Raw genomic sequence first — 57,671 nt, 5'->3', positions numbered from 1 at the left:
GCGGCGTGGGTCGTCATCGCGATCATCTCCGGGTTCGTTATCGCGACGCTAATGCGCCGACGTGCTTCCCCGATCGTCTCCGCCGCGATGCCGACGATGCCACCGGTCTCGGCAAACGAACGGATTGTCGTGGCACAGTGGGTGGCACGCGCAATGCCAATGCTGTTCCTCGCCGTGTGCGCCTGGGGCGGGGTGCGGTCGTTCACCGCGCCGGTGATCCTGACACTGGCCACGTCCAGCGGAGTACCAGTCGACTGGGCACAAGGTGCGGTGCTGACCGCCAGTTGGCTTGCGCTCGTTGTGGTCGGAGCAGTGGCAAGTTGGTGGGTACCGCGCCCGAGCAGATTCGATGCGAGTTCGCTTCGAATCAGCAGCTGCCTCACGGGCCTGGTCGTCATCGTCGGACTGGGGATGCTCGGATCCTTTGTGTTCTGGCCGCTGCCACTATCGGGAGTCTTCGGGGTAGTCGGCACCACGACAATGGTGATCGGTCTGATTGCGGCCCTCCTCGGTTGCGTCGTCGTCGGATTGCAAGACCGTGAGCCGCTCGATATTTTCGGTGCGCTCCGGTTTACCGGAACCCCGGTCCTCACCATCTGCCTTGTTATCGCTGTCCTGGCTGCGGCGGGCGGCGGACCGCCGCGACTGCACCGCATCGCCTTTACCGAAGTGACGGACACGTCCGAGCGACTCGACCTGCAGGAAACATTCCAGAAGTGGCTCGACAGGTCGAAAGCCTGTGATCGGCAGGTTAACGGCGTGGACCGACCGGTGCGGCCGATGATCATGGTTGCTGCGAGCGGTGGTGGGATTCGATCGGCAGTCTGGACCGCGAACTCCCTGGCCACCATTTCCGCTGCCGATTCCGAGGGCAACCGAATCGATCCGTGCGGGCAGGTCGCGGTGTTCGCCTCTGTTGGCGTCAGCGGTGGTTCGGTCGGACTGGCACTGGCCCGTGCAACCTCGCCGGATGTGCAGTGGAAACCAGCTGATCTTCGGCGCGATGTAGCAAACCTCAGCAACCCCGATGCGCTAGCGGCCGGGATCAGCGGCCTCCTGGTGTCGGACGCCTTGGCCTCTGCCACGGGGATTCGCGTGCAGTGGGTGAACGGCCAGATCGGGTGGCGCGATCGGGCCGCCCTGATGGAACAGCGGTGGATCCGCGCAGTTCCGAACCTGAGCGACGACTTTGACTGGACGAATGCCCGCGGTCCCACCGGTGCGCTGATCTTCAACGCCGCGTCGGTCAGTGGCCCGTGCCGACTGCTCGTCGGACAGGTGCAATTCGCCGCCCAGTCCTCAGGTATCAACTGCGACGGTCATGAGGGTGTGCCTGCACGATCTATGGATTTCGCCTCGGTGTTTGGCAAATGTTTGCCGGTGACCAGTTGGGCCACAACGGCCATGCTGTCTGCCCGCTTTCCGTACGTGACACCGTCGGGCCGCGTGCAGGTTGATCAGCCGCCAGCCGGAGCGCCCGGATACTGTGCGGACAATTCGCTGCAGATCATCGACGGCGGATACGTCGAAGGGGAGGGGCTCGGAACGATCGCCGACATGTCGGCGCAAGTCGCGGAATTGGTGCGGGAGCAGAACGCGAAACCCGGCGGCCCGATTGTCGTTCCGGTGGTCGTATATCTGAACGATGAGCCCAAACCGCCGACCCGGTTGGGCTCGAACTCGCCATCCCCAGAAGCGCTGGTCCCTCCGTCTTCCAACAATCCGGGCTCAATGGCTTGGCCGGACGCGTCGATTGACCGAATCAATGCCGCATTCGACGCCGTGTGTCCACCGGTGAAAGACGGTGGTTGCGGGTCGGCGCGAGAGCAGCTGTTCGGCGGGTCGTGGCCCATCGGTGTGCGCAAGGGATCGGTGGTGACGTCGGCCCCGCCGATTGGGCCTTCAGTGGAACTGCCACTCGGATGGACCCTGTCGAGAGCGAGCATCAGCTTTCTGCAAACAGCCAGTGGTCAAACACTGTGCGGGCAGCAAAGCGTCGCGGCCAATCCGCAACAGACGAGCACCGCGCTCGCAGGACTCCGCACCCTGATCTGTGTGCATCCTTAGCTGCGACCCGCCGCCCCGCCCTTCTCGCATGATGCGTTGATTCCCGCTCCACGTCAGACGTGGAGCGGGAATCAACGCATCATGCGAGAACGAGCGGGGGGCTCGCCTGAGTCGGCGGTGTCGGTCAGGGCATTCCGGCGGCGACCTCGGTGCCCTGGCGGATGGCGCGCTTCGCGTCGAGTTCGGACGCTAGGTCGGCGCCGCCGATCACATGGGTGATGATGCCTGCGGTGGTCAACGGATCAACCAGGTCGCGCACAGATTCCTGGCCGGCACACACGACGACGTTGTCGACCTCGAGAATGCGCTTGCCCGTCTCGTTACCTTCCTTGTCGTGGAGGGTGATGTGCAGGCCGGCGTCGTCGATCTTGTCGTAGACGGCGCCCGAGATCTGCTCAACGCCCTTCATCTTGACGCTGGCGCGGTGCACCCACCCGGTCGTCTTGCCGAGGCCTCGGCCCTGTTTGCCGGTCTTGCGCTGGACCATGAAAACCTCGCGGACGGCAGGCAGCGGGCGCGGCTTGGTGAGGAACCCGGGGGTGTCGAGGTCGTCGGTGACGCCCCACTCTTGCTCCCACTCCTTCAAGTTCAAGGTGGGGGACTCGTCGACGGTGAGGAACTCGGAAACGTCGAAACCAATGCCACCCGCACCGATGACGGCTACCCGCTTGCCGACCTCGCGGTGACCGAGGACAGCGTCGGCATAAGACATCACCATCGGGTGATCGATGCCGTCGATCTGCGGGATGCGCGGCACCACACCCGTAGCGACAACCACCTGGTCGTAGCCGCCGTCGATGAGTTCCTGCGCGGTGACACGGGTTTCGAGATGAACGTTGACGTGGTTGATCTCCAACTGGCGGCCGTAGTAGCGGATCGTCTCGTTGAACTCTTCCTTGCCCGGGATCCGAGCGGCGATCGAGAACTGGCCACCGATGCTCGTGCCGCCCTCGTACAGGTCGACGCGGTGACCGCGCTGCGCGGCCGACACGGCAGCCGACAATCCGGCGGGACCGGCACCGACCACAGCCACGCGCTTCGCAGTGCGGGTAGCGCCTAAGGTCAGGACGGTTTCCCGACCAGCGCGCGGGTTCAGCAGGCAGGAGACCTTCTTGCCGACGAACGCGTGGTCCAGGCAGGCCTGGTTGCAGCCGATGCAGGTGTTGATCTCGTCGGCACGACCATCGCGCGCCTTGTTAACAAAATCCGGGTCGGCCAGCAGCGGGCGAGCCATCGAGACGGCGTCAACCTTTCCGCGCTCGAGAATTTCCTCGGCCACCTCCGGCGTATTGATGCGGTTCGAGGCGATGAGTGGAATGTCGACGACGTCGCGCAACCGTTCGGTGAACTTGACGAACGCGGCGCGCGGGACCGATGTCACGATGGTCGGGACCTGTGCCTCGTGCCAACCGATGTCGGTGTTGATGGCGTCGACGCCGAGTTCTTCGGCACGCTGGGCCAGCAGGGCGATCTCGTCGAACGTCTGACCGTTCTTCACGAAGTCGGCGACGCTTTGCCGCAGGATCACCGGGAAGTCGCGCGGCACCTTCTTGCGGACATCCTTGATGATCTCGACGAGGAATCGCTGGCGGTTCTCGGTGCTGCCGCCCCACTTGTCGGTGCGGTCGTTGGTGTGCGGGCACAAGAACTGGTTGATCAGGTAGCCTTCGCCGCCCATGATCTCGATGGCGTCGTAGCCTGCGCGATGCGCGAGCTTGGCGGCGCTGCCGAACGAGCGGATAACGTGCCAGATCATCTGCTCGGTCATCTTGATGTGCTTGAACGGGTGAATCGGGCTGGGCTCGCTACCGGCGGCGACCTTGAACGGGGTGTAGCCGTACCGACCCGCGTGGATGATTTGCAGCGCGATCTTGCCACCCTCGGCATGAACGGCCTTGGTGAACTCGCGGTGACGGATCATGTCGGCGTTGTTGGTCATCTTGCCCGCAAAGGGCGAAAGCAAGCCGGTTCGGCTCGGCGAGAAGCCGCCGGTGATGATGAGGCCGACTCCGCCGCGGGCGCGCTCAGCGTAGTACGCCGCTAGCTTGGGGGTGTCCCACAGCCGATCTTCGAGGCCGGTGTGCATCGACCCCATGACGACGCGATTGTCGAGCGTCATGCCGCCAATTTTCAGCGGCTCCATGAGTCGAGGGTAATGGGCGTTGGGCGCTGATTGGGCTGTCATGGCGCGACCTTTCTTCCGAAGGATTGTTGCAGGCTGTGGTGCATGTGAAGTGCTTGTTCGGGGGAGCGGATTAGGGGGCGGCAGAGGCTGTCGCGGTGGTTCGGGCAAGTTCGCGTTCGTAGCGTTCGAGGACTTCGTCGCACCAGCCGACGGTGTGCTCACTCATGCGAATGCCGCCACGGAGAACCAGATACTGGTTGAGTTTGCGGCCGGTGAGATTGTCGGGCTCGGGGTAGTACTGCTCCGACCATCCTCGGTAGATCTCCAGGAGACCATTGGCCTCATCGCGATGAGCGCGAAGTTCGCTGATGACTGTCGGGAGGTCGCCCAGATCGGCGGCGCGAAGCTTCACTCCGAGGTCACTGCGCAGCGGGGTCAGCGGGGTGGGGCTGTTGACCCAGTCGGCGAGCATCGCCTCGCCCGCGTTGGAGAGCGTGTACACCTTCTTGTCGGGGCGTCCGTCTTGCGCAATGGATTCAAAGCTCACCAGTCCGTCGGCGTGCAGCTTTTTCAGAGTCCGGTAGATCTGCTGGTGCGTAGCCGACCAGAAATAGCCGATCGATCGGGAGAACTGCTGACCGATTTCGTAGCCGGTGCCGGGCCGCTCGGAGAGCGACACAAGGATTGCGTGCTCGAGTGCCATGAACACAACCTAGCAATGCAACTACACACTATGCAATAGGGTTCATATGAACCTTGGTGCATAAGTTTATATAGGTCTTTGGTCGGAAGCTTCCTCCGAAGGCGGCAACCTCGCGCGCGGTGTGCGGTGGTGGGTCTCGTTTGCTGATAAGAATGTGGCCGTGACCTCGTTTCACCGCATTGCACTCCCCGGAACCTCTCCCGAAGACGTTGTCTGCCTTCCTGACGGCAGGATCGCCACCGGGCTCGACGACGGTCGCCTGTTGGCCGTCGATCCTGTCAGTGGGGAAGTCGCGGTCCTTGCTGACACCGCCGGGCGACTACTGGGCTTGGAATTCGCGGAAGACGGCAGCATCTACATCTGCGACCACGACCGTGGACTCCTGGTTCTCGACGCCGGCCAATCGCGTGCTCGAGTGCTAGCCGACTCGGTGGATGGTCGTCCCCTGCGGTTTGCGAGCAACGTCGTCAAGGCATCCGACGACACCCTCTACTTTTCGTCGTCGTCGCAGAACTTCACGATCGACCGCTGGCGGTCGGACCTCATTGAGCATTCGGGTACCGGCCGCCTGATGCGACTGCGGCCCGGTGGCTCTGTCGAGGTGCTGCGCAATGATCTGCAGTTCGCGAATGGCGTGGTCCTGGGACCGCATGATCAGTACGTCCTCGTCGCGGAGACCGGCGCATCCCGAATCTCGCGCTACTGGCTGACCGGTGATGCCGCTGGGACGTCCGACGTCTTTCTCGATGGACTCGGCGGCTACCCGGACAATATGTCGATCGGCAGTGACGGACTGCTGTGGGTGGCGCTGGCTTCACCACGAAACTCGGTCCTGGAAGGCATCTTCCGGCTTCCTACGCGTGCCCGCAAAGTCCTGGCCCGAGCACCGCAGAGCCTGGGACCGACCGCCGAGGAGATCATCTGGGTCCAGGCCTACACCTTCGACGGATCCCTGGTCCACGACATTCGGATCGACGATCTCGACTTCGGCTTCGTCACTGCGGTTGCCGAATGGGATGGCACCCTCTATCTCGGCACCATCCTCGGCAATGCCATGGGGGTATTGAAGATTTCGTAGGTCGGCAGTTTCTCCTGCTGGGTGTATCCGGCCGTGCCGCAATTCGACGACGGTGTCGGCGATTGGTGTCAGCCGGGAATCGTGAGTGATCAGCAGCGTGGTGCGGCCGGAAGACAAGGCTCGCAACGGTCCGATGATCTCGGTGACCGAGGCATCGTCGAGTGCTGCACTGGGTTCGTCGAGCACCAGCACCGGAGTATCGCGAAGCATGGCCCGTGCGACGGCTAGGCGCTGGCGTTGGCCGCCGGACAGTTCTAGTCCGTCACCGGCGAGATACGTGTCGTAGCCGTCGGGAAGGTCGGTGATAAAGCTGTGGGCACCGGCGTCAATGGCGGCGGATCGCACTTCTGCACGGCTCGCTTCTGGTCTGCCGTAGGCGATGTTGTCAGCGACGGTCCCCGGGCGCACATGTGGGACTTGCGGGAGTAGCGTCACTTGGTCGCGGACGGACCGGCCCGTCGTTCGGGTGAGGTCGTGCCCATTGATTGTTACCGTCCCGGAGTCGGGGTTCTCGAGCGCGCAGATCATGGTGGCGAGGGTGGATTTTCCAGCGCCGCTAGGACCGGTCAGCGCGGTAATGGTCCCGGGGAGCAGTCGGAGATCTGTCCCGGTTAGAACTGCGTGGCCGTCGTAGGCGAAATGGACGTCGTTCAGTTCGACGGTGACCGGGTCGTGGCTCTTGACCGGCGGAAGCGGTTTGGCGTACTCGGGGTCGGGCCGGTGCGGTGGCTCGTCGAGCAGTTCTGACACCCGCGCGGCGCTGACGCCTGCTTCGGCGATCGACAGCCGCACATCGGCAATTTGCTGAAGCCGGGGGTAGAGCATCCCGAGGTAACCGGTCAGAGCCAACATTTGTCCCACCGTCAGTGCGCCCTGGCGTACCTGCCAGACGCCCGCGAGGGTGACGGCTAGAGAGAGAAGAACCTGTGTGAACCCGAGTGCGCTCCCAAAACCGGCTTCGACGCGTGTCTGACCGATTCTCGCTGCTGCCCACCGCCGCCCGTTTCGAGCGAGGTCGGCGGCTTCTCGCTCCTGCTGGTTGTAGGCGACAGTGGTCTCATGCCCGGCGAGGGCCGAGTACACCGAGTCGGCAATGGCGCTATTGGCTGCGCGTTCTTTCTGCGTGGTGACCGTCTGTTTTCGTCCGAAGTACGCGGAGACCGCCCACAAGATGGGGCAGGCGGCGACGGCGACACCTGCGACGACGGGGTTCAGGATGAAAGCGGCGATCAGCAGGCCGGCGGCGTTGGCTGCCGCGACGGCGAACGACATGATGCCGGTGCCGATCAGCTGCTCCACGGCTTCGAGGTCACTGGAGTGCCGGACCATCAGGTCGCCTAGTCCACGGCGGCGGTGGCTGACGGGAGCGAGGCGCTGGATGTGGGCAAACAATGCCGTGCGCATGGCCAGAACGGTGCGCTCGGAGGCGATGGTTGCCAGCACCATCCCGAGGTAGTCGGCACCAACGCTGACCGCAGTCACACCGAGCCACACGGCGGCGAGCCTGGCGAAAGTATGCCATCCATTGGCGCCTAACGCCCCGTCGACAACATCGGCTAAGACAAAGACGCCGATGGCGTCGCAGGCGGCGGCAATAAGTAGAAAGACTGCGGCACCAATAAGGTGATTCTTTTGCCCTGAAAGGAAGGGGTAGTACCGTCGTGCGGTCGTCGAAAGGTTCATTTCCTGCATCCAATTCTGCCGAGGGATCCGCAAGCCCTGAAGCTGCAGGCAGGGCAAGTGCGCCGACCCGGGGGTAGGGTCGGCGCACTTGATGTCTACCTGCGGGGGAAGGGCTGCGGCTTAGCCAACCCAGACCCACGACCAGCGCTTATTGTGGCGGTCCCAGCGGCGCTCGCGGCGACGACGGCGGGGCTGCGGTTCACGGTGGCGGTTGTTGTGATCGTTGCGCTCATTGCGATCAAAGTTCATGCCGTGCTCCTCAATCATTCGGATAGTCGCCGAGTTGCGAAAAGCTATTGGTCTTTTCGATCCTCGACGATCGCGTATCTCGCGTCCGACATGAATGAATCTAGGAGCGAGTTCTGTGGGGCCTCTGGAGGATCTCTGGCAGGTTTCTGGAAAGTCGGCAAAGGGATCGCAAACCTCCCGCGGTCACCTCACCGACGTTGCTTATCGGCCGTGAGGACTTCATTACGTACGCGTGATCGAGTCCGCCGGTGTTGGCAACATCGCGCCCATACCTTCGGAATCGTCCGGTGGTCATCCGGACGGTTCTCGACGCGACAGCATTGCGCCGGACAGTTTTAGGAGGTAGCACGTGGAAAGTGGAAGCATCCCAACCGGATCGGTGAATCCCGGGTTCGTTGAAGACAAGCAGCGGCACCGGATCACCAACTGGGATCCGGAGAACACCAACGACTGGGAGTCCGGCGGTTCGGCTATCGCGCGTCGCAACCTGATCTGGTCGGTTATTGCCGAGCATGTCGGCTTCTCCGTCTGGACCCTCTGGTCGGTGATGGTGCTATTTATGCCGACCGATGTGTACGGCATCAGCGCGGGAGATAAATTCCTCATCGGCGCGGTCGCCACCCTCACCGGCTCACTGCTGCGATTCCCGTACACGATGGCCACCACCCGCTTCGGTGGCCGCCGATGGACCATGTTCTCGGCCATCGTGCTGGTCATTCCGGTGGTCGCGACCATCGCAATCCTGGCTAATCCCGGACAGCCGCTGTGGATGTACCTGGCGTGTGCTGCGCTTGCCGGCTTCGGTGGCGGCAACTTCGCCTCGTCGATGACCAACATCAACGCCTTCTATCCGCAACGACTCAAGGGATGGGCGCTCGGCCTTAATGCCGGTGGAGGCAACCTTGGCGTCCCCGCTGTGCAACTCGTCGGCTTGCTGGTTATTGCGTGGGCAGGCAATCGTGCGCCGTACTGGGTGTGCGCCGTCTACCTCGTCTTGTTGGCCGTTGCTGCCGTTGGCGCAGCCCTCTTTATGGACAACCTCGACGGTCCAGGCGTCGATATGGCCGCGATGCGTTCGGCGATCGCCGACCGTGACACCTGGTTGATCTCACTGTTGTACATCGGAACCTTCGGCTCATTCATCGGGTTCGCATTCGCGTTCTCGCAGGTTCTGTCACTGAACTTCATCGAAGCCGGTGACACCCCCGCGCAGGCATCACTGCATGCGGCACAGATCGCGTTCATCGGCCCGCTCCTGGGATCCATCGCCCGCGTCTATGGCGGCAAACTCGCCGACCGCATCGGCGGCAGCCGCGTCACTCTGGCTGTGTTCGGCGGCATGATCGTCGCTGCCAGCATTCTCCTGATCGGTGAGTCGATTGCCATCCAGGCGGTCGGGTTCATCGCCCTCTTCATCTTGTCCGGTATGGGCAACGGTTCGGTGTACAAGATCATCCCGTCCGTGTTCGATGCGAAGTCGCGGTCGCTTCCGCTTGACGAGGTCGGCCGAGCCAACTACTCACGGGCGATGTCGGGTGCGGTGATCGGCATCGCCGGGGCCGTCGGAGGCCTCGGCGGAGTGGGGATCAACATGGCGCTGCGGCAGTCGTACATGAGCACAGGCGACGCGGCGATCGCCGTCATGGTGTTCGCAGCGTTCTACGCGATCGCGGCCGCGGTGACGTGGCGCGTGTACGTTGCAGTCCCGCGCGAGCGCGAGGATGCGGCCATGGTTGCCGAGTCTGCCAAGATCTCCCTATGAGTGTTGATATCTCTCGGACCACCCCGCCAGCGGAAGGATCGTTGGCGGGGTTCACCGTCGCGGTGACTGCGGCGCGACGCGCCGAAGAACTCGGAGCATTGCTGATCCGTCGCGGTGCTCGGGTGACCTCAGCTGCGGCGATCGAAATGGTGCCGCTCCCAGACGATCCCGCCTTGCGTGCGGGGACCGAAGCGGTGATCGCAAGCCCTCCCGACCTGCTGATCCCGACGACCGGTATCGGGTTCCGCGGCTGGGTGGAGGCCGCCGACGAGTGGGGTCTGGCCGATGAACTGATGGCAGCGTTTACCGGTGCCCGGATCATTTCCCGCGGACCCAAGGTGACCGGGGCGCTGCGGGCCGCCGGTTTGCGAGAAGAGTGGTCTCCGGCGTCGGAGTCGTCGGCCGAAGTACTCGAGTACCTCAATCCGTCCGACGTCGCAGGTAAACGCGTCGCCGTGCAGTTGCACGGTGCGATCGACGGCTGGGATCCCAACCGCGACTTCGTTGACGGCCTGACCGCGATGGGTGCGGACGTGATCGCCGTGCCCGTGTACAGCTGGCGCCGGCCCACCGACCTCACCGCATTCGATGGCCTCATCTCCGACGTCGCCCATCGGCGGGTCGATGCGATCACCTTTACTTCGGGACCGGCCGCCGTGTCGATGCTGACTCGCGCGGGCGAACTCGGCCTTCGTGCCGAACTTGTTGAGGCGCTACAAGATTCGGTGTCGACCTACAGCGTGGGACCGGTCACGGCGGCACCCCTGGAACTGGCCGGAGTCATCAGTAAATGGCCCGACCGCATGCGCTTGGGAGCATTGGCTCGATTGGTTGCCGAAGACCTACCGGCGGCACATCCGGACTTGCTGGCGGGTGGGCATCGGTTGGGGATTCGGGCCGATTCGGTAGTCGTTGATGGGGAAGTGATCGATCTGCCGGCAGCGTCCCTGCGGCTGCTGGCGCGACTCGCCGAGCGCCCGGGCACGGTCCTGTCGAGGGCTGAACTGCTGAAGTCGATCGGCGCTGGCGACGAGCATGCCGTCGAGGTGGCCGTGGCTCGGCTCCGCACTGCCCTGGGGAACCGCGGGATGGTGGCAACCGTCGTCAAGCGGGGATATCGATTAGACGTCGATCCGGATCAGTGAGTTTCCAGGAAGTGGCCGACGCGATTCGCGCGCAGGCCAATTCGATGACCGGCGCGGTCAGTCCGAGTGGCCGCGCGACGATATCGGCTCCGCTCGCGGCGAGCCGCTGCTGAAACAGTCCGTCGGCCAAGAGGTACGAGGCGACCGCAACCCGTCGAACGCCTCGGTCTTCGCGAAGTTCTGCGACGGTATCGGCCACCGACGGGTAGGCAGAACCGGGAACTACACTCGCGAACGCCACTCGAACGGGTGCATCGATCTGATGAGAAAGGCCGCACGCCACAACTTCGATATCGCGGTGCGCTGCCGGGTCGGACGAACCGGCCGCGGCCAGGACGACGGCGTCGTTGCGCGTCGCCCCGGCCTCGGCCAGGCGGCCTTGGAGGGCCGTCACGAGCGGTCGTGACGGCCCGAGCGCTTCCGCCAGTCGTATCGGACGATTAGCACGTTCGAGGTGAGCGGGAATGTCGACGCGGACGTGATAGCCGCGCGACAGGAATGCTGGCAGGACGGTCACCGGCCCGGCGGGCAGGGTGGCCAGAACCTCGCTGGGGCTGGGGCCGAGGACGTCGACGAAACTCAGATGAACGGCGTCGGCGAGCCTGGCCGAGATCGCCTGGGCCAATTCACCCAGAAGTTCGACGCCGTGCGGGTTGCGCGTGCCATGCGCGGCCAGTACGACGGTCACGATGCAGCTTCTCGCTGCCCGAATCCGTCGGGCCGGAAGGCAAACCGGATGTCGGGAGAGTTAGCGACGAACACCGTACCGTCGAGGCCAATCCGGGTGCCGTATACCGGGATTCGGACGCCTTCAACGTCGAGGCAGCGACCGTCGATGAGACTGAAGGCCTGCTTCTTGAGGGGTGAGGCGACGACCGGAAAACCATTGCGGTCACCGACGATGCCACGCGAAATGACTGCGGCCCGCCCGATCGGGTCGATGTTGCCGACCGCGCGCAGGCTGTCGTCGGCGAGACGGAACAGGGCCACCTGCGCGCCGTCGGGCAAGAGAACGGCTACGCCGCGCAACCGGTCGAGACGGTCGGTGTGACACGCTGCCGTCCAGTCGCGGGTCCAGCGGTGCAGGTCGAAGTTGCTGGTCATCGGTGAGCCTTTCAGACGCTGGGCAGGTCAGACGGTGGGTAGGGCAAGGGTGGGAAGGGCAGGGGTGGGTAGGGCAGGGGCGGGCATACCTGGGGAGCCGAGCAGAACGGGGACCTTGCGGCCATTGCTCTCGCCGAAGGCAACGGTGGGGTCGGGGACACCGGGGGCATTCACAAACGAGACGAACCGGGAGAGCTTGTCGGGGTCGTCGAGGACGCCCTTCCACTCACACTGGTAATCGGCGACGTGTCGCTCCATGTCGGCTTCGAAGTCGGCGGCCAAGCCAAGGACATCGTCGATCACGACAGCCTTGAGTCGGTCGAGTCCACCGTCGAGTTCCTCGAGCCACGGCGCAGTGCGCTGCAGGCGCTCGGCCGTCCGGATGTAGTACATGAGGAAGCGATCGATGTAGGCGATCAGCGTCGCATCATCGAGGTCGCCAGCCAGGAGTTGCGCGTGTTTCGGAGTCATGCCGCCGTTGCCTGCGACATAGAGGTTCCAGCCCTTTTCGGTGGCAATCACGCCGACGTCTTTGCCTCGAGCTTCGGCGCATTCGCGGGCGCAGCCGGAGACGCCCATCTTGATCTTGTGCGGCGACCGCAGCCCGCGGTACCGCAACTCCAGGTCGATCGCCATGCGGACCGAATCCTGCTGCCCGTAGCGACACCAGTCCGAGCCGACGCAACTCTTCACCGTCCGCAACGACTTTCCGTACGCGTGGCCGGATTCCATGCCGCCGTCGACGAGGCGCCGCCAGATCAAGGGAAGCTGGTCGACAGTGGCACCGAACATATCAATGCGCTGACCACCGGTGATCTTGGTGTACAGCCCGAAGTCGCGGGCAATTTCGCCGATCAGGATGAGGTGCTCGGGGGTGATGTCACCGCCGGGAACACGCGGGACTACCGAGTAGGTGCCGTTTCGTTGAATGTTGGCGAGAAATCGGTCGTTGGAGTCTTGGAGTGCGGCCTGCTCGCCGTCGAGGATGTGGCCGCTGCCCAGTGAGGCGAGGATCGAGGCAATGGTGGGTTTACAGATATCGCAACCGGTGCCGGTACCGAACCGTTCCACGATGCCGGAGAAAGTTCGGAGGTCACTCGCGCGGACGGTCTCGAACAGTTCGGCGCGCGAGAGGGTGAAGTGCTCGCACAGTTCAGTGGACTGTTCGACCCCGGACTCTGCGAGGATTTGCGACAGCAGCGGGATACAGGAGCCGCACGAGGTCCCGGCACCGGTGCACGACTTTAGTGCGGCGACGTCGCAGGCACCATCGGCGATCGCCGCGCACAGCGTGCCTTTGGAAACATCATTGCAGGAACAGATTTGGGCGTCGTCACCCAATGCCGCGACGCCGAGTGCCGGGGATTCTCCGGCCGGGCTGATAAGGCTCACCGGGTCGCCCGGCAATGTGGATCCGACAAGTGGCCGCAGCAGCCCGTACGAACTCGCGTTGCCGACTAACACGCCGCCGAGCAGGGTGGTGGCGTCGTCGGAGAGGACGAGTTTGGAGTACACCCCGCCGATGGGGTCGGACACGACAACGTCGAGGGCGCCGGGAGTGGTGCTGAGGGCATCGCCAAAGCTGGCGACATCCACGCCCAGCAGTTTTAGCTTCGTCGACATGTCGGCTCCGGGGAACGATGCCGAACCCCCGAGGAGTTGATCGGCGACGACTTCCGCTGTGGCATAGCCGGGGGCGACGAGGCCGTAGCAGCGACCTTCGATGGCGGCGACCTCGCCGACCGCGTAAATGTCGGGATCGCTTGTGGTGCAAGTGCTGTCGGTGAGCACGCCACCGCGCTCGGCGATGTCGAGGCCGGCCTCACGGGCGAGTTCGTCGCGGGGACGAACGCCGGCGGCGAAGACGAGGAGGGCCGCGTCGACCGCTGTGCCGTCGGCCAAAGTCACGGTGAGGCCATCAGCGGCGCGTTCGATTCCAGAGACTCCCGACGAGAGGGAAATCGTGATGCCGAGGTTGCCGATCATGCGGGCCAAGTGTTCGCCGCCGCCGGTGTCGACTTGCTGTGGCATCAGACGCGGGTTCACTTCGACAACGTGCGGAGCCAACCCCATCAGGCGCAGTGCGTTGGCGGCTTCGAGGCCGAGGAGGCCCCCGCCGACCACTATGCCGACCGGTTTGGTTGCTTGGTTTCCGGCGAGTGCCCGGTCGGCGTCGGCGCGGATGGCGTCGAGGTCGTCGAGCGTTCGGTACACGTGGCAGCCCGCGGTATCGAATCCGGGGACCGGCGGCACAAAGGCGCGTGAACCGGTCGCCAATACGACGCAGTCGTAGGCAACTTCGGTGCCCGCGTCCGTGGTGACGACGCGACGTTTGCGGTCGATACCGGTGACGTGCTCGCCGACGCGGAGGTCGACGGCACCGTCGTCGGGGTAGCGAGAACCGGGGAGGGCGAGCGCCTCGCGGTCCCAGGCACCGACGTAGCCGGAAAGCCCGACGCGGTCGTAGGCCGGATCGGTTTCCTCGCCGAAGATCACCACACGCCAGTGGCCCGCAGCATCGCGGGTGCGGAGCGCTTCGACGAATCGGTGCCCGACCATCCCGTGCCCGATCACTACTGCGGTTCGTTTGGTGGTGGTCATACTCATGCTGAAGCCTCCTCGATTGACGCGTCGTGCGGTCGATCCGGTCGTTCTTTAACCGACCATGCGAACGACGATAGGAACGCGGTGTTACCCGACGGCGCGCGCCAAGTTGCGAGCAGATGACAACCGCCCGACTGGGTTTCGCTCATGTTTCGGACAGCGCACGTCAATACACGTCGCGCACGTATCGGCCATCGGCAGCGAGAGCGCGGACGTAAGCGTCAACACCGGACGGGGCGAGACGACCGTGCTGGGCGACGATCGCGTGGAGACAGTCGTCGACGTCGCGCGCCATCGACTTAGCATCGCCGCACACGTAGATATGCGCCCCGCGACGGAGCCACGCCCAGATCTCCGAGGCATTTGCGGCCATGTGGTCCTGGACGTAGACCTTTTCGGGTTGGTCGCGGGAGAACGCGGTGTCGAGGCGGGTGACAAGCCCGGACTCGAGGAAGCCGAGGAGTTCGTCGCGGTAATGAAAGTCGGTGTCGCGGTGGCGTTCTCCGAAGAAGACCCAGTTGTCGCCGGTTGCACCGGTTGCGAGGCGTTCGTGCAAGAAACTGCGGAACGGGGCAATCCCGGTTCCCGGGCCGATCATGATTACCGGTGCATCAGGCTCGGCGGGCAGACTAAATTTGGTGTTGGGCTGGATAAAGATTCGAGCGTTGGGTGGGACATCCGAGGTGGGGTCACTGTCCGCGAGGAAGCCGGAGCACACGCCGCGACGCGGGAGGTCCTCGCCGAACTGCACCACCGACACGGTTGCTTCCACGCGGTCCGGGGTCGTGGAGGGGCTGGAAGAGATTGAGTACAGCCGCGGCTGCAACCGCTTGCACACGCTGAGCCAATCTGCGGCTGGCGCTTCGACGGGGTGTGTGATCAGCAGATCGACCGACTGTCTGCCCCACGCCCACTCGGTGAACGCCGCGGGATCGTCGAGCAGGGCGGCGAGTTCGGGATCGTTGTGATGGCTGGCGACAAAGGCCACGATGTCGCGGGTGCACCGCGCAATCTCGTAGTGCTCGCTCAGCGCGAGACGCAGGTCAACGGGTTCGCCGTCGACGATGACGGTTTCGGTTCCGTCGAGGCCGGTGCGTTCGAGCCACTCGGTGACGAGGGCGTCACTGTTGCGTGGCCACACGCCAAGCGCATCGCCGGCGGTGTAGCTCAGCACTTCCGGATCGATGCCAAAGGTGATGCGACGCACCTGTTTGTCGGATTCCGGGGCGGTGAGGATGGAGTTGCCGATGATCGGTGCCAGGTAGGGGTGCTTTTTGGAGTAGGTGTTCTTTTCCGGAGCTTTGGCCGCTGAGGCAGGTTCGGGAACTGTCGATGTGCTCGTGGCTCCGCCGACTGCTGCCATCGTGTCGGCGAGCCACGTCGCAGCGCGATCGGTGAAGTCCGGCTCGCAGAACGCCGGCGGCGTCAGCCGGCTTCCGCCCAGGACGTCGAGGCGGGCGTCGAGTTTGCGCGCGAAGCCGCAGAAGTCGGCGTACGACGAGTCCCCGAAGCCGATGACGGCATAGCGCAGTTCGTCGATGTCGTTGGCGCTGGCACAGGCGAGTGCGTCCCACAGGGCGAGGCCGTTGTCGGGGGCGTCGCCATTGCCGGTACTGGCGACAATGAATACAACGTTGCCTGCTAGATCGTCGATGGCGACGCGGTCGGCGCACACCGTCGTGACCGCGAATCCTGCGGCCTCAAGTTCGGCCGAGGCGTCGGCGGCATACTCCTCGGCGGTCCCTGTCTGGGAGGCCCACACCACCCGGATTGAGGTCACCGCCGCGCCATCAGTGGGGTTGGCGGGAACCCGCGAAAAGTATCCGGCGAGTACACCTTCCACCCATGCGCGGGTCAAGGACGACAGCGGTGAGCGCTCCGGGACAGTCGGGACAGCTCCGACCGGCGGATTGGCCTCCAAACCCTGCAGCATCCCCGACAAATAGCCGCGTTCGGTATCGGACAATTTCGGTTCGTCACGGCTGACGCCGAGCGCGGCCGCCAGCGATTTGGGGGTCAGTTCCACTGCGGTGATTGGTCTCTCCTCGGGGGCGGCGGCAGAAGCGGCGGGGGCGAGGCGCGTGAGGGACACCGCGCATGCCTTAAATTCCGGTTGCAGTGAGTCAGGGTCGACCGCGTCGTTGGTGACCGCGTTAATGGCGAGGTGCTGACCGAAGCTGTCGGCCCAGTGCATCGGCACAAAGCAGACTCCGGGTGCGACGGCGTCGTCGACCCTGGCCGGCACCTGGGCGGTCCCGCGCCGCGAGCGCAGTTCGACGAGGTCGCCTTCGGCAATCCCGGAGGCGGTTGCGTCGGCCGGATTGATCTGCACAAACGAGTGCGGGTCGAGGCGATTGAGTTTGGCGACGCGACCGGTCTTGGTCATGGTGTGCCACTGGTGTGCCAGGCGTCCGGTGGTGAGAAGCATCGGGTAGTCGTCGTCGGGCATCTCGGCTGGCGGTAGGTGCGGGCGCGCCCAAAACCGAGCACGACCGCTGGCAGTCGGAAATGTCAGTGTGCCGTCGTGGACGTAGCGAATCGGGTTGCGTGCGGGACCGCCGGGCGCGGCGGGCCATTGGACCGGGCCGGCGGCGAGTCGGGCGTAGTCGATGCCCCGAAAGTCCCAGCCGGTGGTTGGATTGTGGAACCCGGTGATCTCATCGAAAACGGCCGCCGCATCGGGGTAATCGAAGGCGTCGGCAAAACCCATCTCGCACGCCACACGCGCGATGATTTGCCAGTCGGGGAGAGCTTGCCCGGGTGGCGTGACGGCCGGTTGGGTCAGCATGACACTGCGTTCGGAGTTGACCATGGTGCCTTCGGCCTCGGCCCACAGGGCGGCGGGCAACACGATGTCGGCAAACGCGGTGGTTTCGGCACCGGAAAAGGCTTCCTGCACCACCACCAACTCCGCAGCTTCGAGTGCCTGGACAACCGTCGCCCGATTCGCCACGGATGCAACCGGGTTGGTACAGATGATCCAGATCGCTCGAATCCCGCCGCTGGCGAGGGAAGCGAACATGTCGATAGTTCCGCCCGAGCCAGGCCCCTCAATGTCGGCACAACCGACACCCGTGTGCAGGGTGCCAGCGGGTATCTTCCAGATCCGCTCAGTTTCGGCGCGGTGGTCGGCGTTGGCGACTGTTCGCTGTCCCGGTAACCCCGGACCCATGTAGCCCATTTCGCGTCCTCCCATCGCGTTAGGTTGGCCGGTGAGGGAGAAGGGCCCGGATCCGGTGCGACAGATGGTTCCGGTCGCCAGATGCAGATTGCAGATGGCGTTGGTGTTCCACGTGCCGTGCGTCGACTGGTTGAGGCCCATCGTCCAGAGGCTCATCCAGTTGTCGGCGCTCGCGAGAATTTGTGCCGCCTCGCGCAACATTGATTCGTCGACGCCGGTCAGCTCGGCCACCCTGTCCGCCGGGTAGTCGGCGAGCAGTGTGAGGGTCTCGTCCCACCCCTCGGTGTGCGCGGCGATGAACTCGTCATCGACGCCGCCCGCCTCGACAATGAGTCGCAGGAGGCCGTTGAGGAGCGCCAGATCGGTGCCGGGGCGGACCGGCAGGTGCAGGTGCGCTTTGATCGCGGTCGCCGTTCGGCGCGGGTCCACGACGATCAACTTCGCGCCCGCCGCCACTCGGTCGAGGAGGCGGAGAAACAGGATCGGGTGGCAGTCGGCCATGTTGGAACCGATCACGAGGAAGGCGTCGGCATGATCGAGGTCGTCGTAGCTCCCCGGCGGCCCGTCGGCACCCAGGGACTGCTTGTAACCGGTACCAGCGCTAGCCATGCATAGTCGAGAGTTCGATTCGATCTGGTTGGTTCCGAGGAAGCCTTTGGCCAGCTTGTTTGCCAAATATTGCGCCTCGAGTGACATTTGGCCCGACACGTACAGGGCGACGGCATCCGGACCGTATTCGGTGCGGATCGCCGAGAGTCGTCGCGCAGTCTCGGTGATCGCTTCGTCGATGGGGGTTGTGCGGGGCTCGGCGTTGCGGTCGTGTCGCACGGTTGCGGTCGTGAGTCGACCAGTTGCCTTCAGCATCTCGGCGGTGGTGGCGCCCTTGGTGCACAGGCGGCCGTGATTGGCGGGGTGGGACGCCGTGCCGCGGGCTTTGGCGACCGTCCCGTCGACCACTTCGAGGGTGATGCCGCAGCCCACGCCGCAGTAGCCACAGACGGTCTCGACCGAGCGACGCGGGGCATCGGTCGGCAAAGGCTGAGTCGAAGGCGCGAATTCGGTCGACATGTTCCTCACGGTGTCGTGGGACTGTTTCGCGGCGGGCATCAGCGCGTTACAGCCACGTCAACTTCGCCCTCTTGTTCCCAACCGAGCGCTTGTTAGGGTAGTAAAGAGGGCATGAGAGATGCAGTGATTGTTGATGCCGTCCGTACCCCGATCGGCAAGCGTAATGGCGGTTTGGCCGACGTCCACCCGGGTGACATGAGTGCCCATGTCCTCAAGGCCCTCGCCGATCGTGTCGGTTTCGACCCCGCGACCATCGACGACGTCATTTGGGGCTGTGTGAGCCAAGTCGGCGACCAAGCGGGCAGCATTGGCCGTGTCGGCGTCCTCGCCGCAGGCTGGCCGGAGTCCGTTCCGTCGACCGTCGTCGACCGCCGCTGCGGGTCGAGCCAGCAGTCGGTGAGCTTTGCCGCCGCATCGGTGATCGCCGGGCAGTACGACATCGCGATCGCCGGTGGCGTCGAGTCGATGTCCCGTGTCCCGATGGGTGCCGCTCGCGGCGACGGTAAGCCCTACCCCGATTCGGTCCTCGACCGCTACGGCGTCAGCGGCTTCAACCAGGGACTGGGTGCGGAAATGATGGCGAAGCGCTGGGGATTCACCCGCCAGCAACTCGACGAGTACTCGGTTCGTTCGCACGAACGCACCGCCGCCGCCCAAGACGCCGGTGCCTTCGACGCCCAGATCGCTGCGTTTGCGGGTGGCCTCGCGATCGACGAGGGTGTCCGTCGTGGAAGCACCGTCGAGAAGCTCGCCGCACTGAAGACCCCGTTCGACGAGAACGGTGTCGTGACCGCAGGTAACGCCTCGCAGATCTCCGACGGCGCAGGCGCCCTGTTGGTCACCACCAGCGAGATTGCCGCCGCCAATGGCTGGAAGCCAATGGCGCGCATCCACACCTCGACCGTTGCCGGCGACGACCCGGTCATCATGCTGACCGGCCCCATCGCGGCAACCAAGAAGGCTCTCGACCGTTCAGGCCTGCAGGTCTCCGACATCGGGGCCTACGAAGTCAACGAAGCATTCGCCCCGGTGCCCATGGCGTGGCAGGCCGAGATCGGTGCGTCCGACGATGTGCTGAACCCCGTTGGCGGTGCCATCTCGGTGGGTCACCCGCTCGGTGGCTCGGGTGCGATTCTGATGACCCGCCTCGTGCACCACATGCGCGACAACGGCATCCAATACGGCCTGCAGACAATGTGCGAGGCTGGAGGCATGGCTAACGCAACGATCCTTGAGCTCCTGTGAGTAACGACGTGCTGCTGGTAACCCGTGACGGCGACGTCGTCACCTGGACCATCAACCGACCCGAAACCCGGAACGCGATCTCCGAAGACGATGCCATCGACGCTTTCGTCGATGCCGTCGACGCAGTGAATCGTGACCCGTCGGTACGGGTGGTGATCCTGACCGGTGCCGGTTCCGCCTTCTCCGCGGGCGGCAACGTGAAAGACATGGCTGCCAAGGCAGGCTTGTTTGGCGGGGCACCGCACCAGCAGCGCGTCGGCTATCGCGAAGGGATCCAACGGATTCCGCGCGCTCTCTATTCGCTCGAAGTACCGATCGTCGCTGCCGTTAACGGCCCGGCGGTCGGTGCCGGGTGCGACCTCGCGCTGATGTGCGACGTCCGCATCGCCTCCACAAGTGCGTTTTTTGCCGAGAGTTTCGTCAAGCTTGGTCTGATCCCCGGTGACGGCGGCGCCTGGCTGCTGCCCCGCATCGTCGGAGCTGCGCGAGCCGCCGAAATGGCGTTGACCGGCGACCGCGTCGATTCGGCGACAGCTCTCGACTGGGGGATTGTGTCGCGAGTGGTGGACCCAGAGGAACTACTGCCCGCAGCCCGCGAACTAGCTGAGCGCATTGCGGTTAACCCGCCGGTCGCCGTCCGGATGACAAAGAAGCTGCTGCGCGAATCGTCGCAGCAGACGCTTGACCAACTGCTCGAACTCTCAGCGACCATGCAGGCTGTCGCCCACAGCACTGACGACCACCACGAAGCGGTGGCGGCGTTCCTGGAGAAGCGCCCGGCGCAATTCAACGGAAACTAGCAGTCCTCAGGGGCACACTGGACCCATGCACGTCATCATTGCTGGTGCAGGCATCGCGGGTCTAACGGCGGCTGCGGCATTCGTCCGTGACGGCCACAAGGTCACCGTCCTGGAACAACGTCATGACACCGCAGCTGGAGCAGGTATCACGCTGTGGCCCAATGCATTAGCGGCCCTCGACAGGATCGGGCTGGGAGAGGCCACTCGCGCTGTGTCGGCCCGGATTGAGGGCGGCGTCATTCGGTGGCAAGACGGTTCGACGATTCGTCGACCGGCTCACGGCGCGATGGTCCACGCGCTGGGCGAACCTCTCGCCGTTCTTCGACGCAGTGCACTGCGCGATGTCATCACCGACGCCCTGCCGAAACACACCGTCCGGTACGGCACGGCGGTCACCGCCGCGTTCACGTCTGGCGACGGGGCCGCTGTCGTCACCTCCGATGGCCAACGACTTCCTGCCGATCTGGTGGTTGCCGCCGACGGGACTCGATCGGCGCTGGCAAATCGCTTCAATCCCGGACTCGTCCACACCTACACCGGGTACTCCGCGTGGCGGGGGATAGCCGATCTGCAGATCGACCCGCGGCTAGCGGGACAAGTTGTCGGCCGTCTCTCAGAGTTCGGTGCGGTGCCGTTGCGCGAGGGTCAGACCTACTGGTTCGGTACGGTCCGGCTACCGGAGAATACGCAGTTCGGCGACGAGTCATCGCAGGTTCGGGCCCTGGCAAGCCGGTGGCCCGAGCCGATCGCCGCCGTCGTGGCGGCGACGTCTCGCGACCAGACCTCCCGGACGGACCTGTACGACCGTCCGCTGGCGCGGAGTTGGTCCGACGGCAGCGTCGTGCTGGTTGGCGATGCCGCGCACCCGATGCGTCCGCATCTGGGCCAGGGCGGATGTCAGGCGATCGAGGATGCGGTGGTGCTGGCCGCAGCGATCGCCAAGTATGCCGATGTTGGCCGATCGCTGGAACGGTATGAGGCAGTCCGGAAGCCGAGAGCACGCAAAATTGCGACGCAATCCCGGACAATTGGTCGTATTGTCGGCGCACGACCGCCGGTGGTCTTTGGTAACTCAATGCGTGCTAGTCGTCTTGTTCCCAATGCCCTATTTTTGCGGCATTTGGCAACAATCGCAGGAAAGTCGGCGATTGAGAAGCAACTCTCGTCGCTCTAATGGCTGGTTCCGTAAAGTCGTGTATTGGCGACTTATTGAGTTGGCAATTACTGGCCGATGGTGATCTTGCCCTGGAATACGAAGGGTGTCGAACCGGGGAGGCAATTGCGGAACGAGTCCGTCGGCATCGGTCCCTGGACGCCGACGTGATCGACGTTGCCCTTTCGGACGCTGATCTTGACCGCGTACCTGTCGCGAAGTGCGTTCGGCACCAGGTTGGGGGAGGTGGCCGAGATCGGGTAGACCAGCGAGGCGGTGTCGCCGTGGGTATAAATACAGGTGATAGGTCCCTTAACCTGGATAGGTGTTTTGCTTGACCCGTTCATGACCGTGGCGACATAGGTGCCTGCGGTCTTGCCGTGCTTGTCGCGCATGCCTGACGCATCGATGTTGAGGAGATGGACGCCGGGTGCGACGAGGAGATCGCCAGCAATCGAGAGGCTGGCTGGCATTGGATATTGTTCCGGGACGGCACTGGCTATTCCCGGTGTGGCGAGTGTCCCCATTGTTGCAATTGCGCCAATTGCTGCTGCAATCGGCCGCCGAATGGTGTGATTGTTCATGGTCAACTCCTACTTTGGCGTGTTTCCCGACTTTTTCGACGCTACGCCGTAAAGCCTTCAGTGAAAACAGCTATGAAAAATCAATTAATGGAAATTAATTCAAGAAAGTCTCTCGACGCGCAGAGTCGCCGAGCGTATCGTGGGCTATTGATCGTGATCTAACGACTGGAGGTGAGCCCAATGAACGCAGTGCCACAGTGGGTGCTCCCTCGCAGTCCACGATCGCGCGACTGATCTAGTCGCCGCCGGGAGCGCTCCGAACCGCAAGTTCGCGAAAGGCGACTCCCATGCACGAAATGACTACTTCATCGCTATTCAACGACCGTCGCGCCTTGGTGCTCGGCGGCGGCGGATCGTCCGGAAACGCTTGGTTGCTCGGCGTGGTCGCCGGGCTAGCCGCCGCGGGACTCGACGTCACGACTGCCGACCTGATAGTTGGAACGTCCGCGGGTTCGACTGCCGCGGCCATGATTACCAGCGCGACACCGGCAGAACTCTACGACGCCACCATCTCGGCCGTGGTGCCAGCGACGCCGCCAGTAAACCGCATCAGCGGGGCCGTCTCCGACCAACTGTCTCGTACGCAGCGGATCATCGACTCGTCCGACGGGATCTCCGAGATGCGGCGTCGAATGGGTGCGGCCGCGATCGAACTCGACAATGCCGAGGGTGGGGTCGGTTCGGCCCGGTGGCGCGGCGTCGTCGAAAGGCGACTCCCTAGCCAAGAGTGGCCGGAACAGCGGATTCTGCTGACCGCTGTTGATGCTCACACGGGCGAACCGGTGGCCTTCGATTGCGACAGCGGCGTCGACCTGGCCGATGCCGTCGCGGCTAGCTGCGCGGGCGGGCCCGCTTACCGGATTGGGGATCGGCAGTACATCGACGGGGGTTATCGGGCCAACGCGGACAATGCCGACCTCGCCGCCGGCTGCGGGCGGGTCTTGGTTCTGTCCCCGTTCGGGGGAGCCACCAGGGTGCCGCTCAATTGGCACGTGGATCTGGCCTCGCAGATCGACGAACTACGACGGCAAGGGAGCCGGGTCGAAACGATCTTCCCGGAGGGGGAAGGCCTCAAAGCATTTGGCGGCAATGCCATGGACCTGTCGGCGCGACCTCCGGCCGCCCGTGCTGGCTACGCCCAGGGGCAGCGGGCGGCGCAGGGCCTCACCGATTTCTGGAGTTGAGGTCCACAGGTTTTCCGCGGTGGGATGTCGCGCTATCGGTGATTCAAATACGAGAAGTCACGTACGAAGGCTCTTCGAGAAGGCGGCGACGGTCGGTGGGGGCAGTGAACAGCCCGTGCGGATGTGCCCGGCCAAGACCGTGCACTAGGTGTCACTTTCGTGCATTAGGGGTCGCTGCAAGATATACCCCAATGCACGAAAGTGACACCTAACGCACGATCGTGCAGCGATCGAGTCCCCAGGTAGCCGTCCGCGTCGGAGATTTTGGCCACAGTCGAGCCAACACGACACCCGACCTGAGCGGATGCCCCGGCGATGACGTTTTGGTGCCCCCAGCAGGACTCGAACCTGCGACCTAGAGATTAGAAGGCTCTTGCTCTATCCACCTGAGCTATGGAGGCGCATCGACCCTGATGGGTGGCGACGAACGACTACTCTATCGCGTCCTACAGTAGAGGTCATGACAGCGACGTCCGTCGGCAAGGCGGAGGAACACACGCGGGACCGCCTCAACGACCCCTCGGGCGTGCGGTCTCTGCTCATTTCCCTGCTCGTGGTTGTGGGGTCGATGGCGGCCGTAGTCGTGACTGGAGTGTCAGCCTCGACAGTCCTGCGCCTGACCGGACTGCCAGATCCCGGTTGGATCACAACATACGGATTGCCAGTGGCGACAGTCGTCGGGCAAATCTGTGCAGCGATCGGATTCGGGGCCGCCGTCTTCGCCGCCTTCTTTGTGCCGCCGCAGGCAAACGGTGCGCTGGATGCGGGCGGCTACCGCGCGATCCGCTGGGCCAGCGCCGCGATGCTTGTCTGGATGCTGTGCGCGCTCGCACTCATACCGCTGTCAATCTCGAACGTCAGCGGTAAGGGACTCAGCGAAGTCCTGATACCCAGGAACCTCCTCGAGGCGTACGGATCGGTCGCCGAAGCTCGATACTGGCTGTGGACGGCGATCTTCGCTGGCCTCGCCGCCATCGTCGCGCGGGCCATCATGCGCTGGGGGATGACCTTCCTGGTGATCGCGCTCGGCTTCCTGTCACTGATGCCGTCGGCACTCGCGGGTCACTCGTCGTCGGGCGGTGGCCACGACATCGCGACGAATAGTTTGATCCTGCACATCGTGGCCGCGGCCCTCTGGATGGGTGGCCTCCTCGCCGTCCTGGCCTATGCCTTCGGTAACGGCCAATGGCGGAACCTGGCGGTGTCTCGGTACTCCCGGGTGGCGTTCTGGTGCGTCATCGTCGTCGGTATCAGCGGTGTCATCAATGCCCTTGTCCGAATGTCGCTCGGTGACCTCTTCACGACTACTTACGGGCTGGTCGCGGTCGGTAAGGCTGTGGCGTTAGCCATCGCGGGCCTCATCGGAGCGCTCCACCGCACATTCACGATCAAAGAACTTGAAGAGAACGACGAGCCACGACAGTCGCTGTTCGTGCGGTTCGCGGCCGTCGAACTGGTGGTCTTCGCGGTGGCGTTCGGATTTGGTGCAGGCCTGTCGCGGACACCGCCACCGGTCCTGGAAACGGCCAACGTTTCGCCGATGGAACTCAAGATCGGCTACAACCTCGACGGTCCGCCGACGTTGTCGAAGCTGATGTTCGATTGGCGCTTCGACCTGATCTTCGGCACCCTCGCCATCGTCTTGGCGATCGTCTACCTGCGTGGTGTGTATCGCCTGCATAAGCGTGGCGACCATTGGCCGATTGGGCGGACCGTCGCCTGGCTGCTCGGCTGTGCCGCGCTGCTCATCGCGACGTCGTCCGGCATGGGCCGCTACGCACCGGCGATGTTCAGCGTTCACATGATGAGCCACATGATGTTGTCGATGCTGGTTCCGGTCCTGTTGGTTTTGGGCGGTCCCGTCACGTTGGCGCTGCGAGCCATCCCCGCTGCCGGACGAGGCAACCCGCCGGGGCCGCGCGAATGGATCCTGAGCGGAATCCACGGCTCGTACTCGAAGTTCGTAACCAACCCATTCATCGTGGTCACGCTTTTCGTCGGCAGCTTCTACGTGCTGTATCTCGGGGGTCTCTTCGACTCGCTCGTCGCGAACCACTCCGCACACCTGGCCATGAATTTCCACTTCTTGATCAGTGGCTTCTTGTTCTATTGGCTGGTCATCGGCATCGACCCCGCACCGCGGCAAATCAGTCCCGTCGCCAAGCTCGGTGTGGTGTGGGGGTCGCTACCATTCCACGCGTTCTTCGGTGTCGCTCTCATGATGACGACGGGGATTATCGCCGAAAAATGGTATGCGTCGCTGATGCACCCGTGGAATCTCGACCTGGCGGCTGACCAGCGAGTAGGCGGCGGTATCGCCTGGGCGACGGGTGAGTTCCCACTGATGGTCGTGATGATTGCACTGCTCGTCCAATGGAACCGACAAGACGATCGTGCTGCGCGCCGCTTCGACCGCAAGGCCGATATCGACCACGATGCAGAACTTGAGAGCTACAACGAGATGCTGCGCAAGATGAACGCGCCAGTCACGGAGAGCAATCTCGATGACACGGTGGCGTCAGATGCGGCAGGCGGCGCAGAAACGACAGTCGCGGGCGAGAAACCGCAAGAACGAGCGGATTAGGCGGCCGCGAGCGCAAGCTGGGGGAGTTGGAACTGTCCCAGACCAAGCTCGCGCTGGTGCTCCATCCAGCTGCGGACGTAACGTACTCCGGACTGGTAGTCGAGGCGACGACCGTGGAATTCACGGATGGCGTGGATGCTGCTCGTAGCCATAACGTTGGCCTTGTGAAGCATCGCCCGCATAAACGACGTGACGCGGTGAGCCCACTCGAATTCGGTCGACAGGACACCGAGGCCGAGGAAGAAGGTCACCCAGCCGGGGCCGGGAATCGGCAGCGGAATCATAGCCATGCCAGCGAGCACCATGAGGGTGCCGACGACGCCGACGCCGAAACGATACAAACGATTGAGGACGGGCTGCTGCCGAATCGCATAGCGGTGGCGGCGGTGCCAAATCTTCAATCGCAAACGCATCGTGAAACAAGCCTCTCGTCGTTGAGTCGCGGTCGCGACCTTTCGGGCGCAACCGGTACCGATCGGTGTCGCGGGCAGACATTCGCCAGCTAGGTCGGTTACCCAATGGGAACGAGCGCGCGCGATCGACAGTTCCCAGTGTGACACCCGGCACTCGTCTCAGCTAGTGGGACACGGAAAATGTGACGAATCGGATGGGCTATCCAATGCCTGCGGATCGGTCGTCGGATAGCCCCGTCATGCGCATGGTGATATTGATCCGTCCCTTGCCGAGCCCGCATGCGTCCGGGGCCGTGCCCGGGTGGATGCGGGTGACGCCGTGAAAGGCGAGGCGTGCCGGCCCGCCGAATACGAAGAGGTCGCCGGAGTTCAGCCTGAGGTCGGTGTATGGCTGGCCGCGGTTCTCGCTATTGCCGAAGCGGAACGTGCATGCGTCGCCGATCGACAGGGAAACGACGGGAGCGAGGGATTGCTCGTCTTTATCCTGGTGCATTCCCATGCGCGCGGCGTCGTCGTAGAAGTTCACCAAGGCAGCGTCGGGCGAGTAGTGCTCGATCATCTCTGGCGGATAGCCAGCGTCGGTGAGCGCGCGGCGTCCCAATCGGATCATCCAATCAGGGAAGGGGAGCACGCGCTGACCGTTCACGTCGGTGGCCTCGCGGGAATAGGTGTAGGGCCGCCAGTGCCAGCCAAGGCACACCGTCTGCACTGACATCTCGTGACCGCGGACCTTGGCCGCACGTAGCGGCACCGGCCCCCGCGTCCACTTCTGGAACTGCCCAACGATCCATCGTTGCTCGTCAAGGGCCAGCCAGGCAGGGACGTGGGTTGCGCCAGGGCCGAGATCAGTGGGCTCACGAAAGGGGCCATCGTCGAAGAGTGTCACGCGTTCACCCGCCTTCCGTCCACCGTGCTCCTCTGCCGATCGCTTCGCTCAAAGTTCCGCTTTTCTGTCACGATTCGACCTAACCATCACCGATCACCTCGTTTGGTGATGGTTTGGCGGAAAGTTGGCCACCGTACGCGTCAGTAAAGGGGAACGAAACCCGTACGACGACGCGTCTAACGTAAGGCGCTTGACTGGCCAAGTGCACGTCCTAGCGGTAGCGCATCGATGAAATTTCCTCATTTCTGTCACCGCATGCAGGTTGTGATCCTGCCAAACCGTCACCAGATGCATGGATTGGTGATGGTCTGGTCGAATCGTGACAGAAAAGGGAGAATTCGAGGTCGGGCTACGGCGATTCGCCGGTACACGCGCTCGTCGAGGTCGCTGACTATGCCACTCCAGTTCGCCGCTGCGACGCGTTCGTGCGGGTGCTTCTCATGCACGCCGTCACCTCCGGATCTCGGCCGATTTCAAACCTATGTCTATTCGGCTTCCTAGGCAGACGTCCGACGGGTCCCGACTGTGAGATCGGAGATTGAACGGACTGGCGAAGCACGGGGGAAAGTCCTGTTGGGGTAGCCTTTCGTGGTAACTGATTCCTGCGGCTACCTGCAGTGAAATCCACCCCGGCGTGAGGGCGCAGCGAGGGATTACGATCCCTGGTTCGTCGCAAACCCCCAGATCAGGAGGCCTTTGAGTGGCTGAGTTTATTTACACCATGAAGAAGGTGCGCAAGGCGCACGGCGACAAGGTGATCCTCGACGACGTCACCATGTCGTTCTACCCCGGCGCCAAGATCGGCGTCGTCGGCCCCAACGGTGCCGGTAAGTCCTCGATCCTGCGCATCATGGCCGGACTCGATACGCCGAGCAACGGTGAAGCCTTCCTCGACCCCGAGGCCACCGTCGGCATGCTCCAGCAGGAGCCGCCCCTCAATGAGGAAAAGACGGTCAAGGAAAACGTCGAAGAGGGCATGGGCGAGATCAAGGTGAAGCTCGACCGCTTCAACGAGGTCGCCGAACTCATGGCCACCGACTACTCCGATGAACTCATGGAAGAGATGGGTCGCCTCCAGGAAGACCTGGACAACGCTGACGCGTGGGACCTCGACTCACAGCTCGAACAGGCCATGGACGCCCTGCGCTGCCCGCCCGGCGACCTGCCCGTCACCAACCTCTCCGGTGGTGAGCGCCGTCGAGTGGCATTGTGCAAGCTGCTGCTGCAGAAGCCCGACCTGCTCCTCCTCGATGAGCCCACTAACCACTTGGACGCCGAGAGCGTGCTCTGGTTGGAGCAGCACCTGGCGAACTACCACGGTGCTGTCCTCGCCGTGACGCACGATCGCTACTTCCTCGATCACGTCGCCCAGTGGATCTGTGAAGTCGACCGCGGCCAGCTGCACCCCTACGAGGGCAACTACTCCACTTACCTGGAGAAGAAGGCCGAGCGTCTCTCAGTGCAGGGCAAAAAGGACCAGAAGCTGCAGAAGCGACTCAAGGAAGAACTCGCCTGGGTCCGGTCCGGTTCGAAGGCTCGCCAGACCAAGAACAAGGCCCGTCTTGCACGCTACGACGAGATGGTTATGGAGTCGGAGAAGCGGCGGAAGCTCGACTTTGAAGAAATCCAGATCCCGACCCCGCCGCGCCTCGGCAATGTGGTTGTCGAGGTCAAGAACCTCGACAAGGGCTTTGACGGTCGCGTCTTGATCAAGGACCTGTCGTTTACGCTGCCGCGCAACGGCATCGTCGGCGTAATCGGACCTAACGGCGTCGGTAAGACGACGCTGTTCAAGACCATCGTTGGTCTGGAAGAGCCCGACTCGGGTGAGGTCAAGATTGGTGAGACGGTCCAGCTCAGCTACGTCGACCAGGGTCGCGCCAACATCGACCCCAAGAAGACCGTGTGGGAGGTCGTCTCCGACGGTCTCGATTACATCGAGGTCGGCCAGAATGAGATGCCGTCGCGCGCGTACCTGAGTGCCTTCGGGTTCAAGGGTGCCGACCAGCAGAAGCCGTCGGAGGTGCTCTCCGGTGGTGAGCGCAACCGCCTGAACCTGGCGCTGACGCTGAAAGAGGGCGGCAACCTGATCCTCCTCGATGAGCCGACTAACGACCTTGATGTCGAAACCCTCAGTTCCCTCGAGAACGCCCTGCAGGAATTCCCCGGCTGTGCCGTCGTGATCTCGCACGACCGTTGGTTCCTGGACCGGACCTGTACCCACATTCTCGCGTGGGAAGGCAATGTTTCCGAGGGCCAGTGGTTCTGGTTCGAAGGCAACTTCGAAGCCTATGAGGAGAACAAGGTGGAGCGTCTCGGCGCTGATGCGGCTCGCCCGCACAGCGTGACGCACCGTCGCCTCACTCGCGACTAGTTTTCGCCGCAAATTCGCGCGCTTCCGGTTGTCTGGCAATCGGAAAGCGCGCGAATTTGTTTTTGGGCTGAGGTGACCAGCCGCCGCCTCGGTGGCGGCGCGATGCTGACTCGTCAGTCCACTGCGCGCGACCTCGCCGGTCGGTATCGTTCGAGCCGTACGACGATCACAAGGTGGAACGGACCCGCCAGTCGGTTTGTGCGCTTCCCCCTTGGCAACTGCGAGAGGGACGATGTCTGTGAACGGCGAACTGCGCAAGCCCGGCGAGCCCCTGGTCGATACCGCGAAACTTGCCGACGGCTCTATCCGCGTGCAGATCGTGGCCGACGACATCCCGCTGCTCGTCGAATCGGTCCTCGCAGTTCTCGATGGGCTTCGACTGACGATCGTGACCAACACCCACCCGGTGCGGTCTTTGCGACGCGACGACGCTGGGCGGATCTCGGACGACGGTGTGGCGCGGAATGAATCCTGGATCTCCATTGAGACCGCACCCGCGTCCGACTGCGACATCGATCAGTTAGGAATCGACATCGCCGCGGCCCTGGCACGCGCCCAGTCCGTGCACGCCGATACTCCGGGGATTCATCGGGCTCTTTCGGATCTGGCCGAATTGCTTAGTGCCGACGACGAAGACGCCGACATTCTCAGTTGGTTCGCTACCCGCGACAACTTCCTGCCCGTCGGCTACCGCACCGCTGGTGACACCACCGGACTCGGCGTTTGGCGCCATACCCGCGTGGCACGACCGCCCGCTGTGGACGGTACTGAATCGGTGAGTGTGGACCGGGCATGGTTGCCAACAGGGTTGCTGCGCAGTCGATTTCCCGTGGTGCTTCGGGTTCGGGCCGACGGCGTCGAACATCAGATCGTCGGCACCATCACCTCGATCGGTGACTATCAGTCGGTGCGTTCGATTCCCGGAATCCGCGGCAAGATCGCCGACGTCTTGCGGGGGCTGGGCGTCAGTGAAGACTCGTTCGGTGGACTGGCTGCGGTGGAATTGTTGCAGACCTACCCGCTCGCCGAGTTGATGACGGCCGACAGCGACGATCTCACCGGACGTATCGGTGAGCTACTTGAGGCGCAAACCTCACGCCGTCCGCGGTTCTATGCGCGAACCGTCGAATCGGGCGGTATCGCCAGCTTCCTTGTGTTCATGCCCCGCGAGGAATACTCGTCCGACGTTCGCGAGCGCATCGTCGAACTCCTCGAAAAGGACTTGAACGGTAGCGAGACCGAGTTCTTCACCAAACTGTCGAATTCGCCGCTAGCCCAACTAGAAGTGCTGATGCGCACTGACGCGGACGTCCAGGTCGCGCTCGGCGATCGCCTCACGCAGCACCTGTCCGAGTCTGTTCGAAGCTGGAGCGACCGGGTCCGCGAACATCTCGACGGTGACGGTGCGGCATTGCTGTCGACGGTCAGTGACCGTTACCGAGACGAGCGTGACCCGCGCGATGCGGCCGTCGATTTGCCGATCGCCGCGTCGCTCGCCGTCGGCGATCTCCATGTGCGGCTGGATCGGACCGACCCGCACGCCTGGCGGTTTGTGCTCTACCTGGCGGGTGGTTCGGCCGCCCTGACGGAACTGCTGCCGATGCTGCAGAGTTTGGGCCTCACCGTGCTCGACGAACATCCGCATGTGGTCGACCGGCCCGACGATCTGGCCGTGAGCGTGTACGAGTTCACCGTGCATCCGGCCCCGCATGTGGACCTCAACCACGGCGACAGCGACGAGGCCGACAGCGACGACGTGGGGGAGATCTCCGAGCGTGTCGCCGAAGCGTTCAAAGACATGTGGCGGGGCACCACCGAAACCGATGGTCTTAACGAACTGATCCTGCGCGCAGGCCTAACCTCCCGCACCGTGGCCATGATTCGAACCTATACGCGGTACCTCGGCCAATGCGGGGTGGGTTTCACCCTGTCCCACGTGGCGAGCGTGCTCGGCGAGCATCGCGCCGTGACCCGCGATCTGGTCGAACTCTTCGCCGCCAGCTTCGACCCCGACGGCACCTCCCCGGCCCGACGACTGCGGGCACAGGAATCGCTGAGAGGTCACATCGCCGAAATCCTCAGCCTCGACGCCGACCGGGTGGTGTCGGCGCTGTCAGCAGTCGTGGAAGCGACGCTGCGGACGAACTACTACATCGACGACTATCGGTCCGACTACCGACCGTCGATCGCCGTCAAACTCGACACCGGTGCCATCCCGCAAGCACCGCAGCCGCGACCGAAGTACGAGATTTACGTCTACTCGCCACAGATGGAGGGGGTGCATCTGAGATTCGGGGATGTGGCGCGCGGTGGCCTCCGGTGGTCGGATCGGCGTGAAGACTTCCGCACCGAAATTTTGGGCCTGGTAAAGGCGCAGGCCGTGAAGAATGCGGTGATCGTGCCCGTTGGTGCCAAGGGCGGTTTCGTCGTTCGTCGACCAGCCGCCCCGACCGGCGATCCGACCGTCGACCAAGGTGCCTTCTTGGCTGAGGGAACTGCCTGCTATCGGGCATTCATCGCCTCGCTGCTGTCGATCACCGACAACCTCGATACCGTGACCGGCATCGTGCATCCACCCGCACGGGTGGTCCGCCGTGACGGTGATGACCCGTACCTGGTGGTGGCCGCAGACAAGGGCACTGCCCGGTTCTCCGATACGGCCAACGGTGTCGCCGACGACTTTGGCTTCTGGCTCTCGGATGCGTTCGCCTCGGGGGGATCGGTGGGCTACGACCACAAGGCCATGGGGATCACCGCGCGGGGCGCGTGGGAGTCGGTGAAGCGACACTTCGCCGAACGCGGCATTGACACCCAAACCCAAGAGTTCACCGCCGTCGGCATCGGCGACATGAGCGGTGACGTTTTCGGCAACGGCATGCTCCTGTCTCGGCACACGCGCCTCGTCGCCGCCTTCGACCACCGGCACATCTTCATCGACCCGACACCGGAAGCCGCGCCGTCGTACGCCGAGCGCGCCCGACTGTTCGCGCTGCCGCGGTCATCGTGGGACGACTACCGCCGCGACCTGATCTCCGACGGCGGCGGGGTGTGGTCGCGCGATGTGAAATCCATTGAGATCAGCGACCCCGTGCGGATCGCACTCGGACTGGCCGACGGGGTGATCGCGCTGTCGCCGCCCGATCTCATCCGCGCGATCCTCCTGGCACCCACCGACTTGCTGTTCAACGGTGGAATCGGCACGTATATCAAGGCGTCCGACGAATCGGATTCGTCCGTCGGCGACAAGGCGAACGACGCGATCCGGGTCAACGGCAATCAGTTGCGTGTCTCGGTGGTCGGCGAGGGCGGCAACCTCGGCGTCACCGAACGCGGCCGCATTGAAGCAGACCTGTCGGGGGTGGCGATTAACAGCGATGCCCTCGACAACTCGGCCGGCGTGGACTGCTCCGACCACGAGGTCAACATCAAGATCCTCCTCGGCTCAGCAATCTCCGCTGGCATCCTCGAACCGGACGAGCGCAACGATCTGCTTCTGTCGATGACCGACGACGTCGCCGAACTTGTGCTCGCCAACAACGTCGACCAAAACGCCGAACTCGGCATCTCGCGGCGAACCGCGGACGACGACACCGACCTGCACTCGCGGGTGCTGGCGTACCTGGCCGAAGCCGGCGTCGACCTTGAACTCGAAGCGTTACCGACCCCAGAAGCGTTGCTGCGCAGGCGATCGAGCGAACTCCAGCGTGGCCTCACCAGTCCGGAACTGGCGACCCTGATGGCGCACGTGAAGCTCGATGCCAAAGCGCGGCTGCTTAACTCCTCGCTTCCGGAAAACGACATGTTCGATGCGGCGGCGACGTTGTACTTTCCCGAACCCCTGCGGACCAAGTTCGTGGCAGGCATTCGCGGTCATCGGCTCAAGCGCGAGATAGTCACCACGGTGCTGGTGAACCGGGCGGTCGCGGACTGCGGTATTACGCACCTGTTTGCATTGGGGGAAATGACCGGCACCGACGTCGCCGACGCCATGCGGGCTTCCGTTGTCACCGTGCGGGTATTCGGCATCACCAGCCTGGTCGGCGAGTTGCGCGGTGAGGGGGTGCCAGCAGCCATCGTCGACGAGGCGACCGGTCGCATTCGCAGCCTGCTGTCGTCGGCGTCTCGGTGGTTCCTGGCGCATCGGCCCCAACCGCTGGCAATTGCCGCGGAGACCACGCGCTATGCCCAGGTCCTAGAACTCGGTGGCCGCCTTGACGAATGGCTTATCGGCACGGCGCTGCGCACCATGCAGGAGCAGCGACAAGAACTCGTCGACGCGGGCGTCCGGCCAGCCCTCGCGCACGCCATCGCCATCAGCGACTACCGACTGCAGTTACTCGACGTCCTCGACATCGCCGAAATCTCGGACCGCTCGCCTGACGAAGTCGGGGAGTTGCTATTCGCCGTCGTCGACCGGTTCGATTTGGAAGAACTGGCCACCCGGGTGGCGGCGTTAGAACACAACGACCGTTGGACGCTCCTGGCGCAACTGTCGTTGAGCGACGAGATTCACGCGGTGCTGCGGTCGCTGACAAGGTCGATTCTGACCCTGTCGGAGCCGGAAGAGTCGGCAGCCCAAAAGATCTCCGACTGGGAGCAATCGCGGTCGGCGATTATCGAACGGGTGGAGTCAACACTGCACGCGCTCGAGGCCACCGACCGCTGGGACCTCGCCGCGCTCACGGTCGCAGTCCGCTCGTTGCGTAGTGTTGTGGGGTAGCGGCAGGAGGCTCACACCATGACAGGTCTATCGGACCAGACCCCGACCACCATCATCGAATCGACCGAAAGTGCCGACAAGCGAAGGCTTTTCGCCGACGACGGAGGCACGACCGAATTCGGGTACGAGGTGTCGGTGCCGGTGCGGTGGTCGGACATGGACGTGTTCGCGCACATCAACCACGCCCGCATGGTGACCCTTCTCGAAGAGGCTCGCATCCCGTGGTTGTTCTACGACGACAAGCCGACGTTCGCGATGCGAAAAGGCTGCCTCGTCGCGGATCTGCGCGTCAAGTACCAGGGGCAAATCCGCCACGATGAGTCGCCGATCCGCGTCACGATGTTCGTTGAGAGGTTGCGCGCCGTCGACTTCACGGTTGGCTACGAGGTGCGACCGCACGGTGCCGCGCCGGACTCGAAGCCATCGGTGGTTGCCAGTACCCAGTTGGTGTCGTTCGACATCGACACCCAGCGGCCGCGACGCATGACGCCGGAAGAGAAGGCATACCTGCAGAGTTTCGTCCGGGACGAGGTCATGAGATGACCGGGCTGGATCAGGGCGTCGAACGACTCCTCACTCCGCACACCCGCGACGATCGCACCGACGTGAAAGCTTTCCTGGAACGCGCACGGCGCGTGGAGGATTCGGGTGTTTTGCGGGCGCAGCAGCGCGCCGACGGTCGGGTTGGGCTGTGGATCCGAACCGGCTTCGACATCCTCGCGACGCGGTCAGTTTTCGGTACCGTGTCGCCGACGGACGTGGTGTGCGATATCTCGGCGATGTCCGCAGCGGTCGTGGAGGATGGCGACGGTCCCATCCCGTTGGGTTTTGCGATGCCGGGTGCCTGGCAGGGTGCGCTTCCGCCAGCGGACGGGTTTACCCACCTCGACGACGTTCCCGCACGTGAACTGATCGAACTCTCGCGCAAGGGAGTTGGCGTCGCACGCAACGAATCCGGTGCCTTGGGGCCGGCGTCGTCGCTGCTGGATCAGACTGTTTTAGAGGTGAGCGGCACGCATTCGGATGAGGTCGCGAAAATTTCCATGCGCGCGGTCTTTGCCTTGACGGCGATGGGCTTCGTCCGCGACAGCGGCGGCCACGAGATCACCGAGGATTCACCGATCGACAAGATCGCGGCGGGTGAACCTATCCGCGTGCGCGTCTCGTCCGCGTGGGTCCGCGTCGACGCGCGCTTCGGTTCCGTCTACCAGCGTCGAGCAATCTTGAACCTCGCCGTGATGTAACCCCCGGCCCCGCTGTTCCCGCATGATGCGTTGATTCCCGCACTACGTCAGACGTAGTGCGGGAATCAACGCATCATGCGGGAACGCCGAAGGGCGGGGGGTTACACCAGCCAGGCGGCTGATCCCGGGACCAGTAGGCCACCTTCGAGGGGGGTGCTGACGAGCAGGATTTGGCCGGGAGGCAGGGGGACCGGGTGGTTCGAGGCGTTAAGGGCGCAGATCAGGCCACCGGAACGACGGAAAGCGAGGCAGCCCTCCGGGGCGCCGTACCACTCGATGGTGTCGCCGGAAAACTCCAGCCGCGCGTAACGCAACTCGAGGGCCTGTCGGTACAGCGACAGGGTCGAGTAGATGTCCTCGAGCTGGGCTTCCACGGTCAGGCTGGCCCAGTCGGCAGGCATGGGGAGCCAAGTGCTTTCGCCGTTGGTGAAGCCAAACGGAGGTTCGGTGCCCTCCCACGGCATTGGTACGCGGCAGCCGTCGCGGCCACGGTCCGTGTGCCCCGAGCTTTCCCACACCGGGTCGACGAGGGCTTCGTCGGGCAGGTCCACGTTCGGCAGGCCAAGCTCGGCACCGTTGTAGATAAATGCGGTGCCGGGTAGTGCCAACTCGAGCATGATCATCGCGCGGGCACGGGCGGTGCCAATGGCGAGCAAGTCGTCGGGCGTCAAACCCTCCGCGGCGGCACCGGTCGGCAGGTAACGGGTCACCTCGCGGGGCACATCATGGTTCGACAACGTCCAGGTGGGGACGGCGCCGACGGCAGCGGTGGCGGCCAGCGATTCGGTAACCGCTTCCCGAATTTCGGCAGCGTCGAATTCGACAGTCGCGAGGCGGAAGTTGAAACCCAAATGCAGTTCGTCGGGCCGCACGTACTTGGCAAAGGCCTCGTTTGAGTGGACCCAAATTTCGCCGACGTTAAAGGTCCCTGGATATTCATCCATCACCGCGCGGATGGCTCGGTGGATTTCGTGGACACCGTCGTCGTTGAAACGCGGATCATCGTCGGTGTGTTTCAGGATCTCCGACGACGCCGTCATATCGGGAAGTCCGGCCGGTTTCGCCATCCCGTGTGCCACATCGATCCGGAAGCCATCGATGCCGCGGTCGAGCCAGAACCGCATCGTGGTCTGCAGGTCGGCGAGGACTTCGGGGTTGTCCCAGTTCAGGTCGGGTTGTTCCGGGGCAAACAGATGCAGATACCACTGGCCGGGCCGCCCGTCGGCTTCGGTCACTCGCGACCACGCAGTGCCGCCGAAGACGCTGGTCCAGTTGTTGGGTGGTTCGTCACCGTCGACACCGCGACCATCGGCAAAAATGTAGCGGGCCCGCTCCGGGCTGCCGGGTGCAGCACCCAACGCAGCCGAGAACCACGGATGCTGGTCGCTCGTATGGTTCGGTACCAAGTCCATCGTCACGCGAATATCCCGGTCATGGGCTTCACGGATCAGTTGGTCGAACAGTGCCAAATCGCCGAACAACGGATCGATGGCGCGCGGATCGGACACGTCGTAGCCGTGATCGGCCATCGGCGACCGCATGATCGGCGACATCCAGATTGCGTCGACGCCCAGCAGTTCGAGGTAGCCGAGTTTGTCGATGATGCCGGCGAGATCGCCGACACCGTCGCCCGAGAGATCGGAAAACGATCGCGGATACACCTGGTAGATGACCGCCGATCGCCACCACTGGGTGCCGTAGTCCGCGGTGCCGTAGGTCATCATCTGCTGATCCACCGTTTTGCCGTCCCTCACTGTTCCACTCTTGCCTGATCTGTGCCGTGCCTGTCGGTGCTAGTACTCGGAGTTCACCAAGGACTGCGCCGCCATGTTCATGTAGTCGGTCATTGCCTTGCGGTGCTCGTCGTCCATGATCGATGATTCGATGGATCCGATCGCGATGTGCATGCATCGCAGCCATGCGTCCCGCTGGATGGGGCCGATGGTGTACGGCACATGCCGCATCCGTAGACGCGGATGGCCGCGTTCGTCGTTGTAGGTGTGCGGTCCGCCCCAGTACTGCTCCAAAAACATGCGGAGACGACGCTCTGCCGGACCCAGGTCTTCTTCCGGGTACATCGGCTTCAGAATTTCATCGTTTGCCACCTCTTCGTAGAAGCGGGCAGTGATGCGGCGGAAGGTTTCGTGACCGCCTATTTCCTCGTAGAACGTGCTCACTTGTCCCATTGTCCACTATCGGTGCGATTCGCCGTCTACGACACTCTGTAGGCCCTCGGGCGACAGGCGGTAGTCCGGTGCGTTAAATTGGACGCAGATGATCTGCAATCGGCAGGTCTGTGCGCTTAGCGTCGAGCGCTTGTCGAAAGGGTCGGGTGTGGACCAGCTTCTTGTCCCAGTCGGAATGACCGTCGTGGTGCTGTGCCTGTTGGCAGTCGCGGCCTGCGTCGTCTCCATGATTTTCTCGCATGGATTGAAGCGACCGAAGATTAACGAATACACGCTTGACCAGCCTTGGGTCAGCGGCCCGACGCTGTTCAGTGCGACCGAGATTGAGCCCATGGCTCTGGCCCGGCACTTTGAGCCCGGCGATGTCGAAGGAGGATCTGCAAGTGGCAAGTGGTGACCTGACCCAGAAGTACACTGCTGTCGCCCCGGCGAACAGCCTCCCCCTGGGGACCGTCGTGACCAACAGCGGTCGCGTTTCGGTGGCCCTGTTTCCGGGCGACGGCTTCGACACCCCGCCGTTCAGCAGCCACGAGCTCATCATGCTCGACGAGGCGTTGAGCCAGGCGAGCGAAGTGGCCAACGTTCGGTTCTCCGTCTACATCGGTGAACTTGGCGATAACGCCGTTGCCGGTGCCCGCGAGATCCTGGCGCAGGCTCCAGAGCCCGCCCACGGCGCACTCATCGCAGTGTCGCCGAACTCGAAAGACGTCGCTGTCGTTTCGGGCTCGGACGTTGCCGGACGCGTCAACGACCGTGTCGCTGAACTCGGTGTTTCGGCCGCGCTGTCGTCGTTCAAGCAGAACGACCTCATCGACGGCCTGGTGTCGGCACTGCGCGTGATGGCGACCGCCGTCGAGCGCCCCTGATCTACCACTAAAGTGGGCCCCGCCGGATTCGGCGGGGCCCACTTTGTGTTCGGCCGCTACACGAGGGTGTAGGTGCGATCGCGTTCGCCGCGCTCCCACAACTGGTCATTGCCGACGGTGGTCGATTCGGCAGCCAGGGTCCGCTTGATGATCTTGTTCGTCGCGGTCGCAGGCAGTTCGGCAGCGATCCGCACATACCGCGGCCAGGCCTTGATGGACAGGTCGGGCTGAGCAGCCAAAAACTCGGCGAACTCGTCGGGGGTGAGGGTGGCACCGTCGCGCAGGACCATCGCCGCCATGACCTGATCCCCGACCGCGTTCGGGTCGGGAACACCGTAAACGGCGACCCGACTGAGCTGATCGAGGCGGGTCAAAATCCGTTCGATCGGGCCAGCCGCCAGGTTTTCACCGTCGACGCGCATCCAGTCGGCGGTACGGCCGGCGAGGTAGATCCAGCCGTCAGCGTCCACATATGCCAGGTCACCGGACCAGAACATGCCTCCCCGCATCCGCTCAGCATCGGCTTCGGGATTGTTGTAGTAGCCGGTGAAGAAGCCGGGGCCGGTGCTGTTGACGAGTTCGCCGACCGCTTCGGTGGCGTTTGTCAGTGCGCCGGTGTCATCGAACTCGGCGACGGCACATTCGACGTTGGTCTCGGGGTTGTAGACCGCGACACCGGGCAAACCCCGGCCGATGGAGCCAAGCGGGGTATCCGCCTCACGGGTAATGATGACGGCGTTCTCGGTGGAGCCGAAGGCGTCGACGACGGTGGTGCCGAAACGGCGAGAGAACTCGGCGATGTCGCGGTCGGAGGCCTCATTGCCGAAGCAGATGCGCAGACCGTTGTCGGCATCGTCCGGCTGTGGCGATGTTGCCAGCACGTAGGCGAGCGGCTTGCCGACGTAGTTCATGTAGGTGATGCCGAAGTCACGGAGGTCACGAGTGAATCGGGAGGCGGAGAACCGAACGGGCACCAGGGTGCCGCCAACAGCGAGCGCCGGCGAGAAGCAGGCTGCGATGGCATTCGAGTGGAACAGCGGCATCGAGACGTAGAACACGTCGTCGGCGGTGAGGCCGAATCGTTCCACCAGGTTCTGGCCCGCATAGACGATCATCAAGTGCGAGACCAAGACTGCCTTCGGGTCACCGCTGGTGCCCGAGGTGAAGATCATCATGAAGGGGTCTTGGATTTCTGGCGTCCGCAATGGCTTGAGATCACCGGCTGCCGCAACCTTGTTTGCCCAGTCTTGCGACTCAAGATCGACGACCCTGACATTCGGCAGTTCGACGCCATCCAGCAGGGTGCGGTTGGCGGCGTCGGTCATCACCAGTTGGGCATCCGAGCGCTCGATGTCGTGTGCGAGTGCCTCGCCGCGCCGGGTGATGTTAACGCCGACGAGCACGTACCCACCGAGGCCGGCCGCAGCCAGCGAGACCAGCATTTCGGGGGAGTTATCGCAGAGAATCGCGACGTGCGCCGGGCGGTCGGAGTCGAGTTCGGCAATCACGGCAGCGGCGTGGGCTGATGCCCGCGCCACAAACTCCTGCCAACTCCACTCGACAATTTGGTCGTCGGCGTCACGGAATCGGACGGCAATATCCGGGGAATCAGCGCGCGATTGAAGCAGCGTTTGAATCGTATCCATAATCGCAGCTTGGCATAAAAGGCATATGCGGCGCCGTCATATCTGGTAGGACGGCACGAACCATCCCGGATACGGGTAAAGCCGGGACGTTCACCCAGAGAAGCCGCGTTCGCCTCGTCGCTGGGACGAGGCAAACGCGGCTTGATCGGTGAGTGGGAAAGCTACCGGCCTGACGAGTCCAAGGCGCGGGCACGCAGGGCGCGGGCCACGCCGTCGCGCCCTTCGATCACCAGGCGCGCCAAGGCTGGGGGATGATCGTCGGCGAGGAACAAATCGGCCTTGGCTAGGCCCTCTTCGCTGACGTCCCACGATGGGTACAGGCCAACGACGACGGTCTGCGCCACCTCGCTGGTGCGGCGTTCCCACAGCGCCGCAACCGAATCGAAGTAGCGCGATGTGAACGGTGCCAGCAATTGGTCCTGGCCGGGCCGGACCAGACCCTCGACGATGGACCGCACGGTGACATTGGCGATCGAGTCGTCGTCGAAGGCACGGTCCCAAGCTGCGGCTTTGACCTCTGCGGACGGTCGTGCCGCACGGGCGGCCTCGGCGTGGCGGGCACCCGCAGCCGTGTTGTCGCGATCGGCCTCAGCGTCAATTATCTCGAGCCCGATGGTGCCGTGCGCGGCGAGTGCCTTAACGAGCCTCCACCGGAGTTCGTCGTCGATCACCAAGCCCGTCAGCCCGTGATCGGCGGGCGAATCTCCATCGAGCAGCGCTTGCAAGAGGGGCTGCTGGTTGTCGTTGGTGACGCCCGCGAGGAGCGCGTTGACGAACGCCAACTGGTGATCGGAGCCAGCTTCGGCTTCGCCCGCCAACTCGAAGAGGCGGGCGCTGAACTTCGGCCATCCGGTGTCCCTTGCCCACCGTGGGTCTGCGTACGACTCCAGCGCGGCGACGGCCTGCAACAGCACGCGCTGCACCACGCCGACCTCGGTTTCAGCGCCGATACCGGCGCTCACGAGACGGACGAAGTCGCGAGCGGACATTTCCGCCTGGCGGGTCATTTCCCAGGCGGCCGACCAAATCAACGTGCGCGGCATCGGATCAGCGATGTCGGCGACGCGTGAGGTAGCCGTCGCGAGGGACTCCGGATCGAGGCGGACCGACGCGTAGGTGAGATCGTCGTCGTTAAGCAGTACCAGTGCACCGCGCGAAATCCCGATCAGTTCGGGGACCTCGGTGCGCTCGCCCTCAATGTCGAGTTCGACAACGTGACTGCGAACCAGTTGGCCGTCGACGTCTGAGTAGACGCCGACCTTCATCCGGTGTACCCGGGTTTCGCCAGCACCGGGTGATGCGCCCTCCTGCAGCACTGCAAACGAGGTGAAGCGGCCCTCCGCGTCGACCTCGAACTCGGGACGCATCACATTGATGCCGGTGGTCTTGAGCCACTGTGCTCCCCACCCGGACAAGTCGCGGCCCGAGGCTCGTTCCAACGACCCCAGGAGGTCGTCGAAGGTGGCATTCGAGAACCGATGCTCAGCGAAGTACTCTCGCAGCCCCTTCAAGAACGGTTCCAGGCCGACGTAGGCGACGAGTTGTTTCAGGACGGAGGCGCCCTTGGCATAGGTAATGCCATCGAAATTGACCTCGACGGCAGCCAGATCGGGGATGTCGGCGGCGATGGGGTGAGTCGACGGCAACTGGTCCTGCCGGTACGCCCAGGATTTCTCAACGTTGGCGAACGTGGTCCACGCGTTGGTGTATTCGGTTGCCTCCACCTGCGACAGCACCGACGCGAAAGTTGCGAACGACTCGTTGAGCCATAGATCGTCCCACCACTGCATGGTCACGAGGTCGCCGAACCACATGTGCGCCATCTCGTGCAGGATCGTTTCTGCGCGGCGCTCGTACAGGTAGCGCGTGACGCGGGAACGGAAGACGTAATCCTCGAGGAAAGTCACGGCACCGGCGTTTTCCATGGCACCAGCGTTGAACTCCGGGACGAACAACTGGTCGTACTTGCCGAACGCGTAAGGCACGCCGAATACGCGGTGGTAGAAGCCAAAGCCCTGCTTGGTTTCGGTGAAGAGACGCTCAGCATCCATGAATTCGCCGAGCGAGGCGCGACAGTAGAGGCCGAGCGGGATGGTGCCGTATTCGTCGACGTACTCGTCTTGCCAAACGGCGTACGGTCCGGCAATTAGTGCGACCAAGTAGGTGCTCATCAACTCGGTGGTGGCAAAGCGGTGCACCAGCGCGCCGGGATTTCCCGGGGCATCGGCGGCAGGTTCGCTGTCGCGGGCACCGTTGGAAATGACCTGCCAGTCAGACGGCGCGGTCACGGTGACGGTGTACGTGGCCTTCAGGTCGGGTTGGTCGAAGCAGGCGAACATGCGCTTGGCGTCGGCGGTCTCAAACTGCGAATACAGGTACACCGCACCGTCGGCGGGATCGACAAAGCGGTGAAGGCCTTCACCGGTATTGGAGTAGGCGCATTCGGCAACCACTTCCAGGGTGTTGTGCGCCGCGAGGTTGTCCAAGGAGAGTCCGACGGCTTCGTCGAACCCGGAGACGTCAAGGTCGACGCCATTGAGGTTGGCCGAGACCAGGTTTGGGGCCACTAGGTCGATGAAGGTGGACTCGCCCTCGGTGGCGGTGAACGTCACGACGGTAGTCGAGGCGAAACGCTCCACCCCCGGCGCGTCGGCGCCGTTGGTCAGATCGAGGTCGATGCGATAGTTCTCAACGGAGACGATGGCGGCGCGCTGCCGCGCGGCCTCGCGTGTCAGATTCGGTGCACTCACGACTCCAACACTAGTGGCGGAAGGACGACTGCGTCGGAAGGCTTGCATAGCAGGGGCAACATCGGCGGTGACGGCAGTGCCGGTGGTTGAATGGGGACATGGCTGACTCTGCAACCTCCGTTGATCGCGTCGACTTCTGGTTCGATTCCCTGTGCCCGTGGTGCTGGATCACCTCCCGCTGGATTTTGGAAGCGGCTCAGGTCCGAGACATCGATGTGAACTTCCACATCATGAGCCTGGCCGTCCTGAATGAGAACAAGGATGTGCCGGACAGTTACCGCGAGATGCTCAAGACCGCGTGGGGACCTGTCCGCGTGCTGGCCGCAGCGCAGGCGCGCCACGGTGACGCCGTCCTTGCGCCCCTATATGCCGAACTCGGGACTCGGATCCACAAGGACGGTAACCGCGACTTTGCTGACGTGATCCCCGCAGCGCTCGCGGCCGCCGGCCTCGAAGCTGACCTGGCCGATGCCGTCGACTCCACCGAGTTCGACGTCGCGATTCGGAAGAGTCACCACGAGGGGATGGACAAGGTCGGTGACGATGTCGGAACTCCGACCATCCATGTCAACAACATTGGCTTTTTTGGGCCGGTGTTGTCGCGGATTCCGCGTGGCGAGGAAGCCGGTCGGGTGTGGGACGGTGCTCTCGCACTGGCGTCGTACCCGCACTTCTTTGAACTCAAGCGCTCGCGAAATGAAGAGCCCGAGTTCGATTAGCCGGTAGTTTCACGTCCGCGACAGATCTGAATTCGCCTGTATGACAAGCACTCTGGCCGCACCCGAGGTTGTCGCCGTCCAACGAAAGACGTTGTGGACGGTCGTTATCAGTCAGGCCTTCGGCGGGGCTGGGTTGGCTGCCGGTATCGCGGTGGGAGCACTGATCGCCGCGGACATGCTCGGTGGAGACTCGCTGTCGGGTTTGCCCACCGCCATGTTCACGCTCGGATCGGCGCTCACGGCGTTCCTCATCGGTCGCGTGACCAACCGAATCGGTCGACGAGGTGGGCTCGGTGCTGGGTTCACCGCGGGTGGTGTGGGCGCGGTAGGTGTTGTCGTGGCAACGGCAATCTCGTCGCCGGTCCTGCTGTTCGCTTCGCTGTTTGTCTATGGCGCGGGTTCGGCGACCAACCTTCAGGCGCGATACGCCGGTACCGATTTAGCGGCCGAAGACCACCGCGGTCGGGCAATCAGCATCGCCATGATCGCGACCACCCTCGGTGCCGTCGCAGGTCCCAATCTCATTGAGCCGACCGGCAAGCTCGCCGAGGCCGTCGGGTTACCTGCACTGAGCGGTCCGTTCGTGCTCGCTGCCGCCGCCTATCTGATCGCCGGTGGTGTCCTGTTTGCCATGCTGCGACCGGATCCGTACCTGCTGGCACGACGACTGTCGTCTGCCGATGACGAGGCCACGACAGCGGTCGACCGGACTCGGCGAAACCTGCGGCGGCCCGCCATTATCGGGGCCTTCGTCATGATCGTGACGCAGGGGATCATGGTGGCAGTCATGACCATGACGCCCGTCCACATGAACGAGAACCACCACAGCCTGGGTGCCATCGGGCTGGTGATCGGATTCCACATTGGCGCCATGTGGTTGCCGTCGCTGGTGACCGGGCAACTCGTCGACCGGGTCGGTGCGCGCGTCACCGCGATTGCCGCTGGCATGACGCTGTTGGTGGCGGGACTCCTGGCGATGGTGAGTCCACCGCAGGGGCTCTTCTGGTTAATCGTTGCGCTGTCAGTACTCGGGCTCGGCTGGAACCTCGGCCTCATCGCAGGTACGGCGCTCGTCGTCGAAGGGACCGATCCGGCCAGCCGTGCCCAAACGCAAGGCTCAATCGACGTGTGGGTCAACGTGATTGGTGCGGTCGCGGGTGTCGGCTCCGGGCTCGTCATGAACGCCGTCGGCTACGGCACGCTCGCCATCGCCGCCGGTGTGCTCGCGTTGGTAGTCGTGCCTGCGGTGATGCTCGGTGGACGCCGCCGCCAACCATCCGATTCCTAGTAGAGCGAGGTCTGCTCCAACTGGTTCGGCAACGTACCCGGTACCACTTGCGCGGGCAATGGCGGTGTGGGTACCGGTGTCACGTTGCCGCTACCTGAACCGCGGACGAAGGACCGGGGACGCAAGAGGATTGCCCCTGCACGAGTGCGGTCGCGCAGAGCGGCGGCGCGCCAGGTCAGCACCGGGTGCGAACTCATGGCGTTCGCCAGTGTCACGAAGAAGCCTTTGTCGTGCGTCGCACGGTCGGCAAACTGATCGAAATCGAGTGCACTGAGCAGGTACTTGCCGCTCGACATGACGCCGATCGCGGCGTGCCCACCGTCGGGCCGCGTGTAGTAGCCGTAGTTGTCGGCCGTGTATTCCTGGGCTCGTGAGAGCAGCGGGCCAAGGAACGGAATGGCCATGATGACAGTGCTCAACAACTGCCGCCAATAGGACACGTGGCCAGCCGCAATGTGGCCAACCTCGTGGCCGATAACAAACTCCAGCGCTTCCGGGCTGCGTGCCCGACCGCCAACCTCAAACAGGTCCGAGTAGATCACCACGTAGCGCCGGAAGCCGTGACCCGACGCGAACGCGTTGATAGCGCCGTTGCCGTTCATCACGTACCCGTCGGGCACGTACTCGAGGCCGTACCGCGCCGCCGATTCCACCAGCATGCGGTAGCCCTCCGGGAACTGCGTCGGACTGAGTTGCACCGCGCTGACTCGCATCCGCGCGTAATTCAGGCCGCGAGCACCGAAGACCAGCAAGGGGAGAGCGAGGGCGAACAGGTACCACTGCGAAATCCCCGTCAGAATCACCAGCCAGACGACGATCGCATAGGTGGCGATCGCCAGGAGAATCCCAACGGCGAGGACCGGAAGCTCCCACGGGTGTCGCCTGGGTGCGCCCGCGTACAGCGCGGGTGGCCGCCAAACTGCACCCGGCCCGGGTACATCAACGGGAGGTGCGATGATCCGTGGATCGTCGACACCGGGAACTGAGGGAATTGGACCGTGGGTATCCACGTCCACCAATCTACTGGTGCCCCATTACACTGGCCGCATGCGCATTTACCTTGGTGCCGACCACGCAGGCTTTGAACTCAAGAACCAGATCGCTGAACATCTCACGTCCGGCGGCCACGACGTCGTCGACTGCGGTGCTCACGAGTACGACGCCCTCGACGACTACCCGGCCTTCTGCATTGCCGCCGCCCAGCGGACCGTCGCCGATCCGGGCAGTCTCGGAATCGTTCTCGGCGGCAGCGGTAACGGCGAGCAGATTGCCGCGAACAAGGTGCCCGGCGCACGGTGCGCCCTCGCCTGGAGTGTCGAAACCGCCCAACTGGCACGCCAGCACAACAATGCCCAGCTGATTGGCATTGGTGGTCGCATGCATTCGAAGGAAGAGGCTTTGGCGATCGTCGACGCCTTCATTTCGACCGCATGGTCCGACGAAGCGCGGCACCAGCGTCGTATTGACATCCTCGCCGAGTACGAGCGCACCGGCGAGGCACCGGCCCTGCCGGACGCCTGATTTTCCGTGCCCGAAGGGCATGCGCTGCACCGACTCGCTCGTCGGCAGCAGCGACTTCTTGGTGGCCAGCGCCTCAACGTCTCAAGCCCGCAGGGTCGCTTCGCGCACGAGGCCGCACTCCTCAACGGGATGGTGTTTCGTCGTGCCGAAGCTTGGGGTAAGCACCTAATCCATCGGTACGACAATGGCGGTGCTTCGGAGCGTGGACGCGGCACCGCGGTGACCCGCCGCATCGTGCATATTCACCTGGGGATCTACGGTGCGTTCCGTGAGGAGTCGCTCCCGATGCCCGAGCCCACCGGGCAGGTTCGGATGCGCCTGATTGGTGACGAAATTGGGATCGATCTGCGCGGACCCAATGCCTGCGAGATATACACCCCGGAGGATCTCGAACGACTCGTCGGACGGCTGGGGCCGGACCCGCTGCGCGGTGACGCCGATCCCGAGGTTGCCTGGCAGGCGATCAAGAAATCTAAACGCGCCATTGGTTCGCTCCTGATGGACCAAAAGGTGCTTGCGGGCGTCGGCAATATCTATCGTGCCGAAGTGCTGTTCCGGGCTGGCGTTGAACCCCACCGGACCGGGGTCACGATTACTCGCGAAGAGTTCGACGAGATGTGGTCGGACCTGCTGCACCTCATGCCAATTGGCGTGCGCCGCGGGCATATTCACGTTGTGCGACCGGAAGACGACAATGGCGCACCAGCCTATGCGGTCGATCGGCCTCGGACGTACGTGTATCGGCGGGCAGGGGAGCCCTGCCGCCTGTGCAGTACCCCGGTCCTTACCGAAGTGATGGAAGGCCGAAACCTCTTCTGGTGTCCGTCCTGCCAATCGTGACGCACGAGATCCCATCCAGCCCTCAAGCCTCAGGTTCCAACCCTTAGTGGATGCTGCCGCCTCTCCAAGGAACCTCCCAGGTTCGACGGGCACAGTTGCATCATGAACGCAGGACAAAAGTTCACGATTTTGGTTGTCGGGGGCACAGGTGAGTCGTTCGAGGGTGACGACCGCACGCAGGTGACAGGGATGCTCGCGGCGGTGACCGAGCGACTCGACGACCGCTTCGATGCCCGATGGGTTGGATACCCCTCAAGTTACGGGCCGGCACCGTCGTTCGACGGCGTCAGCTATGTCGACAGCCTCAACGTCGGCGTGGCCAATCTTGCCGCCGAGATTCGGGCTGCCACGAAGCCGGTCATGATGATCGGCTACTCGCAGGGGGCCGCAGTAATTCGGACGCTGGTCGCGCACCCGGCGAGCCACCGCCTGCTGGGGTCGGTCGCCGCCGTCGGCTTCGTCGCCGACCCCAACCAGCCGCGCGGCGTCATTGACGGATGTACGGGGTGGGGAGTAGCTGGCGAGGGTGCCAACCTGCCCGAAGGGTTGCCCGCGTATTGGGTGGGTGCTCCGTCGGATGTGATCTGCAATGCGAGCGACGATTCGCTGATCCGCGATATTGCCGACCTCACCGATTCACTGTCGTTCCAACAGTTCCGGCAGTGGCTCACCGGTGCGATAGCCCGAGCGATGGGCGACCGGATGCAGAACTCGGAGGCGACGGAGTTCTCGCCACAGCAATGGCGTCGCGATCTGCGACGACTCCGGACGGCTGTGCGAGAAGTGCGCGGCTACCTGCCAGCGGAGATTTCGATGGGTCGCTGGCGTCTTCGAAACCCGATCGGCGGGCGGCACGTTTCGTATTCCCGCGAGCCGTATCGGCGTGCCCCGCTCACCGACCCCGAGGTGACCGGTTGCGAGGACCTTGCGCACTGGCTGCAACTTCAGGCCACGATGGGGGTGCCCCAGCGGGTGGTTTAGTCACGAAAAAACCAGGCTCGTCCGAAATCATTTCGGACGAGCCTGGTTTGGTAGATCGTGTGGGTCAGCAGCGACTAGTCGCCGGTGTACTGACCGCCAACGGTGCCGCGGACGACAATCGGGGTACCCGAACCGATGGTGTCGTAAACCCACTTGCCGTTCTCGGTGCTGATGTTGATGCAACCGTGGCTTGCGTTCGAGACACCCTGCTGAGCGACCGACCACGGAGCGGCGTGGATGAAGATGCCGTCCCACGACATACGCGTCGCGTACTCGACGTAGGTGCGGTAACCCTCGGGCGAGTCGATCGGGACACCGTACGTGGAACTATCCATGTACATGTCGCGGTACTTCTCCTTGGTGTGGTACACGCCATTGGGAGTCGGGTGCTTGTCAGTGCCCATCGAGATCGGCATCTGCTTGACGAACTTATGGTCCTTCCACCAGTAGATCTGGTGGTCGCCATCAGTTGCGAGCGCAACCCAGCCGGTCGGCGACTTCACGTTCGGCTCGGCCGGGATGGCGGGAGCTTCCGGAGTCGTAGTCTCGGGCTTTGGCTTCTCCTTGGTCTTCGGTGCCGGAGCGTTAGGCACGCCGGGGACCTCGGGGAGCTCTGGGAGCTGGATCGGCGGGAGGCCGGGAACGACCGTGACTGGTGCCGCGTTAGCGACTGCCGGGGCCCCCATCGCCAGTGCTGCTGCACTGGCCGCCACAGCAATGACTCGAGCGGTCCGGCTTGCCCGGTTGCTCGAGGACTTGGTGGAAAACACGTGGTCTCTACCTTCGTTTGTGGTCATGAAAAAGGCGCCACCCCCGTGGACGCTCCGAATCATCGTTACACAACCGTTGCCGACTCGCCAATAGCACACGGCCGATACCTGTGAATAATCTAAGTGAAAGTGCAGGTCAAAACGGCACAATTGGGTCTAGGTGGAGTTCGTCACGGATTGCCCGATGTGACTGGTGGGGCCTATGTGATTGCGCCGGTGACGGCGCGAAACTGCTGTCGGCCGTCTGACGGGAGTCGATTAGCCTCGGAACCTGCCATGAGTATCGAGCTGCAACTACACCGCGACGTCACTGCCGACAGTGCACCGGAGCGGGCATTGACGACCGCGACCTGGGAGATCGGACCAGGTTGGCGCGGTATTTCCTCAGCGATGCTGGGCGGTGGAATCGGCACAATCGGCTGGGTGATCAACGCGCAGGTGCCGGGCGACTACTCCCGGACCGACCCCGTCGAGCACCTTGGGGAACTCGCTGACCAGCACGGAATGCGTGGGCGTGGCGTCGGTATGTTGACCGCAGCCCCGGTCGCCAACAGCTTTCAGGCCACTGACAGCGGGGTGTCGGCATCAGCGACCGTTGGCTTGCGCGTCCCCACGTGGGCTGCCGCAGCAGCGGAGGTGCCGGATCCCGAACTCGCGCCCATGGTCCTGCCCGACGAGACAGCGAAAGCTCCCTACCGTCCGGGCACCATCAACATCACAGTGCAAGTACCGGTCGCGTTAACCGACGCGGCACTTGTCAATGCGGTCATCACGGTCACCGAAGCGAAAACTCAGGCGCTCCTTGAGGCGGGCTATCCAGCCACCGGCACAGCGTCGGACGCCGTGGTGATCGTGGTGCCGGAGGTGGGGGGGCCGGAAGTGTTCGCCGGCCCGCGATCGCAGTGGGGTTCTGCCGTTGCCCGTGCGGTGCACGCGGTGGTCCTGGCGGGCGCTCACGACTACACAGGCAGCTTGCCGACTAGCAAATAGAGTTTTCCAAACAAAAGTCGCGGCAGCGTCTTTCGACGATGCCGCGACTTGGTGGAGCGGGTGACGGGAATCGAACCCGCGTAGCTAGTTTGGAAGACTAGGGCTCTACCATTGAGCTACACCCGCGTTGCGCTTACAGCCGCAAATTTCTAGCGCAGCTGAGCGCGTGCAGAACATTACCGAGCGATGCCGGGAATCACAAAATGCGGTGCCGGAATCACCCTGCAGGGGCCCGGGTTCGCGGAAACGTGGGGCAAGGCCGTACTATCTCCATTTGGCCGTGCCGGAACTTTTTCACGGCCACCGGGATGTGGCGCAGCTTGGTAGCGCATCCGCTTTGGGAGCGGAGGGTCGCAGGTTCAAATCCTGTCATCCCGACGAAATCGTCGCGGCCCGACGAAAGCGCGTCGGCGCGTGGCTTGAAGTTAAAGCCGCGACTGGCAGCAACGAAAACGACAGCACGATCGACTAAGGAGTACCAACACCGTGAAGAGCACCGTCGAGCAGCTGAGCCCGACCCGCGTCAAGTTGAACGTCGAGGTTCCGTTCGAGGAACTCTCCGGTGATTTTGACCGCGCATACGCCTCCCTTGCCCAGCAGATCCGTATCCCCGGCTTCCGCCCGGGTAAGGCACCGGCCAAGCTCATCGAAGCTCGCGTTGGTCGCCAGTCGGTCCTCGAGCAGGTCGTCAACGACGCGCTGCCCAACAAGTACTCCGAAGCCGTGGCTGAAGCCGACTTGAAGGCCATCAGCCAGCCCGAGATCGACGTTGCCGAGTTGGTCTACGGTGACCCGGTCCGCTTCACCGCAGAGGTCGACGTCCGCCCCGAGATCACTCTCCCGGCCGCAGACAGCATCGCCGTTGAGGTTGATCCGCTTGAGATCACTGACGCTGACGTCGAAACCGAACTCGACAACCTGCGCGCACGCTTCGGCACCCTCGCCGGTGTTGAACGTGGCGTCACCAACGGCGACTTCGTCTCCCTCGACCTGTCGGCCACCGTCGACGGCGCGGACGTCGAGGACGCCAAGACCGAAGGCCTGTCACACGAGGTCGGCTCCGACACCCTGATCGAAGGCCTGGACGCCGCACTCGAAGGCGTCAAGGCTGGCGATTCGGCTACCTTCACCTCGACCCTCGTCGCTGGCGAATTCGCAGGCAAGGACGCCGAGATCACCGCCAAGGTGAACTCGGTGAAGGTGCGCGAGCTGCCGGAACTCGACGATGACTTCGCCCAGCTGGCTTCGGAGTTCGACACCATCGACGAACTCCGTGAGAACCTCCGCGGACAGGTCGCAGAGTCGAAGAAGTACGAGCAGGCCGGCTCGATCCGCGACGCCGTCGTTGATCAGCTCCTCGAGACCGTCGAGTTCCCGCTTCCCGAGGCTGTTGTGGAGCAGGAAATTGAAGCAACGCAGCACGAGTTGGTGCACGCACTCGGCCACGACGATGCACAGGTCGATCGCTTCCTCGAGGCGCAGGGCAAGACCCGCGACGAGTGGAACGCCGAAAGCCGCGTCGACGCGGAAAAGTCGGTCCGCACCCAGCTGCTGCTTGACGCCCTCGCCGACGCCTCGAGCGTTGAGGTGGGCCAGGACGAGCTGATGAACCAGATCCTCATGCAGTCGCAGCGTTACGGTGTTGCACCGCAGGAGTTCATCCAGCAGTTGCAGAACGCCAACCAGATCGGTGCCCTGTACGCCGACGTGCGTCGCAACAAGGCGCTCGCCGAGCTGATCTCGGGTGTCAAGGTCACCGATACCAACGGTGAAGCCATTGACACCAAGGCCTTCTTTGCCCCGGCCGCAGACGAGAGCGACGACGACGCCGAGGGCGACGACGCGTAGTTTTATTACTCCGCAAGGAGTGAGGGCCACAGCCGGGACGAGCAATCGTCCCGGCTGTCGTCGTCTAATCCCGTGCGTCACACCCGACCTGCAACGGGGCTGACAACTGTTCCGCTGTAAGCGAATAAGGGGTGTCGGCGGAACATCTCCGGCCTGAAAATTGATTAACCTCGGTGACAGCATCTTCGTCGGACAGGCATCACGATGCCTGTCGCACCAGCCAACCGGCCGATGAAGAGAATCGCACCGCTAGAGAAGATAGGGACAACTCAGTGAGCAATCTGTACACGCCCTCGATGAGCTCGGGCGTCTCCGGCCTGAACCTGACCGATTCGGTTTTCGAGCGTCTCCTGCGCGAGCGCATCATCTTCCTCGGAACTCAGGTGGACGACGATATCGCCAACCGCCTGTGCGCCCAGATTTTGCTGCTCGCAGCCGAGGACCCCACGAAGGACATCAGCCTCTACATCAACTCGCCGGGTGGCAGCGTCACCGCGGGCATGGCGATCTTCGACACGATGCAACTTGCGCCGTGCGACGTCGCGACCTATGCCATGGGCATGGCCGCATCGATGGGACAGTTCCTGCTCGCAGCGGGGACCAAGGGCAAGCGTCACGCGCTGCCTCACGCCCGCATCATGATGCACCAGCCGTCCGCTGGCATCGGTGGTACGGCCGCCGACATTGCGATCCAGGCCGAGCAGTTCGCGGCAACGAAGCGCGAAATGAACCGTCTGAACGCTGAATTCACCGGCCAGCCGCTCGAGAAGATCGAAGCCGACGCCGACCGCGACAACTGGTTCACCGCTGAAGAGGCCAAGGAATACGGCTTCGTCGACCACGTCGTGACCACGGCGAGCGCCTGACCGCGACCGCGTCCATCGATCACCTCATCTCACCGGTTACGGAGACCTCATGACTAACTCGCTTCCCGCCGACGTTCGCGCGGGCATCTCGGATGCGGCCCTGGCAATGAAGAGCATTCAGGCCCGCTATATCCTCCCCAGCTTCATCGAGAACACCCCCAACGGCCAGCGCCAGTACGACCCGTACGCCAAGCTGTTCGAAGAGCGCATCGTGTTCGTCGGCACCCCGATTGACCAGACCGTTGCTAACGACGTCATGGCGCAGTTGCTGGTCTTGGAAAGCCAGGACCCGGACCGCGACATCACCATGTACATCAACTCACCCGGCGGCAGCGTTCCCGACATGCTCGCCATCTACGACACGATGCAGTACGTCCACTGCGACGTCGTGACTGTCTGCCTGGGTGAGGCAGCATCGGCCGCGGCGATCCTGCTGGCCGGCGGCACCCCGGGCAAGCGTGCGGCGCTCCCGAACGCCACCATCCTGATTCACCAGCCGCGTACCGGCGGTGCCTACCAGGGGCAGGTCTCGGATCTGGAAATCCAGGCCGCTGAGATTGAGCGCATCCGCAAGCGCCTCGACGAGATCCTCGCCGGGCATACCGGCCAGGATCCCGCAAAAATCCGCAAGGACACCGATCGCGACAACATCCTCACTGCCGATCAGGCAAAGGAATACGGGATCATCGACGAGGTCTTCGAATACCGCAAGAAGTCGGGCCGCAGCTAACTCTGCGACGCAGGCCAACGTGTGCGACACGCCGGAGGAATACCGGCTGTCGCCGCGTTGGCCACCTAATCTCCAACGACTGCCGCATTTCGGCTCGTCGAAGACCAGGCGCGCGGGTACCGTCAAGGTAGATCGCAGATAGGAAGTAGGTGCGGCCAAATGGCGCGAATGGGAGACGGTGGTGACCTCCTGAAGTGCTCTTTCTGCGGTAAGAGCCAAAAACAGGTCAAGAAGCTCATCGCCGGTCCAGGTGTGTACATCTGTGACGAGTGCATCGACCTCTGCAACGAGATCATCGAAGAGGAACTCGCCGAGACCAGCGATGTGAAGCTCGACGAGCTGCCAAAGCCTGCTGAGATTCGGGAGTTCCTCGACAACTACGTCGTCGGTCAGGACTCGGCAAAGAAGACACTCGCCGTCGCCGTCTACAACCATTACAAGCGCATCCAGGCGGGTGAGAAGAAGAGCGACAAGCGGTCGCCGGGTGGCGAGTCCATCGAGTTGTCGAAGTCGAACATCTTGATGCTCGGGCCCACCGGTTGCGGTAAGACGTACCTGGCGCAGACCCTCGCCAAGATGCTGAACGTTCCGTTTGCCATCGCTGATGCGACGGCGCTGACTGAAGCCGGGTATGTCGGTGAGGATGTCGAGAACATTCTGTTGAAGCTGATCCAGGCAGCGGACTACGACGTTAAGCGTGCTGAGACCGGCATCATCTACATCGATGAGGTCGACAAGATCGCCCGCAAGAGCGAGAACCCGTCGATTACCCGCGACGTGTCGGGCGAGGGCGTGCAGCAGGCACTGCTGAAGATCTTGGAAGGCACGCAGGCGAGTGTGCCGCCGCAAGGCGGACGCAAGCACCCGCACCAGGAATTCCTACAGATCGATACAACGAACGTCCTGTTCATCGTCGCTGGGGCTTTCGCTGGTTTGGAGAAGGTCGTAGACGAGCGAATTGGTAAGCGCGGCATCGGTTTCGGCAACGACGTGGTCAGCAAGGACAAGGTTGATACGGCTGATCACTTCGCCGAGGTGATGCCCGAGGATCTGATCAAGTTCGGTCTGATCCCCGAGTTCATTGGCCGCCTACCGGTTATTGCCTCGGTCGCGAACCTCGACAAGGAAGCCTTGGTTTCGATCTTGTCGGAACCCAAGAATGCGCTCGTCAAGCAGTACGTGCGACTTTTCGACATGGACGACGTCGAGTTGGAGTTCACGCAAGACGCGCTGGAGGCGGTTGCCGATCAGGCCATCCACCGGGGGACCGGTGCCCGCGGTCTGCGCGCCATCATGGAGGAAGTGCTCCTGCCCGTCATGTACGACATCCCCAGCCGCGACGATGTCGCCAAGGTGGTCGTGACCGGCGAGACGGTCCGTGACAATGTTCTGCCGACAATCGTGCCGCGGTCCGAAGACGACGGACCTCGCGAGAAGTCCGCGTAGCAACAGAGTTCAGTCCCCGAGTACCGCGTACGCGGCACTCGGGGACTTTTGTTTGCTCGACGGAACGGGCGGACTTAGCAGGTACCCGGATATGCGGGTTCAACAACGACGGTTTCGGCTTTGCCCTGGAAAATCACGGTCGGAACCTTCAACTGAAGGGGTGCCGCCGACCGCTTCTTCAAGTAGGTCACCAGGTCGTTCATATCCGCGTTGGGGTTCAAGGAGCCTTGGAGGGGAATGTTGCCCAGTTGCTGTGCCACGGAGGCAAGGCAACCGCTGCGCGCCGCCTTGAGCAGCGGGGTTGACTGGGGCGTCACATAGTCTTGGGCGACAAACGACGGGTCCGCAGCTTCGGCGCCAAGCAAAATTGCCGGATAGAACGCCAGCGCCGGGGCCATGGCGGGGTCTCCAGATTGGAGCATCGGAACCATTGGTGCGAGATCGCTGCCGGGCGCAATCGAGATGGCACCCTTTAAGTTGAGGTCCGGTCCTTCTCAGCGTCGGTTTCTTATCGTCGTTGTCGTCTTTGTAGGCATCGTCGTTGTAGGCATCGAATTTATAGGCATCGAACCTCCGCAAATTGGGGCCAGTTGGGCACAGGACGTACCGATGGGATGCATCTCACCTTCAGTGCTATCGCACGGGTAGGAGGGGAGATGCCTGAAATCCCGAACAGTGGGCACTGATAAACCCGATGCAACTTGCCGATCGGTCCGAGCGATTTGACCCCACGACCAGAAGTCTTTGCCACACTGGGCTCATGACTAGCACGGGCGATGTAAAACTGGCCGGAATCATCCTCGCGGGCGGGCGTTCTCGCCGAATGGGGCAAGACAAAGCAGCCTTGGAATGGGATGGGGGACCGATGCTTTCGAAGATCGCCTGGGCCATCAGCGCCCGTTGCGAACCGGTCCTGGTGGCCGCACCCCTGACATCTCAGGCCTACGTCGACCTCAATGAGGAAACCGATCTGGAGTGGGTCACTACGGAGAAGGCGGGGAGCGGCCCGCTCGGCGGACTCGTAGCCGCATTGACTGTTGCGCGCGAACGGGGTGCGGACGCTGCCTTCGTGTGCGCCACCGACATGCCTCTGGTCGATACCGGACTGATCGACGAACTGGTTGGTGGGCTCACCGAATCGTCCGACGCGGTGGTTGCCTACGATGCCGGGCGCGACCATCCGATGGCCGCGATCTACCGCACGCGGGTCGTCGACCAACTTGCCGATCTTGTCGAGGGCGGCGAACTGAGAATGGTCGCCGCGCTAGAAGCCCTGGTCACGAGGCGTGTTGGTGTTTCGGATCCGGAATGGTTGGCCAATGTGGACGCTCCCGAGGACCTGCACCGCCTGCGCATCTCGAGAGTTTCCTAAGATTAAGGGGTGACGAACCCCGAGCAGAGCAATGCACTCCCTAAGTCGTGGGACCCGGCCGACCACGAATCGGACCTGTACCAGACCTGGGTAGACGCCGGATACTTTACGGCCGATGCCACCAGCGACAAGCCCGGCTACTCGATTGTGCTGCCGCCGCCCAACGTAACGGGCTCCCTCCATATGGGGCACGCACTCGACCACACCCTCATGGACACCCTGACCCGCCGCAAGCGGATGCAGGGCTACGAAGTCCTGTGGCTGCCTGGAATGGACCATGCGGGCATCGCGACGCAGACCATTGTCGAGAAGCAACTCGTGGCGGAGGGGACCAGCAGGCACGAGCTCGGTCGCGAGGAGTTTATTGACCGCGTCTGGAAGTGGAAGGCTGAGTCCGGCGGAACCATCGCTGGACAGATGCGCCGCCTCGGCGACGGGGTCGACTGGAGCCGCGACCGGTTCACGATGGATGAGGGACTCTCGCGCGCCGTCCACACCATCTTTAAGCAGATGTTCGATGACGGCCTCATCTACCGTGCCGAACGACTCGTCAACTGGTCGCCAGCCCAGCAGACAGCGATCTCCGATATCGAGGTCAAGTACGCTGACGTCGACGGCGAACTCGTCTCGTTCCGCTACGGCTCCATGGACGACGACCAGCCGCATATCGTCGTTGCGACGACCCGTATGGAGACGATGCTGGGTGACACGGCTATTGCCGTCCACCCCGACGACGAGCGCTACCGAGACCTCATCGGCGTCGAGCTTGACCACCCGTTCGTCGACCGCAAGATTCCGGTGATTGCCGACGACTATGTCGACCCGGAGTTTGGGTCGGGCGCGGTCAAGATCACCCCGGCTCACGACCCCAACGACTTCGCGATCGGCCAACGGCA

Annotated in this window: 44 protein-coding genes, 3 tRNA genes and 1 pseudogene (2 of these 48 running past the window's edge); 28 read left to right on the top strand and 20 right to left on the bottom strand. The window is 63.5% G+C overall.

The features are described from left to right. Positions 1–2,067 carry the 3' portion of a hypothetical protein gene (locus AC1L34_RS07475; protein ID WP_480035246.1) on the top strand. It extends 1,095 nt beyond the left edge of the window, so 2,067 of the gene's 3,162 nt are visible here — the last part of the coding sequence; its start codon lies beyond the left edge, outside the window; it ends in the stop codon at positions 2,065–2,067. A 124-nt stretch (positions 2,068–2,191) separates the two neighbouring features. Here AC1L34_RS07475 and AC1L34_RS07470 read toward each other — a convergent pair whose 3' ends face one another. Together AC1L34_RS07470 and AC1L34_RS07465 are read right to left on the bottom strand one after the other, a co-directional pair. Next, positions 2,192–4,252: an oxidoreductase gene (locus AC1L34_RS07470; protein ID WP_424296181.1), complete on the bottom strand. Its 2,061-nt coding sequence runs from the start codon at positions 4,250–4,252 to the stop codon at positions 2,192–2,194. A gap of 70 nt (positions 4,253–4,322) precedes the next feature. Beyond that, complete coding sequence (locus tag AC1L34_RS07465; protein WP_424296183.1) at positions 4,323–4,895, bottom strand: PadR family transcriptional regulator; 573 nt, start codon at positions 4,893–4,895, stop codon at positions 4,323–4,325. A 121-nt stretch (positions 4,896–5,016) separates the two neighbouring features. Here AC1L34_RS07465 and AC1L34_RS07460 point away from each other — a divergent pair. Further along, positions 5,017–5,652: pseudogene (locus AC1L34_RS07460) on the top strand (SMP-30/gluconolactonase/LRE family protein); the annotation flags it as partial. Positions 5,653–5,709: 57 nt separating this feature from the next. Here the strand turns inward: AC1L34_RS07460 and AC1L34_RS07455 are convergent. Together AC1L34_RS07455 and AC1L34_RS07450 are read right to left on the bottom strand one after the other, a co-directional pair. After that, the gene (locus AC1L34_RS07455) at positions 5,710–7,656 is read right to left on the bottom strand and encodes an ABC transporter ATP-binding protein (protein ID WP_424322431.1); all 1,947 of its coding nucleotides are present in this window, start codon (positions 7,654–7,656) and stop codon (positions 5,710–5,712) included. Positions 7,657–7,776: 120 nt separating this feature from the next. After that, a complete protein-coding gene (locus tag AC1L34_RS07450; protein WP_424293595.1) occupies positions 7,777–7,905 on the bottom strand; it encodes a hypothetical protein in 129 nt (42 codons plus the stop codon). A 379-nt stretch (positions 7,906–8,284) separates the two neighbouring features. Between AC1L34_RS07450 and AC1L34_RS07445 the strand changes: the two genes are divergently transcribed. Both AC1L34_RS07445 and AC1L34_RS07440 read left to right on the top strand, forming a co-directional pair. Further along, positions 8,285–9,667 (top strand): MFS transporter, encoded by a 1,383-nt coding sequence (locus AC1L34_RS07445; RefSeq protein ID WP_480035320.1) that lies wholly within the window; start codon positions 8,285–8,287, stop codon positions 9,665–9,667. Continuing rightward, entirely contained in the window at positions 9,664–10,812 is a 1,149-nt protein-coding gene (locus AC1L34_RS07440; protein ID WP_424293594.1) for a uroporphyrinogen-III synthase, read from the top strand. The genes AC1L34_RS07445 and AC1L34_RS07440 overlap by 4 nt, the downstream gene beginning before the upstream one ends. Here AC1L34_RS07440 and AC1L34_RS07435 read toward each other — a convergent pair. The 4 genes from AC1L34_RS07435 to AC1L34_RS07420 all read right to left on the bottom strand — a co-directional run bounded on the left by AC1L34_RS07435 (position 10,772) and on the right by AC1L34_RS07420 (position 18,769). Then, positions 10,772–11,500, bottom strand: coding sequence for a sirohydrochlorin chelatase (locus tag AC1L34_RS07435; protein ID WP_480035245.1), 729 nt, complete (start codon positions 11,498–11,500; stop codon positions 10,772–10,774). The two genes, AC1L34_RS07440 and AC1L34_RS07435, sit on opposite strands and share 41 nt — an antisense overlap. Next, positions 11,497–11,916, bottom strand: coding sequence for a nitrite reductase small subunit NirD (gene nirD / locus AC1L34_RS07430; protein WP_424294455.1), 420 nt, complete (start codon positions 11,914–11,916; stop codon positions 11,497–11,499). Before nirD ends, AC1L34_RS07435 begins: the two co-directional genes overlap by 4 nt. A 27-nt stretch (positions 11,917–11,943) precedes the next feature. Continuing rightward, complete coding sequence (nirB, locus tag AC1L34_RS07425; RefSeq protein ID WP_424323465.1) at positions 11,944–14,523, bottom strand: nitrite reductase large subunit NirB; 2,580 nt, start codon at positions 14,521–14,523, stop codon at positions 11,944–11,946. Positions 14,524–14,686: 163 nt separating this feature from the next. Continuing rightward, positions 14,687–18,769 (bottom strand): bifunctional nitrate reductase/sulfite reductase flavoprotein subunit alpha, encoded by a 4,083-nt coding sequence (locus AC1L34_RS07420; protein ID WP_480035244.1) that lies wholly within the window; start codon positions 18,767–18,769, stop codon positions 14,687–14,689. Between the two features lie 111 nt (positions 18,770–18,880). On the opposite strand from AC1L34_RS07420, the gene AC1L34_RS07415 reads away from it, so the two are divergent. From AC1L34_RS07415 to AC1L34_RS07405, 3 genes are read left to right on the top strand one after another with little or no spacing between them, the layout of a single operon-like run. Further along, positions 18,881–20,014: a thiolase family protein gene (locus AC1L34_RS07415; protein ID WP_424294458.1), complete on the top strand. Its 1,134-nt coding sequence runs from the start codon at positions 18,881–18,883 to the stop codon at positions 20,012–20,014. Further along, complete coding sequence (locus tag AC1L34_RS07410; RefSeq protein WP_424294459.1) at positions 20,011–20,814, top strand: crotonase/enoyl-CoA hydratase family protein; 804 nt, start codon at positions 20,011–20,013, stop codon at positions 20,812–20,814. Before AC1L34_RS07415 ends, AC1L34_RS07410 begins: the two co-directional genes overlap by 4 nt. Before the next feature lie 25 nt (positions 20,815–20,839). Beyond that, positions 20,840–21,988, top strand: coding sequence for an FAD-dependent monooxygenase (locus AC1L34_RS07405; protein ID WP_424322434.1), 1,149 nt, complete (start codon positions 20,840–20,842; stop codon positions 21,986–21,988). A 47-nt stretch (positions 21,989–22,035) separates the two neighbouring features. Here the strand turns inward: AC1L34_RS07405 and AC1L34_RS07400 are convergent, their stop codons facing one another. After that, a complete protein-coding gene (locus AC1L34_RS07400) occupies positions 22,036–22,440 on the bottom strand; it encodes a hypothetical protein (protein WP_424294734.1) in 405 nt (134 codons plus the stop codon). A 407-nt stretch (positions 22,441–22,847) separates the two neighbouring features. On the opposite strand from AC1L34_RS07400, the gene AC1L34_RS07395 reads away from it, so the two are divergent. Next, positions 22,848–23,735 (top strand): patatin-like phospholipase family protein, encoded by an 888-nt coding sequence (locus AC1L34_RS07395; RefSeq protein ID WP_424322435.1) that lies wholly within the window; start codon positions 22,848–22,850, stop codon positions 23,733–23,735. Positions 23,736–24,059: 324 nt separating this feature from the next. Here AC1L34_RS07395 and AC1L34_RS07390 read toward each other — a convergent pair. Further along, positions 24,060–24,136, bottom strand: a tRNA-Arg gene (locus AC1L34_RS07390). Positions 24,137–24,195: 59 nt separating this feature from the next. Between AC1L34_RS07390 and AC1L34_RS07385 the strand changes: the two genes are divergently transcribed. Continuing rightward, on the top strand, positions 24,196–26,319 hold the full coding sequence (locus AC1L34_RS07385; protein WP_424294732.1) for a bifunctional copper resistance protein CopD/cytochrome c oxidase assembly protein: 2,124 nt from the start codon (positions 24,196–24,198) through the stop codon (positions 26,317–26,319). Here AC1L34_RS07385 and AC1L34_RS07380 read toward each other — a convergent pair. Further along, positions 26,316–26,732, bottom strand: a complete 417-nt coding sequence (locus AC1L34_RS07380) for a PGPGW domain-containing protein (protein WP_424294731.1) — start codon at positions 26,730–26,732, stop codon at positions 26,316–26,318. The genes AC1L34_RS07385 and AC1L34_RS07380 overlap by 4 nt on opposite strands. Positions 26,733–26,931: 199 nt before the next feature. Continuing rightward, positions 26,932–27,618, bottom strand: a complete 687-nt coding sequence (locus AC1L34_RS07375) for an alpha-ketoglutarate-dependent dioxygenase AlkB family protein (RefSeq protein WP_424294730.1) — start codon at positions 27,616–27,618, stop codon at positions 26,932–26,934. Positions 27,619–28,318: 700 nt separating this feature from the next. On the opposite strand from AC1L34_RS07375, the gene ettA reads away from it, so the two are divergent. From ettA to AC1L34_RS07355, 4 genes are all read left to right on the top strand, one after another. Next, entirely contained in the window at positions 28,319–29,992 is a 1,674-nt protein-coding gene (ettA, locus tag AC1L34_RS07370) for an energy-dependent translational throttle protein EttA (protein ID WP_424294728.1), read from the top strand. A 232-nt stretch (positions 29,993–30,224) separates the two neighbouring features. Beyond that, entirely contained in the window at positions 30,225–34,712 is a 4,488-nt protein-coding gene (locus AC1L34_RS07365) for an NAD-glutamate dehydrogenase domain-containing protein (RefSeq protein ID WP_480035243.1), read from the top strand. 18 nt (positions 34,713–34,730) lie between these two features. Next, positions 34,731–35,255 (top strand): acyl-CoA thioesterase, encoded by a 525-nt coding sequence (locus tag AC1L34_RS07360; RefSeq protein WP_424297306.1) that lies wholly within the window; start codon positions 34,731–34,733, stop codon positions 35,253–35,255. After that, the gene (locus AC1L34_RS07355) at positions 35,252–35,956 is read left to right on the top strand and encodes a DUF8185 domain-containing protein (RefSeq protein ID WP_424297308.1); all 705 of its coding nucleotides are present in this window, start codon (positions 35,252–35,254) and stop codon (positions 35,954–35,956) included. Before AC1L34_RS07360 ends, AC1L34_RS07355 begins: the two co-directional genes overlap by 4 nt. A gap of 101 nt (positions 35,957–36,057) precedes the next feature. Here AC1L34_RS07355 and AC1L34_RS07350 read toward each other — a convergent pair whose 3' ends face one another. Beyond that, on the bottom strand, positions 36,058–37,680 hold the full coding sequence (locus tag AC1L34_RS07350) for a glycoside hydrolase family 13 protein (protein WP_424293825.1): 1,623 nt from the start codon (positions 37,678–37,680) through the stop codon (positions 36,058–36,060). Between the two features lie 69 nt (positions 37,681–37,749). Next, positions 37,750–38,142: a globin gene (locus AC1L34_RS07345; protein ID WP_424293824.1), complete on the bottom strand. Its 393-nt coding sequence runs from the start codon at positions 38,140–38,142 to the stop codon at positions 37,750–37,752. Between the two features lie 148 nt (positions 38,143–38,290). On the opposite strand from AC1L34_RS07345, the gene ctaJ reads away from it, so the two are divergent. Both ctaJ and AC1L34_RS07335 read left to right on the top strand, forming a co-directional pair. Then, entirely contained in the window at positions 38,291–38,539 is a 249-nt protein-coding gene (gene ctaJ, locus AC1L34_RS07340) for an aa3-type cytochrome oxidase subunit CtaJ (protein ID WP_424323226.1), read from the top strand. Beyond that, entirely contained in the window at positions 38,526–39,008 is a 483-nt protein-coding gene (locus tag AC1L34_RS07335; protein ID WP_424323225.1) for a DUF5130 domain-containing protein, read from the top strand. The genes ctaJ and AC1L34_RS07335 overlap by 14 nt, the downstream gene beginning before the upstream one ends. A 56-nt stretch (positions 39,009–39,064) precedes the next feature. On the opposite strand, the gene fadD1 is transcribed toward AC1L34_RS07335, so the two are convergent. Together fadD1 and pepN are read right to left on the bottom strand one after the other, a co-directional pair. After that, positions 39,065–40,654 carry a fatty-acid--CoA ligase FadD1 gene (fadD1, locus tag AC1L34_RS07330; RefSeq protein WP_424323224.1) on the bottom strand — a complete coding sequence of 530 codons (1,590 nt, stop codon included), beginning with the start codon at positions 40,652–40,654 and terminating at the stop codon, positions 39,065–39,067. Positions 40,655–40,815: 161 nt separating this feature from the next. Next, positions 40,816–43,404, bottom strand: a complete 2,589-nt coding sequence (gene pepN, locus AC1L34_RS07325) for an aminopeptidase N (RefSeq protein ID WP_424323223.1) — start codon at positions 43,402–43,404, stop codon at positions 40,816–40,818. Between the two features lie 98 nt (positions 43,405–43,502). Here pepN and AC1L34_RS07320 point away from each other — a divergent pair, with 98 nt between their 5' ends. Together AC1L34_RS07320 and AC1L34_RS07315 are read left to right on the top strand one after the other, a co-directional pair. Beyond that, on the top strand, positions 43,503–44,123 hold the full coding sequence (locus AC1L34_RS07320) for a mycothiol-dependent nitroreductase Rv2466c family protein (RefSeq protein WP_424294452.1): 621 nt from the start codon (positions 43,503–43,505) through the stop codon (positions 44,121–44,123). A 40-nt stretch (positions 44,124–44,163) separates the two neighbouring features. Continuing rightward, positions 44,164–45,411 carry an MFS transporter gene (locus tag AC1L34_RS07315; RefSeq protein WP_424294451.1) on the top strand — a complete coding sequence of 416 codons (1,248 nt, stop codon included), beginning with the start codon at positions 44,164–44,166 and terminating at the stop codon, positions 45,409–45,411. Here the strand turns inward: AC1L34_RS07315 and AC1L34_RS07310 are convergent. Continuing rightward, the gene (locus AC1L34_RS07310) at positions 45,408–46,427 is read right to left on the bottom strand and encodes a M48 family metallopeptidase (protein ID WP_424294450.1); all 1,020 of its coding nucleotides are present in this window, start codon (positions 46,425–46,427) and stop codon (positions 45,408–45,410) included. The genes AC1L34_RS07315 and AC1L34_RS07310 overlap by 4 nt on opposite strands. Before the next feature lie 31 nt (positions 46,428–46,458). On the opposite strand from AC1L34_RS07310, the gene AC1L34_RS07305 reads away from it, so the two are divergent. The 3 genes from AC1L34_RS07305 to AC1L34_RS07295 all read left to right on the top strand — a co-directional run bounded on the left by AC1L34_RS07305 (position 46,459) and on the right by AC1L34_RS07295 (position 48,753). Continuing rightward, positions 46,459–46,932, top strand: a complete 474-nt coding sequence (locus tag AC1L34_RS07305) for a ribose-5-phosphate isomerase (protein WP_424294449.1) — start codon at positions 46,459–46,461, stop codon at positions 46,930–46,932. 6 nt (positions 46,933–46,938) lie between these two features. Further along, complete coding sequence (locus tag AC1L34_RS07300; RefSeq protein WP_424294448.1) at positions 46,939–47,772, top strand: Fpg/Nei family DNA glycosylase; 834 nt, start codon at positions 46,939–46,941, stop codon at positions 47,770–47,772. A 102-nt stretch (positions 47,773–47,874) separates the two neighbouring features. Further along, positions 47,875–48,753: a PE-PPE domain-containing protein gene (locus AC1L34_RS07295; RefSeq protein WP_424294447.1), complete on the top strand. Its 879-nt coding sequence runs from the start codon at positions 47,875–47,877 to the stop codon at positions 48,751–48,753. Between the two features lie 74 nt (positions 48,754–48,827). Here AC1L34_RS07295 and AC1L34_RS07290 read toward each other — a convergent pair whose 3' ends face one another. After that, positions 48,828–49,439, bottom strand: coding sequence for a L,D-transpeptidase (locus AC1L34_RS07290; protein WP_424293350.1), 612 nt, complete (start codon positions 49,437–49,439; stop codon positions 48,828–48,830). Positions 49,440–49,799: 360 nt separating this feature from the next. On the opposite strand from AC1L34_RS07290, the gene AC1L34_RS07285 reads away from it, so the two are divergent. After that, on the top strand, positions 49,800–50,513 hold the full coding sequence (locus tag AC1L34_RS07285; RefSeq protein WP_480035242.1) for an adenosylcobinamide amidohydrolase: 714 nt from the start codon (positions 49,800–49,802) through the stop codon (positions 50,511–50,513). A gap of 52 nt (positions 50,514–50,565) precedes the next feature. On the opposite strand, the gene AC1L34_RS07280 is transcribed toward AC1L34_RS07285, so the two are convergent. Beyond that, a tRNA-Gly gene (locus AC1L34_RS07280) sits at positions 50,566–50,639 on the bottom strand. Positions 50,640–50,817: 178 nt separating this feature from the next. On the opposite strand from AC1L34_RS07280, the gene AC1L34_RS07275 reads away from it, so the two are divergent. The 5 genes from AC1L34_RS07275 to clpX all read left to right on the top strand — a co-directional run bounded on the left by AC1L34_RS07275 (position 50,818) and on the right by clpX (position 55,403). Further along, a tRNA-Pro gene (locus AC1L34_RS07275) sits at positions 50,818–50,891 on the top strand. A 108-nt stretch (positions 50,892–50,999) separates the two neighbouring features. Next, complete coding sequence (gene tig / locus AC1L34_RS07270; protein ID WP_424323478.1) at positions 51,000–52,361, top strand: trigger factor; 1,362 nt, start codon at positions 51,000–51,002, stop codon at positions 52,359–52,361. A gap of 296 nt (positions 52,362–52,657) precedes the next feature. Beyond that, a complete protein-coding gene (locus tag AC1L34_RS07265; protein WP_424297393.1) occupies positions 52,658–53,227 on the top strand; it encodes an ATP-dependent Clp protease proteolytic subunit in 570 nt (189 codons plus the stop codon). A 49-nt stretch (positions 53,228–53,276) separates the two neighbouring features. After that, positions 53,277–53,957, top strand: coding sequence for an ATP-dependent Clp protease proteolytic subunit (locus AC1L34_RS07260; RefSeq protein WP_424297390.1), 681 nt, complete (start codon positions 53,277–53,279; stop codon positions 53,955–53,957). Between the two features lie 159 nt (positions 53,958–54,116). Continuing rightward, a complete protein-coding gene (gene clpX, locus AC1L34_RS07255; protein WP_424297389.1) occupies positions 54,117–55,403 on the top strand; it encodes an ATP-dependent Clp protease ATP-binding subunit ClpX in 1,287 nt (428 codons plus the stop codon). Between the two features lie 74 nt (positions 55,404–55,477). Here the strand turns inward: clpX and AC1L34_RS07250 are convergent, their stop codons facing one another. Next, complete coding sequence (locus AC1L34_RS07250; RefSeq protein ID WP_424297388.1) at positions 55,478–55,825, bottom strand: hypothetical protein; 348 nt, start codon at positions 55,823–55,825, stop codon at positions 55,478–55,480. A 338-nt stretch (positions 55,826–56,163) separates the two neighbouring features. Between AC1L34_RS07250 and mobA the strand changes: the two genes are divergently transcribed. Both mobA and AC1L34_RS07240 read left to right on the top strand, forming a co-directional pair. Beyond that, positions 56,164–56,775: a molybdenum cofactor guanylyltransferase gene (gene mobA / locus AC1L34_RS07245; RefSeq protein ID WP_424297386.1), complete on the top strand. Its 612-nt coding sequence runs from the start codon at positions 56,164–56,166 to the stop codon at positions 56,773–56,775. 9 nt (positions 56,776–56,784) lie between these two features. Further along, positions 56,785–57,671 carry the beginning of a valine--tRNA ligase gene (locus tag AC1L34_RS07240; RefSeq protein WP_424297384.1) on the top strand. It continues 1,780 nt past the right edge of the window, so the window shows 887 of its 2,667 coding nt (coding positions 1–887); the start codon lies at positions 56,785–56,787; the stop codon falls past the right edge of the window.

This window comes from Gordonia sp. 34D (assembly GCF_056682775.1).
Note: the sequence above shows the minus strand (reverse complement) of the source record. Positions and strands in the feature narration are given on the sequence as shown.

What these genes read in the sequence shown, in the direction of transcription:
- AC1L34_RS07295 (WP_424294447.1), top strand. Translation starts at nt 47,875, where the DNA reads ATGAACGCAGGACAAAAGTTCACGATTTTGGTTGTCGGGGGCACAGGT.
- AC1L34_RS07395 (WP_424322435.1), top strand. Translation starts at nt 22,848, where the DNA reads ATGACTACTTCATCGCTATTCAACGACCGTCGCGCCTTGGTGCTCGGC.
- clpX (WP_424297389.1), top strand. Translation starts at nt 54,117, where the DNA reads ATGGCGCGAATGGGAGACGGTGGTGACCTCCTGAAGTGCTCTTTCTGC.
- AC1L34_RS07360 (WP_424297306.1), top strand. Translation starts at nt 34,731, where the DNA reads ATGACAGGTCTATCGGACCAGACCCCGACCACCATCATCGAATCGACC.
- fadD1 (WP_424323224.1), bottom strand. Translation starts at nt 40,654, where the DNA reads ATGGATACGATTCAAACGCTGCTTCAATCGCGCGCTGATTCCCCGGAT.
- AC1L34_RS07285 (WP_480035242.1), top strand. Translation starts at nt 49,800, where the DNA reads ATGAGTATCGAGCTGCAACTACACCGCGACGTCACTGCCGACAGTGCA.
- AC1L34_RS07365 (WP_480035243.1), top strand. Translation starts at nt 30,225, where the DNA reads ATGTCTGTGAACGGCGAACTGCGCAAGCCCGGCGAGCCCCTGGTCGAT.
- AC1L34_RS07380 (WP_424294731.1), bottom strand. Translation starts at nt 26,732, where the DNA reads ATGCGTTTGCGATTGAAGATTTGGCACCGCCGCCACCGCTATGCGATT.
- AC1L34_RS07290 (WP_424293350.1), bottom strand. Translation starts at nt 49,439, where the DNA reads ATGGGGGCCCCGGCAGTCGCTAACGCGGCACCAGTCACGGTCGTTCCC.
- AC1L34_RS07440 (WP_424293594.1), top strand. Translation starts at nt 9,664, where the DNA reads ATGAGTGTTGATATCTCTCGGACCACCCCGCCAGCGGAAGGATCGTTG.
- AC1L34_RS07265 (WP_424297393.1), top strand. Translation starts at nt 52,658, where the DNA reads ATGAGCTCGGGCGTCTCCGGCCTGAACCTGACCGATTCGGTTTTCGAG.
- AC1L34_RS07470 (WP_424296181.1), bottom strand. Translation starts at nt 4,252, where the DNA reads ATGACAGCCCAATCAGCGCCCAACGCCCATTACCCTCGACTCATGGAG.
- AC1L34_RS07415 (WP_424294458.1), top strand. Translation starts at nt 18,881, where the DNA reads ATGAGAGATGCAGTGATTGTTGATGCCGTCCGTACCCCGATCGGCAAG.
- AC1L34_RS07420 (WP_480035244.1), bottom strand. Translation starts at nt 18,769, where the DNA reads ATGTCGACCGAATTCGCGCCTTCGACTCAGCCTTTGCCGACCGATGCC.
- AC1L34_RS07455 (WP_424322431.1), bottom strand. Translation starts at nt 7,656, where the DNA reads ATGAACCTTTCGACGACCGCACGACGGTACTACCCCTTCCTTTCAGGG.
- AC1L34_RS07405 (WP_424322434.1), top strand. Translation starts at nt 20,840, where the DNA reads ATGCACGTCATCATTGCTGGTGCAGGCATCGCGGGTCTAACGGCGGCT.
- AC1L34_RS07355 (WP_424297308.1), top strand. Translation starts at nt 35,252, where the DNA reads ATGACCGGGCTGGATCAGGGCGTCGAACGACTCCTCACTCCGCACACC.
- AC1L34_RS07305 (WP_424294449.1), top strand. Translation starts at nt 46,459, where the DNA reads ATGCGCATTTACCTTGGTGCCGACCACGCAGGCTTTGAACTCAAGAAC.
- AC1L34_RS07350 (WP_424293825.1), bottom strand. Translation starts at nt 37,680, where the DNA reads ATGATGACCTACGGCACCGCGGACTACGGCACCCAGTGGTGGCGATCG.
- AC1L34_RS07450 (WP_424293595.1), bottom strand. Translation starts at nt 7,905, where the DNA reads ATGAACTTTGATCGCAATGAGCGCAACGATCACAACAACCGCCACCGT.
- mobA (WP_424297386.1), top strand. Translation starts at nt 56,164, where the DNA reads ATGACTAGCACGGGCGATGTAAAACTGGCCGGAATCATCCTCGCGGGC.
- AC1L34_RS07400 (WP_424294734.1), bottom strand. Translation starts at nt 22,440, where the DNA reads ATGCCAGCCAGCCTCTCGATTGCTGGCGATCTCCTCGTCGCACCCGGC.
- AC1L34_RS07465 (WP_424296183.1), bottom strand. Translation starts at nt 4,895, where the DNA reads ATGGCACTCGAGCACGCAATCCTTGTGTCGCTCTCCGAGCGGCCCGGC.
- nirB (WP_424323465.1), bottom strand. Translation starts at nt 14,523, where the DNA reads ATGAGTATGACCACCACCAAACGAACCGCAGTAGTGATCGGGCACGGG.
- AC1L34_RS07315 (WP_424294451.1), top strand. Translation starts at nt 44,164, where the DNA reads ATGACAAGCACTCTGGCCGCACCCGAGGTTGTCGCCGTCCAACGAAAG.
- nirD (WP_424294455.1), bottom strand. Translation starts at nt 11,916, where the DNA reads ATGACCAGCAACTTCGACCTGCACCGCTGGACCCGCGACTGGACGGCA.
- AC1L34_RS07320 (WP_424294452.1), top strand. Translation starts at nt 43,503, where the DNA reads ATGGCTGACTCTGCAACCTCCGTTGATCGCGTCGACTTCTGGTTCGAT.
- AC1L34_RS07250 (WP_424297388.1), bottom strand. Translation starts at nt 55,825, where the DNA reads ATGCTCCAATCTGGAGACCCCGCCATGGCCCCGGCGCTGGCGTTCTAT.
- AC1L34_RS07385 (WP_424294732.1), top strand. Translation starts at nt 24,196, where the DNA reads ATGACAGCGACGTCCGTCGGCAAGGCGGAGGAACACACGCGGGACCGC.
- AC1L34_RS07260 (WP_424297390.1), top strand. Translation starts at nt 53,277, where the DNA reads ATGACTAACTCGCTTCCCGCCGACGTTCGCGCGGGCATCTCGGATGCG.
- AC1L34_RS07345 (WP_424293824.1), bottom strand. Translation starts at nt 38,142, where the DNA reads ATGGGACAAGTGAGCACGTTCTACGAGGAAATAGGCGGTCACGAAACC.